54 protein-coding genes (2 of these 54 running past the window's edge) are annotated in these 57,671 nt (G+C 47.1%); 29 read left to right on the top strand and 25 right to left on the bottom strand.

From position 1 onward, the window contains the following. From BS617_RS16565 to BS617_RS16555, 3 genes are all read right to left on the bottom strand, one after another. Positions 1-653: the 5' portion of a GGDEF domain-containing protein gene (locus BS617_RS16565; RefSeq protein ID WP_075174099.1), read on the bottom strand. The gene continues 928 nt to the left of window position 1, outside the view; the window shows 653 of its 1,581 coding nt (coding positions 1-653); its start codon is at positions 651-653; the stop codon falls past the left edge of the window. A gap of 161 nt (positions 654-814) precedes the next feature. Then, on the bottom strand, positions 815-1,447 hold the full coding sequence (locus BS617_RS16560) for a thiol:disulfide interchange protein DsbA/DsbL (RefSeq protein ID WP_075174098.1): 633 nt from the start codon (positions 1,445-1,447) through the stop codon (positions 815-817). Positions 1,448-1,584: 137 nt separating this feature from the next. After that, a complete protein-coding gene (locus BS617_RS16555) occupies positions 1,585-2,187 on the bottom strand; it encodes a c-type cytochrome (RefSeq protein ID WP_075174097.1) in 603 nt (200 codons plus the stop codon). 207 nt (positions 2,188-2,394) lie between these two features. On the opposite strand from BS617_RS16555, the gene yihA reads away from it, so the two are divergent. Beyond that, on the top strand, positions 2,395-3,051 hold the full coding sequence (gene yihA / locus BS617_RS16550) for a ribosome biogenesis GTP-binding protein YihA/YsxC (protein WP_075174096.1): 657 nt from the start codon (positions 2,395-2,397) through the stop codon (positions 3,049-3,051). A 190-nt stretch (positions 3,052-3,241) separates the two neighbouring features. Here yihA and polA read toward each other — a convergent pair whose 3' ends face one another. Then, on the bottom strand, positions 3,242-6,019 hold the full coding sequence (gene polA / locus BS617_RS16545) for a DNA polymerase I (protein ID WP_075174095.1): 2,778 nt from the start codon (positions 6,017-6,019) through the stop codon (positions 3,242-3,244). 100 nt (positions 6,020-6,119) lie between these two features. On the opposite strand from polA, the gene BS617_RS16540 reads away from it, so the two are divergent. The 4 genes from BS617_RS16540 to BS617_RS16525 all read left to right on the top strand — a co-directional run bounded on the left by BS617_RS16540 (position 6,120) and on the right by BS617_RS16525 (position 10,273). Next, entirely contained in the window at positions 6,120-6,404 is a 285-nt protein-coding gene (locus BS617_RS16540) for a DUF2782 domain-containing protein (protein ID WP_075174094.1), read from the top strand. 14 nt (positions 6,405-6,418) lie between these two features. Next, positions 6,419-7,399 carry a homoserine kinase gene (locus tag BS617_RS16535; protein ID WP_075174093.1) on the top strand — a complete coding sequence of 327 codons (981 nt, stop codon included), beginning with the start codon at positions 6,419-6,421 and terminating at the stop codon, positions 7,397-7,399. Between the two features lie 86 nt (positions 7,400-7,485). Beyond that, the gene (gene uvrD / locus BS617_RS16530; protein ID WP_075174092.1) at positions 7,486-9,696 is read left to right on the top strand and encodes a DNA helicase II; all 2,211 of its coding nucleotides are present in this window, start codon (positions 7,486-7,488) and stop codon (positions 9,694-9,696) included. Positions 9,697-9,919: 223 nt separating this feature from the next. Further along, positions 9,920-10,273, top strand: a complete 354-nt coding sequence (locus tag BS617_RS16525; protein ID WP_075174091.1) for a RidA family protein — start codon at positions 9,920-9,922, stop codon at positions 10,271-10,273. A gap of 114 nt (positions 10,274-10,387) precedes the next feature. Here BS617_RS16525 and BS617_RS16520 read toward each other — a convergent pair whose 3' ends face one another. Then, entirely contained in the window at positions 10,388-11,269 is an 882-nt protein-coding gene (locus BS617_RS16520; protein ID WP_170870376.1) for an EamA family transporter, read from the bottom strand. Positions 11,270-11,548: 279 nt separating this feature from the next. Here BS617_RS16520 and BS617_RS16515 point away from each other — a divergent pair, with 279 nt between their 5' ends. Together BS617_RS16515 and BS617_RS16510 are read left to right on the top strand one after the other, a co-directional pair. Continuing rightward, the gene (locus BS617_RS16515; protein ID WP_139303234.1) at positions 11,549-12,139 is read left to right on the top strand and encodes a hypothetical protein; all 591 of its coding nucleotides are present in this window, start codon (positions 11,549-11,551) and stop codon (positions 12,137-12,139) included. Positions 12,140-12,246: 107 nt separating this feature from the next. Continuing rightward, the gene (locus tag BS617_RS16510; protein WP_075174088.1) at positions 12,247-12,843 is read left to right on the top strand and encodes a DUF938 domain-containing protein; all 597 of its coding nucleotides are present in this window, start codon (positions 12,247-12,249) and stop codon (positions 12,841-12,843) included. A gap of 14 nt (positions 12,844-12,857) precedes the next feature. Here the strand turns inward: BS617_RS16510 and BS617_RS16505 are convergent, their stop codons facing one another. Beyond that, entirely contained in the window at positions 12,858-13,283 is a 426-nt protein-coding gene (locus BS617_RS16505) for an acyl-CoA thioesterase (protein WP_075174087.1), read from the bottom strand. A 255-nt stretch (positions 13,284-13,538) separates the two neighbouring features. Here BS617_RS16505 and BS617_RS16500 point away from each other — a divergent pair, with 255 nt between their 5' ends. The 6 genes from BS617_RS16500 to BS617_RS16475 all read left to right on the top strand — a co-directional run bounded on the left by BS617_RS16500 (position 13,539) and on the right by BS617_RS16475 (position 21,989). Continuing rightward, complete coding sequence (locus BS617_RS16500) at positions 13,539-14,510, top strand: PstS family phosphate ABC transporter substrate-binding protein (RefSeq protein WP_075174086.1); 972 nt, start codon at positions 13,539-13,541, stop codon at positions 14,508-14,510. Between the two features lie 145 nt (positions 14,511-14,655). Continuing rightward, positions 14,656-16,926: an ABC transporter permease subunit gene (locus BS617_RS16495; protein WP_075174085.1), complete on the top strand. Its 2,271-nt coding sequence runs from the start codon at positions 14,656-14,658 to the stop codon at positions 16,924-16,926. A gap of 35 nt (positions 16,927-16,961) precedes the next feature. Next, on the top strand, positions 16,962-18,650 hold the full coding sequence (gene pstA, locus BS617_RS16490; RefSeq protein ID WP_075174084.1) for a phosphate ABC transporter permease PstA: 1,689 nt from the start codon (positions 16,962-16,964) through the stop codon (positions 18,648-18,650). A 35-nt stretch (positions 18,651-18,685) separates the two neighbouring features. Continuing rightward, entirely contained in the window at positions 18,686-19,519 is an 834-nt protein-coding gene (pstB, locus tag BS617_RS16485; RefSeq protein WP_075174083.1) for a phosphate ABC transporter ATP-binding protein PstB, read from the top strand. Positions 19,520-19,574: 55 nt separating this feature from the next. Continuing rightward, positions 19,575-20,321 (top strand): phosphate signaling complex protein PhoU, encoded by a 747-nt coding sequence (gene phoU / locus BS617_RS16480; protein ID WP_075174082.1) that lies wholly within the window; start codon positions 19,575-19,577, stop codon positions 20,319-20,321. A 153-nt stretch (positions 20,322-20,474) separates the two neighbouring features. Further along, positions 20,475-21,989 (top strand): diguanylate cyclase domain-containing protein, encoded by a 1,515-nt coding sequence (locus BS617_RS16475; protein WP_075174081.1) that lies wholly within the window; start codon positions 20,475-20,477, stop codon positions 21,987-21,989. A 107-nt stretch (positions 21,990-22,096) separates the two neighbouring features. Here the strand turns inward: BS617_RS16475 and BS617_RS16470 are convergent, their stop codons facing one another. Further along, positions 22,097-22,675 carry a DUF1415 domain-containing protein gene (locus BS617_RS16470; RefSeq protein WP_075174124.1) on the bottom strand — a complete coding sequence of 193 codons (579 nt, stop codon included), beginning with the start codon at positions 22,673-22,675 and terminating at the stop codon, positions 22,097-22,099. 110 nt (positions 22,676-22,785) lie between these two features. On the opposite strand from BS617_RS16470, the gene BS617_RS16465 reads away from it, so the two are divergent. The 4 genes from BS617_RS16465 to phoR all read left to right on the top strand — a co-directional run bounded on the left by BS617_RS16465 (position 22,786) and on the right by phoR (position 26,364). Continuing rightward, entirely contained in the window at positions 22,786-23,349 is a 564-nt protein-coding gene (locus BS617_RS16465) for a chorismate--pyruvate lyase family protein (RefSeq protein WP_249263636.1), read from the top strand. Positions 23,350-23,364: 15 nt separating this feature from the next. Next, a complete protein-coding gene (ubiA, locus tag BS617_RS16460) occupies positions 23,365-24,255 on the top strand; it encodes a 4-hydroxybenzoate octaprenyltransferase (protein WP_075174080.1) in 891 nt (296 codons plus the stop codon). A 75-nt stretch (positions 24,256-24,330) separates the two neighbouring features. Further along, complete coding sequence (gene phoB / locus BS617_RS16455) at positions 24,331-25,026, top strand: phosphate regulon transcriptional regulator PhoB (RefSeq protein ID WP_075174079.1); 696 nt, start codon at positions 24,331-24,333, stop codon at positions 25,024-25,026. An 18-nt stretch (positions 25,027-25,044) separates the two neighbouring features. Further along, a complete protein-coding gene (phoR, locus tag BS617_RS16450; protein ID WP_075174078.1) occupies positions 25,045-26,364 on the top strand; it encodes a phosphate regulon sensor histidine kinase PhoR in 1,320 nt (439 codons plus the stop codon). 10 nt (positions 26,365-26,374) lie between these two features. Here the strand turns inward: phoR and cysZ are convergent, their stop codons facing one another. Together cysZ and BS617_RS16440 are read right to left on the bottom strand one after the other, a co-directional pair. Beyond that, positions 26,375-27,121, bottom strand: a complete 747-nt coding sequence (gene cysZ, locus BS617_RS16445; RefSeq protein ID WP_075174077.1) for a sulfate transporter CysZ — start codon at positions 27,119-27,121, stop codon at positions 26,375-26,377. A gap of 21 nt (positions 27,122-27,142) precedes the next feature. Further along, a complete protein-coding gene (locus tag BS617_RS16440) occupies positions 27,143-27,373 on the bottom strand; it encodes a hypothetical protein (protein ID WP_246283289.1) in 231 nt (76 codons plus the stop codon). 171 nt (positions 27,374-27,544) lie between these two features. Here BS617_RS16440 and BS617_RS16435 point away from each other — a divergent pair, with 171 nt between their 5' ends. Further along, positions 27,545-28,501 (top strand): NADP-dependent oxidoreductase, encoded by a 957-nt coding sequence (locus BS617_RS16435; protein WP_075174075.1) that lies wholly within the window; start codon positions 27,545-27,547, stop codon positions 28,499-28,501. A 65-nt stretch (positions 28,502-28,566) separates the two neighbouring features. Here the strand turns inward: BS617_RS16435 and BS617_RS16430 are convergent, their stop codons facing one another. The 5 genes from BS617_RS16430 to BS617_RS16410 all read right to left on the bottom strand — a co-directional run bounded on the left by BS617_RS16430 (position 28,567) and on the right by BS617_RS16410 (position 31,727). Next, positions 28,567-29,229 (bottom strand): DUF8082 domain-containing protein, encoded by a 663-nt coding sequence (locus tag BS617_RS16430; RefSeq protein WP_075174074.1) that lies wholly within the window; start codon positions 29,227-29,229, stop codon positions 28,567-28,569. A gap of 8 nt (positions 29,230-29,237) precedes the next feature. Beyond that, complete coding sequence (locus BS617_RS16425; RefSeq protein WP_075174073.1) at positions 29,238-30,227, bottom strand: GTP-binding protein; 990 nt, start codon at positions 30,225-30,227, stop codon at positions 29,238-29,240. 201 nt (positions 30,228-30,428) lie between these two features. Continuing rightward, complete coding sequence (locus BS617_RS16420; RefSeq protein ID WP_075174072.1) at positions 30,429-30,854, bottom strand: hypothetical protein; 426 nt, start codon at positions 30,852-30,854, stop codon at positions 30,429-30,431. A 7-nt stretch (positions 30,855-30,861) separates the two neighbouring features. Beyond that, complete coding sequence (locus BS617_RS16415; protein ID WP_075174071.1) at positions 30,862-31,119, bottom strand: hypothetical protein; 258 nt, start codon at positions 31,117-31,119, stop codon at positions 30,862-30,864. Continuing rightward, on the bottom strand, positions 31,119-31,727 hold the full coding sequence (locus BS617_RS16410) for a YjaG family protein (RefSeq protein ID WP_075174070.1): 609 nt from the start codon (positions 31,725-31,727) through the stop codon (positions 31,119-31,121). The genes BS617_RS16415 and BS617_RS16410 overlap by 1 nt, the downstream gene beginning before the upstream one ends. A 236-nt stretch (positions 31,728-31,963) precedes the next feature. On the opposite strand from BS617_RS16410, the gene BS617_RS16405 reads away from it, so the two are divergent. The 3 genes from BS617_RS16405 to msrB all read left to right on the top strand — a co-directional run bounded on the left by BS617_RS16405 (position 31,964) and on the right by msrB (position 34,562). Next, positions 31,964-32,515: a TRAP transporter small permease subunit gene (locus BS617_RS16405; RefSeq protein ID WP_075174069.1), complete on the top strand. Its 552-nt coding sequence runs from the start codon at positions 31,964-31,966 to the stop codon at positions 32,513-32,515. After that, entirely contained in the window at positions 32,512-33,891 is a 1,380-nt protein-coding gene (locus tag BS617_RS16400) for a TRAP transporter large permease (RefSeq protein ID WP_075174068.1), read from the top strand. The genes BS617_RS16405 and BS617_RS16400 overlap by 4 nt, the downstream gene beginning before the upstream one ends. Positions 33,892-34,076: 185 nt before the next feature. Next, positions 34,077-34,562 carry a peptide-methionine (R)-S-oxide reductase MsrB gene (gene msrB / locus BS617_RS16395; protein ID WP_075174067.1) on the top strand — a complete coding sequence of 162 codons (486 nt, stop codon included), beginning with the start codon at positions 34,077-34,079 and terminating at the stop codon, positions 34,560-34,562. A gap of 2 nt (positions 34,563-34,564) precedes the next feature. On the opposite strand, the gene BS617_RS16390 is transcribed toward msrB, so the two are convergent. The 4 genes from BS617_RS16390 to BS617_RS16375 form a co-directional block, all read right to left on the bottom strand. After that, the gene (locus BS617_RS16390; protein WP_075174066.1) at positions 34,565-35,377 is read right to left on the bottom strand and encodes a nitrate- and nitrite sensing domain-containing protein; all 813 of its coding nucleotides are present in this window, start codon (positions 35,375-35,377) and stop codon (positions 34,565-34,567) included. Further along, complete coding sequence (locus BS617_RS16385) at positions 35,377-36,483, bottom strand: methyl-accepting chemotaxis protein (protein WP_075174065.1); 1,107 nt, start codon at positions 36,481-36,483, stop codon at positions 35,377-35,379. Before BS617_RS16385 ends, BS617_RS16390 begins: the two co-directional genes overlap by 1 nt. Positions 36,484-36,816: 333 nt before the next feature. After that, positions 36,817-37,899: a TRAP transporter substrate-binding protein gene (locus tag BS617_RS16380; protein ID WP_139303233.1), complete on the bottom strand. Its 1,083-nt coding sequence runs from the start codon at positions 37,897-37,899 to the stop codon at positions 36,817-36,819. 206 nt (positions 37,900-38,105) lie between these two features. Beyond that, on the bottom strand, positions 38,106-39,362 hold the full coding sequence (locus tag BS617_RS16375) for a DUF2254 domain-containing protein (RefSeq protein ID WP_075174064.1): 1,257 nt from the start codon (positions 39,360-39,362) through the stop codon (positions 38,106-38,108). A gap of 170 nt (positions 39,363-39,532) precedes the next feature. On the opposite strand from BS617_RS16375, the gene hexR reads away from it, so the two are divergent. Both hexR and BS617_RS16365 read left to right on the top strand, forming a co-directional pair. Next, a complete protein-coding gene (gene hexR, locus BS617_RS16370; RefSeq protein ID WP_075174063.1) occupies positions 39,533-40,423 on the top strand; it encodes a transcriptional regulator HexR in 891 nt (296 codons plus the stop codon). Positions 40,424-40,680: 257 nt separating this feature from the next. Beyond that, complete coding sequence (locus tag BS617_RS16365; protein WP_075174062.1) at positions 40,681-40,884, top strand: PA3496 family putative envelope integrity protein; 204 nt, start codon at positions 40,681-40,683, stop codon at positions 40,882-40,884. A 115-nt stretch (positions 40,885-40,999) separates the two neighbouring features. Here BS617_RS16365 and BS617_RS16360 read toward each other — a convergent pair whose 3' ends face one another. Beyond that, positions 41,000-42,490, bottom strand: a complete 1,491-nt coding sequence (locus tag BS617_RS16360) for an FMN-binding glutamate synthase family protein (protein ID WP_075174061.1) — start codon at positions 42,488-42,490, stop codon at positions 41,000-41,002. 324 nt (positions 42,491-42,814) lie between these two features. Between BS617_RS16360 and BS617_RS16355 the strand changes: the two genes are divergently transcribed. The 3 genes from BS617_RS16355 to BS617_RS16345 all read left to right on the top strand — a co-directional run bounded on the left by BS617_RS16355 (position 42,815) and on the right by BS617_RS16345 (position 45,783). Further along, the gene (locus tag BS617_RS16355) at positions 42,815-43,837 is read left to right on the top strand and encodes a sugar ABC transporter substrate-binding protein (RefSeq protein ID WP_075174060.1); all 1,023 of its coding nucleotides are present in this window, start codon (positions 42,815-42,817) and stop codon (positions 43,835-43,837) included. Positions 43,838-43,910: 73 nt separating this feature from the next. Next, positions 43,911-44,990: an ABC transporter permease gene (locus tag BS617_RS16350; RefSeq protein WP_075174059.1), complete on the top strand. Its 1,080-nt coding sequence runs from the start codon at positions 43,911-43,913 to the stop codon at positions 44,988-44,990. 1 nt (position 44,991) lies between these two features. Further along, the gene (locus tag BS617_RS16345; protein ID WP_075174058.1) at positions 44,992-45,783 is read left to right on the top strand and encodes an ATP-binding cassette domain-containing protein; all 792 of its coding nucleotides are present in this window, start codon (positions 44,992-44,994) and stop codon (positions 45,781-45,783) included. Positions 45,784-45,910: 127 nt separating this feature from the next. Here the strand turns inward: BS617_RS16345 and BS617_RS16340 are convergent, their stop codons facing one another. The 3 genes from BS617_RS16340 to BS617_RS16330 all read right to left on the bottom strand — a co-directional run bounded on the left by BS617_RS16340 (position 45,911) and on the right by BS617_RS16330 (position 50,294). Continuing rightward, a complete protein-coding gene (locus BS617_RS16340) occupies positions 45,911-46,861 on the bottom strand; it encodes an ABC transporter substrate-binding protein (RefSeq protein ID WP_212667475.1) in 951 nt (316 codons plus the stop codon). A gap of 5 nt (positions 46,862-46,866) precedes the next feature. Continuing rightward, complete coding sequence (locus BS617_RS16335) at positions 46,867-49,494, bottom strand: PAS-domain containing protein (protein WP_170870375.1); 2,628 nt, start codon at positions 49,492-49,494, stop codon at positions 46,867-46,869. A 62-nt stretch (positions 49,495-49,556) separates the two neighbouring features. Beyond that, positions 49,557-50,294: a response regulator gene (locus tag BS617_RS16330; protein ID WP_075174057.1), complete on the bottom strand. Its 738-nt coding sequence runs from the start codon at positions 50,292-50,294 to the stop codon at positions 49,557-49,559. Positions 50,295-50,518: 224 nt separating this feature from the next. Here BS617_RS16330 and BS617_RS16325 point away from each other — a divergent pair, with 224 nt between their 5' ends. After that, complete coding sequence (locus BS617_RS16325) at positions 50,519-51,493, top strand: carbohydrate kinase family protein (protein ID WP_075174056.1); 975 nt, start codon at positions 50,519-50,521, stop codon at positions 51,491-51,493. A 138-nt stretch (positions 51,494-51,631) separates the two neighbouring features. On the opposite strand, the gene BS617_RS16320 is transcribed toward BS617_RS16325, so the two are convergent. The 3 genes from BS617_RS16320 to BS617_RS16310 all read right to left on the bottom strand — a co-directional run bounded on the left by BS617_RS16320 (position 51,632) and on the right by BS617_RS16310 (position 55,544). Then, positions 51,632-52,525, bottom strand: coding sequence for a DMT family transporter (locus tag BS617_RS16320; RefSeq protein ID WP_075174055.1), 894 nt, complete (start codon positions 52,523-52,525; stop codon positions 51,632-51,634). A 105-nt stretch (positions 52,526-52,630) separates the two neighbouring features. Further along, positions 52,631-53,338 carry an AraC family transcriptional regulator gene (locus BS617_RS16315; RefSeq protein ID WP_075174054.1) on the bottom strand — a complete coding sequence of 236 codons (708 nt, stop codon included), beginning with the start codon at positions 53,336-53,338 and terminating at the stop codon, positions 52,631-52,633. 19 nt (positions 53,339-53,357) lie between these two features. Then, positions 53,358-55,544, bottom strand: coding sequence for an OsmC domain/YcaO domain-containing protein (locus tag BS617_RS16310; protein ID WP_075174053.1), 2,187 nt, complete (start codon positions 55,542-55,544; stop codon positions 53,358-53,360). A gap of 381 nt (positions 55,545-55,925) precedes the next feature. On the opposite strand from BS617_RS16310, the gene BS617_RS16305 reads away from it, so the two are divergent. Then, positions 55,926-57,188, top strand: coding sequence for an N-acetyltransferase DgcN family protein (locus BS617_RS16305; protein WP_083610169.1), 1,263 nt, complete (start codon positions 55,926-55,928; stop codon positions 57,186-57,188). Continuing rightward, positions 57,185-57,671, top strand: partial view of an alanine/ornithine racemase family PLP-dependent enzyme gene (locus BS617_RS16300; RefSeq protein WP_075174052.1) — the beginning only. 611 nt of this gene lie beyond the right edge of the window; 487 of the gene's 1,098 nt are visible here — the first part of the coding sequence; its start codon is at positions 57,185-57,187; its stop codon lies off the right edge, out of view. Before BS617_RS16305 ends, BS617_RS16300 begins: the two co-directional genes overlap by 4 nt.

Below are 57,671 nucleotides of genomic sequence, written 5' to 3'. Positions count from 1 at the left end.
TGGGTACGAATGCGCTTAATCAATAGGGCGACTCGCTGTTTATGGTCCACCGACAAACTCAACGCATCCACCAGCTGAATTAGCTCACTAGCCACGGCCTCAAATTGACTATCAACCGATGCTTCATCTTTTACAACAACATCCTGTGACACATCCGCTGATAAGCTGTCAGCTAGAGGAGATACGACATGCGTAGCGCCGGGCTCTTGAAGGTGGCTCTCTTGCAAAGCTAGCAGAGATGATAAGTACTCAGGCACTTCATACCAATGATCAACAACTTCTGATGCTTTCCGCTCTAGGAGTAAAAAATCAGCTTGCTGCTCCTCATCCGCTACCTTCTTTAGGGATAACAGCCACTGTTTAAGGAACACCAACATCGATTTGGCTGTTTTTTCACGCTCTCGATCTAAGTACCGGACCTGCTTTTCAAGCTCAGCGATTGATTTACGATCAAGGGAATTTGACGCACTGGTTAATGTTTGGCGAATGTGGCTAAGGGCGCTATCTAGCGATTCAGACTGCCCCTGCAGGCCCAAAGTCATATGCGATATAATGAGTCGCATCTGCTCTTCAACTTGGCTGGACTCATACCGCTCGAGCTCTATTGCTGCTTCTTTATATTTATGCTTCCAGTCCGTCTGGTCTTTGCTCACTTCATACACCCCTGTTTTGAGCACTGCGTTCGAGTATTTATAGTAGGTTATAACTCAACCATCTACCACTAAACGACAGGCGTAAAAAAACCGCCATGCGGCGGTTTTTATCGGCTAAATCAAAGGAAAGGCGTGCTCAGCCTTAAATAATCCTCGCAGATTTACTCTTTTGCCATTGCGGCCTGTTCTTTAGCAACCAGAAAATCTACAACATCTAGCATGTTTGCTTGCCCACCAGCAGTGCCAGCAGTGACGCGATACTTACCATTCACCACCATCGAAGGCACACCATCAACCTGATAGCTGCGCACTTTAGAGTCGCCTTGGTTTAGTTTCATATTGACCGCAAAGGAGTTGTACGTTTTTTCAAACTTTTCTTTATCTACACCCAATGAAGCATAAAAATCGGCCATGGCTTCTACAGAGTTCAGTCGCTTACGCTGAATATGGATAGCATCGAACATAGCTTGGTGCGTTTCATCCACTTTATCGAGCAACTCGGCTGTATAGTACGCACGAGCTGGTGCTTCCCAGCTACGACCAAAAACGACAGGCACTCGCTGGAAGTTAATATCATCTTGCTTTTTTTCCCATGTAGATAGCAGCGGCTCAAAGCTATTACAGTGCGGACATGGGTAACCAAACATTTCTGTGACTTCAACCCGGGTCGGATCTGAAGTTTTTACAGCGGTAGGCAGTTCTATGTAATCTTTTCCTGCCACGTAGTCGGCAGCATGCGCCGTAGAAAACGCTAATCCAATTGCCAGTGCGGCTGATGCCAATGACTTCAACATAGGTGTAACTCTCCATCCATCTGTAATACGAAATAATTAGATGGTGTGACAGTAGCAAGTTTGCACAGTTCCGTCACGAGCCTACATAAAAAAGGCAGCCCGAGGCTGCCTTAATTTACAAACGAATCAACCGCCAATTAATACAGGCCTTGCAAATAACTAGACACGGCCTTCATTTCGGTATCATTTAGTTTAGCCGCAATGTCACGCATCATAGATTGCGGATCGTTATTACGTGCACCCGCACGAAAATCTTTTAACTGCTTCTCGCTGTATGCCGCATGCTGTCCACTCAAAGCAGGGTACCCTGCAGCGTTCATACCTTGACCATTAGGCAAGTGACATGCCGTGCAAGCTGGCACACCTTTAGCTGACAAACCTGCTCGGTAAATTTGCTGCCCCAGCTCTAACTGATCTTTGGCAACTTGGCCACCTTGTACCTTTTTAGATGCAAAGTAAGCAGCCATATCTTCAAGATCCTGTTCGGTAAGGCTATCTAAGAGGCCCGTCATTTCAACAATTGGTCGTGCGCCGCTTTTAATATCTTTAAGCTGCTTCACCAAATACGTTTCATTCTGACCAGCCAGTTTTGGGAAGCTGCCAATGGCACTGTTACCATCAGCGTTATGACACGCCGCACAAACAGCTGTTTTCCCTTGCCCTGCAGCTGCGTCTCCCGCTGCATTAGCCAGACCTGTAATTCCCATTGTTAATAACAAGCTGATCAGTATTTTATTCATAGTTAACTTAGACTCTTGTCATTCATTGTTTTTAATAAAAGCAGCTAAATGGTTCATGGCCATTTAATCTTACTAATAATCTTTATTACGCCCAGCTACTAGAGACTCTCTCTGTTACCGAGTAAAATTTGGCCAGATTATAACTTAATAACCACACAAACTGGAACGGTAAATGTGGTTCCACTATAGTGCGGTAACCTAAAGTCTATGCCCGAAGTCAATAAAATTCATTTTAATTCCGCTGAGTTTCTCATTAGCGCCAACAAACTCAATCAGTGCCCAGAAGATTCTGGAGCAGAAGTCGCGTTTGCTGGCCGCTCGAATGCCGGAAAATCCAGTGCGATAAACGCGCTTACGAATAACTCGAAGCTAGCACGCACCTCAAAAACACCGGGACGAACTCAGCTGATTAATTTTTTCCAGCTCAACCAGCCCGATCTACGCCTAGTCGATCTACCAGGTTATGGCTATGCCAAAGTCCCTGTCTCCATGAAAGAGCACTGGCAAAAACATTTAGATCAGTACCTTCAAGAACGTATGTCATTGCGAGGCGTAGTATTAGTCATGGACATTCGCCACCCTATGAAAGAGTTTGATGAGATGATGGTGCGCTGGTGCCAGTCCACGCAAATCCCTCTACATGTGTTACTGACTAAATCAGATAAGCTTAAGCGTGGTCCAGCCCAAGCAGCAATGTTGAGCCTTCGCAAAGGGTTAAAAGAGCGCCTTGGCGATAAAGTAACTGTGCAGACTTTTTCTTCACTGAAAAGAGATGGCGTTGAGACACTGAGCCAACAACTTTCAGAGTGGCTCTCTTCGGAGACAGATGAGGAATTTTCGACCCAAAATGGTGCCGACGAGTAAAAACAGTAGATAAAAATAAGCTCCAGACAAACTCAGAAGGGGGTTGAGTTTTGTCTGGAGCTAAGGCGTCCTCTGCACACACACCCAGTGAACAACTACTGGAAGGGGAACTCAGGGTGGTGTCTCTATTCCGACACTCCATATTTTTAATTAGTTCCCACATTGATCAAAATTTTTACAAATTATTTAATTAATGCGCTTGATCCCAGTTTTCACCCTGCCCAGCCTCAACAATAAGTGGAACCTTTAGTGTGGCAGCCTTCTGCATTTTTTCCACTACCGCTTGCTTAAATTGCTCGACCTGCTCGGTTTTCACCTCGAACACTAATTCATCATGCACCTGCATGATCATACGGGCATCATATTCACCATCTTGCAGCCAACGATCAACTTGCACCATTGCGCGCTTAATAATATCGGCTGCCGAGCCCTGCATCGGCGCATTAATCGCTGTGCGCTCCGCCGCTTGGCGTGCAATGGCATTGCTAGCATTAATAGCCGGCAAGTAGAGGCGACGCCCAAAAACGGTTTCAACATAGCCCTGCGCTTTGGCTTGCTCGCGCGTCTCTTCCATATAATTTTGAACACCTGGATACGTAGCGAAGTAGTATTCGATATATTCTTTCGCTTCATTACGGCCAATACCCAGCTGCTTTGCCAAACCAAAAGCTGACATGCCATAAATCAAACCAAAATTGATCGCTTTGGCGCTTCGGCGTTGATCAATGGTGACCTCCTCAATGGGAGTATTAAAAACTTGGGATGCTGTTGCTTTGTGAACATCTTCACCATGAGAGAACGCGCTCAACAACCCAGCATCGTCAGACAAGTGCGCCATAATACGCAGTTCGATTTGCGAATAGTCTGCCGCTACTATCTGATAACCTTCTGGTGCAACAAATGCCTGACGTATACGACGCCCTTCTGCTGAGCGAATCGGGATATTCTGCAGGTTAGGATCCGTTGATGAAAGACGACCTGTTGCCGTAATCGCTTGATGATAGGATGTATGAATACGTCCAGTGGCCCCATTAATCATGAGAGGCAACTTGTCGGTATATGTCGACTTGAGCTTGCTTAAGCTGCGATGCTCAAGCAACAATTTGGGAAGCGGGTAGTCGAGTGCCAATTCTTGCAGCACCTCTTCTGCGGTTGATGGAACGCCTTTAGGTGTCTTCTTTTTGACCGGTAGCTGCATTTTTTCAAAAAGCACTTCTTGAAGCTGCTTTGTGGATGCCAAATTAAACGGCCCTCCAGCCATTTCATGGGCTTGAGCTTCCAGCTCCTTTAAACGCTCGTCAATCTCAATACTTTGTTTACCCAGTAATGTGGCGTCAACATAGGCACCATTACGCTCAACTTTGGATAACACACTGATCAGCGGTTTTTCAATATCATCAAACACGCTTGCCAGCTTACCTGTCGCCTCTAACTGCGGGCGTAACGCTTGATGTAAACGCAACGTGATGTCTGCATCTTCGGCGGCATACGGCCCAGCCTGTTCTAAATCTATTTGGTTAAAGGTGAGTTGTTTCTTCCCTTTACCGGCAATGTCTTCAAACGATACGGTGCTAACCCCTAAGTATTTCTCTGCCAAACTCCCCATATCATGGCGTGTAGCCGTTGAGTTGAGCACATAGGACTCCAGCATGGTATCAAACTCAACACCTTGTAGATGAATGTCATAACGAGCCAAAACATTCATATCATATTTAATGTGCTGTCCTACTTTTTTCAGGTCCGCATTTTCGAGCAGCGGCTTTAGCTGCGCTAAAACACTATCGCGGTCCAATTGGTCAGGGGCACCAACATAATCATGTGCTACGGGCACATAAGCCGCTTCTCCTGCTGTGATCGCAAACGATACGCCAACTAAGTTAGCAATCATGTAATCTAGATTGTCTGTTTCCGTATCAAAGGCGAACAAATCAGAATCAGCGAGTCGCTCCAGCCACTCGTCCAAACGGGCTTGGTCTGTTATGACTTCGTAATTCAAAACCGCAGGAGCAACAGGTGCTGCCGGCTCACCAGCCCCTGCGGGAGTTGCAGAGGAGGCTCCTGAGTTAAGACCGGGTGCTGTACCACCCTCTTCTATTTCACGCACCCAACTCTTAAACTCAAATTGTTTAAATAATGCGAGTAATTTCTCATTATCAGGTGCAGGATGCTTAATATCCTCCAAAGTAAAATCCAATGGCACATCAAGCTTTATGGTAGCTAGAAGATAAGATAGATCAGCGGCCTCGCGGTTTTCTTCTAGTTTTTTCGCCATGGTTTTGGATCCGCGAAAAGACAGATCAGCAATTTTATCGAGGTTCTCATAGATCTCTTTGATACTGCCAATGCCTTGCAGCAGCGCCAATGCGGTTTTTTCACCTACACCGGGTACGCCCGGGATGTTATCAACCTTATCGCCCATCAACGCCAAAAAGTCGATGATCAAATGCGGCGGTATTCCAAACTTTTCTTCTACGCCGGCAACATCCATCACCGTATTATTCATGGTGTTAATCAAGGTTACATGCTCATTTACCAATTGAGCCATGTCTTTATCGCCTGTCGAAATAAGCGTTTCGCAGCCTTGCTCCGTTGCCATCATGGCCATGGTGCCAATGACATCATCGGCTTCTACATTGTCTTCGACAATGAGCGGCAGCCCCATTGCTCGAATAATGTCGTGGATAGGCTCCACTTGAACACGCAGGTCATCAGGCATCGATGGCCGTTGCGCTTTATACTCAGCAAAAATTTCATCGCGAAACGTTTTGCCTTTCGCATCAAACACAACGGCGATTCGACTTTTGGGGTATTGGTTAATCAAACTACGTAACATGGAGGTAACGACACGCACAGCGCCACTAGGTACGCCATCACTGGTACGAAGATCCGCCTGCTGTGAGGCAAAAAATGCACGGTATAAATAAGAAGAGCCGTCGACTAAAATAAGCGGTGAGGGTTGCTGGGTCATTCGAAATCCGTCTGTTATGTTATCCGGGTGCTTTACACGCTATCGGTACAGGCTCACAATCATAGACAATTAGCGCCTGCCAACCAATGAGAAAGGGACAATGATCAAATATTTAATACTGGCATTATCATTAAGTGTTGCAACTATTACGTCAGCTAACGAATTACCCGGGGCGCCAGAAGGCGGTGAACCAGACATCCGCATTACGTACAAAGATGAAAGCACCTATTACGAATATCGCGTTAATGGCATCCTAAAAGAGATTAAAGTAGTACCCTCGGTAGGTAAGCCCTACTACCTAGTCCCTGCTAAGCAAGGGGGCGGAATGCAGCGCGTGGATAAATCAACGCTCCTAATTCCTAAATGGGTTATTTTTAGCTGGTAAGAGTTGGACGACACGTGGCTGTATATACGCAATTAAGTCAGCAAGATTTCACCCAATTATTGGGACAGTTTCCTTTGGGCACACTTGTGCGCTTTAAAGGCATTGACGGTGGTATCGAAAACACGAACTATTTCGTCACACTGAGCAAAGACGGAAACGAAGCGGAGTATGTACTCACTCTCTTCGAAGAGTTCACTATGGAAGATATGCCTTTCTTTGTTGAGCTAACCACTTGGTTAGCCGAACGAGGCATTGCACTCCCCTCTCCGTTCAAAGATAAACATGGCATCGCCCTTAAGAAAATTCATAATCGCCCCGCTTTGCTACAGCCTAAATTTGAAGGCTCGCACGTTGCTAAAGCTGATCTGACCCCAGCGCACTGCGCCTCTATTGGTGCGCATTTAGCTCGCTTTCATGTGGCAGGAGAAAACTTCTATCTGCGTCGCCAAGCACATCGTGGTGTTTTCTGGTGGCGCCGAGAAAGTCAGAACATCGCTCGCTTCCTCACCGAGGAAGACAATGCACTACTAAAAAGTGAAGTAGCGCTATTTGATGAGCTGCGAGAGCAACCTTGGGGGTTACCTATGGGCGTCGTGCATGGCGATCTGTTTCACGATAACGCCTTATTCATCGGCGATGAAGTATCCGCCATCTTAGATGTTTACAATGCGGCCACCGCTTTTTTACTCTTTGATTTGGCGATTGTTGCAAACGACTGGTGTACTCGCGCCGACGGCAGCGTAGATCCCGAGCGGGAGTCAGCGCTGTTAGCCGCTTACAATCGTGAACGGCCATTTACCGACAACGAACATAAAGCATGGCCACAACTCACACGCACAGCCGCTATGCGCTTTTGGCTATCACGTCTGATCCCTGCCTGCGGTATTGAGCAAGCCAACCGACAAGGAGGCAGTGATATGGTACTAAAAGACCCTGACGAGCTTAAACGTATCCTGCTATATCGTATTGCGAACCCATCACAACTGCCCGGTTAAACCGGGCGGTTTGCTTTATAATCGCCTCTTATTTGTAAACTTCGATACAACTTAACTCACGACTAATAGAAGAAAGTACTGATCTAATGGATGTAACTGCAATTATCGACGGGCTCAACGATGCACAACGCAGCGCCGTCACTGCACCTGTACAAAACCTACTGGTGCTTGCTGGCGCAGGCTCAGGTAAAACGCGTGTATTGGTGCACCGTATCGCTTGGCTGGTACAAACCGAAAATATATCGCCTTACTCCATCATGTCGGTTACCTTCACCAACAAAGCAGCGCGTGAAATGCGCGGTCGTATCGAAGAATTATTAGGCGTAAACCCCGGTGGTATGTGGGTCGGTACTTTCCACGGATTAGCTCATCGAATTTTACGTGCCCACTGGCGCGAAGCGCAGCTCAACGAAAACTTTCAGATTATGGACTCAGACGACCAGCTACGCCTGATCAAACGTCTCTGCAAAGAAATGCAGCTCGATGATACTCGCTGGCCCGCTCGCCAGTTTCAATGGTACATCAATGGTCAAAAAGACGAAGGGCTGCGTAGCCGCCATATCGAACGTACGAATGACGTTTTCGATAAGACCATGATTCGAATGTACGAAGCCTACGAAGACGCTTGCGACCGCGGAGGTATGATCGACTTTGGCGAGTTACTCTTACGCTGCCTTGAACTGTTACGCGACCATAACCCTAAACTCTTAGCCCATTACCAAGAACGCTTTCGCTACATCTTGGTCGATGAGTTTCAAGACACCAACGCGATCCAATACGCATGGTTGCGCTTACTCACCGGTCACGAACGCAAACTCATGGCTGTCGGTGATGACGACCAATCCATCTATGGCTGGCGCGGCGCACGTATCGAAAACATTCAAAACCTCCCAGAGCACTTCCCGGGGGCAGACACCATCCGGCTTGAGCAAAACTACCGCTCTACCAACACCATTCTACAAGCAGCCAACGCTGTCATTGCCAATAACCGAGGCCGTTTAGGCAAACAGCTTTGGACAGAAGGTGCCGATGGAGAAAAGATATCACTCTACGCGGCCTTTAATGAGCAAGACGAATCACGCTTCATTGTTGGTCAAATTCAAAAATGGGTGGATGAAGGAGGGTTGCGTAGCGAATCAGCCATCCTTTACCGCTCCAACGCACAATCCCGCGTATTGGAAGAAGCATTAATCCGCTCAGGCGTGCCTTATCGCATCTATGGAGGCCATCGTTTCTACGATCGTCTAGAAATTAAAAACGCTCTGGCTTACTTACGCTTAGTATCAAACCGCGAAGACGATACAGCTATGGAGCGCGTGATCAACGTTCCCACACGCGGAATTGGCACACGTACCATCGATGTTGTCCGTGAACATGCTCGTGCCGAAAATGTATCAATGTGGCGCGCTGCGAACGAAGTTGTCGAGTATAAAAAACTACCTGCGCGTGCGCTCAACGCCCTGCAAAGTTTTTTAAACTTAATCAACCAAATCGACACAGAAACCACAGGCACTACACTCAACGAAATTACCGACCACGCTATACAGCTCAGCGGTTTAATTGAGCACCACGCAAAAGAAAAAGGCGAGAAAGGCCAATCCCGCGTCGAAAACTTGGAAGAGCTAGTTAACGCCGCTAAACAGTTCAGCGGCCAATGGGAAGCCACCCCAGAAGAAGCTAACGTCAGCGAACTCTCCGCCTTCCTCGACCAAGCCGCTCTTGATGCAGGCGACGCGCAAGCTGACACCAACCAAGACAGCGTACAATTAATGACCTTGCACTCAGCTAAAGGCTTAGAGTTCCCACTCGTCTTCTTGGCTGGCGTGGAAGAAGGCCTTTTTCCACACAGCATGTCTGCCGAAGAACCCGGCCGCATGGAAGAAGAACGCCGCCTCTGCTACGTCGGCATTACACGTGCGATGAAAAAACTATTCATCACCTATGCCGAATCACGCCGCATGCATGGCCAAGACAACTTCAATCGACCATCGCGCTTTATCCAAGAAATTCCTGCTGAATTTATCGAAGAAGTCCGCCTCAACGCCACCGTCAGCCGCCCCATGAGCCAAGGTCGCCCCAGCTACGGACAACGTGATAACAGCATGTTTAACAACGTCCAAGTCGACGACAGCACACCCAAAATTTACTTGGGGCAACGCGTCAAACATCCCATCTTCGGCGAGGGTATTGTCCTCAACTGCGAAGGCGACGGCCCCAAAGCCCGCGTTCAAGTCAACTTTGACGACGAAGGCAGTAAGTGGCTGGTATTGGGATTTGCCAAGCTAGAGGCGTTATAGCCACTTTGCGCAGCCGAGTATCGCAGTGATTGAAAGATAAGACGCTTAATTGTTAAGGCCTTTGGCGAAGCAAAGGTCTTAACCCTACCAATCATGATAAATCCAATATACGCCGAGTCACGCCTCAAAAAAATCCTAAGAAACACCGAATTAACGCAATAATTTACTGCCTTTTACATACTATAATAGTGCGATAAACCACAGATTATACAAAGGGCATAACATGACTATTGAACGCCAAGAAACTAAGCAACGTATGAGCCGTATCGTAAAACACAACGGCACTATTTATCTCTGCGGCCAAGTTGCAGCTGATGCCAACACCGACATCACTGAACAAACGCAAACGATGCTCGATAAAGTAGAAGGCCTATTACTACAAGCGGGTTCTGACAAAGAGCATATCTTATCGGCAACTGTATATATCCGCGATATGAAAGATTTTGCGCAAATGAATGCCGTTTGGGATGCTTGGGTACCCGAAGGTCATGCACCAGCACGCGCTTGCGTAGAGGCCCGCATGGCACGTCCCGAGTTATTGGTAGAAGTATCAGTGATAGCTGCTGAAAAAGCGTAATGAAATAATAAAGCGGTTTTTTTCATAAAAAGCCGCTTTATAGCCAAGCCCATGTGCGGCGATTAAACGATGCTTCAAATACATGGTTTGCTCGTTGTATCTACCTTAAGGTCGTCACCCCATCGCTGTAATATACCAATTAACCGCCACCAACATTCCTGCAGCAGCAATCAAACGACGCGCCCATACTCGCCATTCAACTGTAGGTTCTATACCTTCCTCCAGCAGCGGTCTTAGAGCAATGCCCACTAATACCACCACAATACCGCGTGTTGCTAGCATCAAATTACCGAGCACAACGCCACCAAGCACAAAGGCTGTGAATAAAAAAACCATTGATATTAAGCACAATGCCGCAACAGGAATACAGGCTCGGGTCGCCGCCGTTTCCATACGCCAAGGTCGGCAAAACAAGGTAAATAAGCTATTTAGCCCGAAGCAGTAGCTCAACACAAAAATCACTTGCGATAGCTGATCATCAAAGCTAACGGCGTTAATGAATGCCCCCAAACTTATGTCCGATGCAGAGAACATAACCACAGTTGTTAGCGTCAGTAATGTCGCCTTCAAAGGAGGTTTTCCTGCACCTATGGATAAAAATGCGGCAGCCGCGGTGGCCAAGGCAATAGCTTGCCATTGCTCAATATTGATATGTGTGTTGAGGAATAGTGAACTGCCTATGCCCACAACCATTAGCTTTAACGCGAGCATAGGTGCGACTTGGGCTGATGAGGCTCGATTCAATGCCGAGAAAAAACAAATTTGTGCTATCCAATACGCAACTGAAACACCTAAAGCATATAAATGCGCTTGCCACGATACGCTATCAGGCCAAAATAAATACGCCAAAGGCCATGCGACAAAACCCAGTTGCCAATGCATCTGCACATTAAGCGCCAAGCCGGGTATGAGCAAATGCACTTGGGCACGACGAACAAAAATGTAAAAAATTGATTGGCAAATAACAGCCAATAGCCCTGCAGCGATTGCGATCACGGCGGTGCGCCTCATTAAGTATAAAAGCATCCTTATCAGCGGCACATCATAGCCTGAAAAGGCTATATTACACGCAAGAGAGCCGGGACACTCTGTTCCCAAAACGGTTAAAGTCGTTGCTGTTTTTGGGTCACACAAAGCGCGTAATAGCCAAAAAGCAATTTGAGTGCGGTATTGCGCTCGCTGTTGAATTGGAGTGCAATAGCCATTAAAGCACTACGCTCAATAAGGTTTGCTTTACGTGTTCAATGGACGAACTAGCACAAAGGAATATCGATCATGTCTCATTTTTATAGGCTACGGATGGCTTGGCTCATCATACTAACCACGTGTCTTGCTTTGGCAGGATGTTCTTCAACGTTATTTGACGCTCCACCAACAGTTACCTCCACCACAAAACTATCGGCGTCTAAGTCAGTTAACCTAGCCCCACACGCGAGTGAGTATGGTTGGATACATGCGGGCTGCTTTGCAAGCCTGAGCTCAAATGACCTTACCGGTGCCACCGTAAAAATCATCGATTTACAGGGAGAGCGAATCTTACACGGTCGTTTAACCAAACGGATTGACCCACTCGCGATAACAGCACAGGATCAGCAACAGTGCTTTGCACTTAGCAACGCGCGTTTGGAGCACAACTTAACTGAAGGTCGATCGTTTTATTCAATAGAAACTGACTCAAATGTAGGATTAGCTATCGGCGTGCTGAACGATGCCCGCTTCGACTTTAATCCATTACATGGCTATAGCTACTGTCAGACTACTCATCGGCTGCTTTTCACGGTATGGGAGCAAGCACCCTATACCAGCGCTATACGTTGGAAGGATAGCTATTACGTCGACGACCCAATGATACCGACCTGCCCTTAAAAGCTACCAACGTACCAACCTTATTTTAAACGGTTTTAGTTCACGTCTTATTCAGCGTAAAAAGCTCTACAATACAATCAACTACTACCCACTATAAGAGAGCGGCAATGCTTAATTTTAGCGAGGCAAGCGAACGTAACAAACGGCCGATCTGTCAGCACTTAATACCTTACTTTACGGATGAGATGCAGCTACTTGAGATTGGTAGCGGGTCTGGTCAGCATGCACTGTATATTGCAGATCAGCTCCCTCAGGTATTCTGGCAGCCCAGTGAGCAGCCGCAGTATGTTGAAGCGCTCGCATTAAATCTTGAGCAATATGCTCCTCAAAATATTGCCACACCCATACCACTGGATGTGCGCGAAGAATGGCCAGAGCGAACATTCAATGCCATTTTCTCTGCTAATACGCTGCATATTATGTCGTGGTCGTGTGTGCAGGCTTTTTTTGCTGGAGCTGGGCGCAGCCTAGCGCCTAATGGATACTTGATTGTATATGGGCCATTTCGTTATCAAAATGCTTTCACCTCAATGAGCAATCAAGCATTTGACCAAATGCTTAAGGCTCGTGACCCTAATAGCGGTATTCGTGATTTTGAGGCTATAAATGCCTTAGCCAATGAAGCGGGCTTTATGCTGGTAGCGGATTATGAAATGCCGGCAAACAACCAACTCATTATCTGGCAATACACTGAGCAGGATTAAACAGTGCTAGCGGTTTAAGGCGTCACATATTGCGCACGACGTATGTGACCATCTTCATCAATAGCGACGATCACACATTCTGTTTCCGTGACTTTGCGCAGTGCTCGCCCATCGGGACAACGTCCCCATACCTCAACCCGCAAACGCACTGAGCTCCGTCCCATTTCGATAATATCGGTGTAAAAGCCCAAAATAGTGCCAACCAATACTGGAGAGAAGAAATCCAGCGAGCCAACAGACACGGTTGCTACACGTCCTTCGCTTTCAACGGCCGCACGCATTTCTGCGGCAAGTACCGCTTGAGAGGTAACCCACCCTCCATACACATCACCAAACATATTGGTAGCAGCATGACTGGCCGGAAGCTTTAATGTTAACTCACCTGTGGGCGTTAACTCATCGGAGACATTTTCCGAATCAATATCTGTGTGACTTTCCATTATTGTTCTTGTGTGAACCCCATCAATCTTTGATAGACAAAAGTATCATCTGATTATAAAGCATTCAGTCTAAGACTGAATACGGGCAGATTACAGGGTTATTGTGTTTTTTTATCATTATGCGTTTTAAGGAATAGTTTTCACACTGTCACATTCTTGTCACAAAGACAGCCTATAGTTCGCTCAACATAAAAAATTGATCGTCTAATTCAATAAACTGTTTATCAATAAACAACTGTTTCTTTGGAGCAAGTAATGAAACCTATGAAGAAGTTATTCGCCGCAATCGCCATGACAGCAACCTGCATGTCTGCTTCTGCAGCGGATCTGTTAGATCCGAACTTACCAACTTACACTAAGGCTTCTGGTGTTTCTGGTAACCTATCTAGCGTAGGTTCAGATACTTTGGCTAACTTGATGACGTTGTGGGCTGAAGAATTCAAGCGTATGTACCCTAACGTTAACGTACAAATTCAAGCCGCTGGATCTTCTACTGCACCTCCAGCATTGACTGAAGGCACATCTAACTTCGGTCCAATGTCTCGTAAAATGAAAGACAAAGAAATCGAAGCTTTCGAGAAAAAATACGGTTACAAGCCAACAGCCGTTGCTGTAGCTATCGATGCTTTGGCTGTTTTTGCTAACAAAGACAACCCAATCAAAGGTTTATCCATTCCACAAGTTGACGCTATCTTCTCTTCTACACGCAAGTGTGGCGGCGCTGAAGACATCACTACTTGGGGTCAAGCAGGTGTTGAAGGCTCTCTAGCTGACAAAACTATTCAATTGTTCGGTCGTAACTCAGTATCAGGCACTTACGGTTACTTCAAGTCTAAAGCGTTGTGTAAAGGTGACTTCCGTAACAACGTAAACGAGCAACCAGGTTCTGCATCTGTTGTTCAGTCTGTATCTACTTCTTTGAACGGCCTTGGCTACTCAGGTATCGGTTACAAAACATCATCTGTTCGTGCATTGCCATTGGCTAAGAAAGACGGTGAAGCTTTCGTAGAAGCAACACCTGAAAACGCAGTAAACGGCACGTACCCTCTGTCTCGTTTCTTGTGGGTTTACGTAAACAAGAAGCCTGGCCAAGACCTAACTCCTATGGATGCAGAGTTCTTGAAAATGGTTATGGCAAAAGTGGGTCAAGAAGTTGTAGTTAAAGATGGCTACATCCCACTACCTGCTAAAGTAGTTGAGAAGCAAATGAAAGAGCTAGGCCTATAATTTAGCCTACGCTTCGCTAAGGACAGCGTTCAGGGAGTGCCGTAAGGCACTCCCTTTTCTCGTTACTAAAGCGCTGTAACATAAGTGTCACATAACTCACGTATTCTTGCGCCACTGTTATCGTAGAACCATTAGGTCTCTTCTCATGAGTATAGAAAATACCACGTCGCCACCACAGATTAGCTTTGATACACCCGCCCAGCTTCGTTTACGCAAATTACGTAAACTAAAAGATAAAATGGCCGGTGTAGGTATCGCCTTTGGCGGTATTAGCGTCATTCTCGCTATTTTGCTGATCTTCTTTTATCTGCTGTACGAAGTTGCACCGCTGTTTCAGTCGGCGCATATGGAAAAGTGGCAGCACAATGGACAAACGGTTGAGAACTACGCCTCTCCAGGCGAAGGAAAAACCTTATACCTTGCTATGGAAGAGCAAGCCGAAATTGGCCTGCGCATTACCGCAACACATGCGTACTTTTTTAACACTCTCAACGGCGACATCATTAATGAGTCTGCCTTGCCAGTGCCTGAAGGTGTTGACGTTGTCAGTACCGCTGTTATTTCTGAGCCCCAGCGCCTGTTTGCATTAGGCTTAAGTAATGGTTCTGCGCTGATCATCAAGCACGACTACCGTTCTACCTACCCAGATGGTGTACGCGTGATTACGCCTAGCCTAGAGTACCCATTAGGCGAAGAACCGCTAAGCGTATCTGATCGCCCACTAGCGCTACTAGGGATTGCCTATTCAGGTGATAGCTGGAACATTATTGGTGGTGATGACAAGGGCTTATCGCAAGTCAGCGTAGCCGTAGAAGAAAATATGATGACCGGTGAGGTTGAGCTAGAGTCTGAAAGCTCAACACTACCGGCGTTTAACATTGGTGCACGCAAACTACTATTACTGCCAGATAACCGCTGGTTGATGATTGCCGGCAAAAACAAAATTGCCGTCGTCGATCTACAAGCAGACGGCGGGCCACAAACGGTACAAGTGGCCGAGGCAACCAAAGGAGAAATTACCACATTCAAAATGTTACTCGGTGGTAACGCTTTGCTGGTAGGTGATAACCAAGGTCACATTTCACAATGGTTCCTGGTTCGTGATGAAGCGACTGACTGGATTCTCACGAAGATCCGCTCGTTTGAAAGTGGTTCAGCAGCCATTGATGACATTGCTATCGAGCAACGCCGTAAAGGCTTTGCTGCGATTAATAACGACGGCACATTGCGTCTTTATAATACGACGGCACATCGAAATGCGTTAACCGATAAAGTAGCGGATGGGCAAGTGGATTATATCGCTTATGCCCCACGTTCAAACGCGATGTTAATAGAACAGAACAGCACGTTGGCTTTCTGGGCTATTGAAAACGAGCATCCTGATATTTCATGGTCTGCTCTATGGGAAAAAGTGTGGTACGAAGGCTACGAAGAGCCAGACTATGTATGGCAGTCGTCTGCGGCTAACAACGACTTTGAACCTAAATACAGCTTAATGCCACTCGCATTCGGTACACTAAAGGCGGCCTTCTATGCCATGCTTTTAGGTACGCCACTGGCCATCTGCGGAGCGATATACACAGCGTACTTCATGGTTCCGGCCATGCGCCGTAAAGTAAAACCTTTCATAGAGCTAATGGAAGCTTTACCTACTGTTATTTTAGGCTTCTTGGCTGGTCTATGGTTAGCGCCATTCATGGAACTGCATTTGGCGGGCATCTTCGTCATTCTGATACTCGTACCTATCTCCATAGTTCTCTTTGGGTTTATATGGGCGCAGGTTCCCGACCGCATTCGCTTCCTAATACCAGAGGGTTGGGATGCAGCACTGCTGGTACCCGTTATCATTTTGACCGTTATGCTGAGTTTATCGATCTCCGTACCCGTTGAAGAGCTGTTGTTTGGCGGTGACCTTCGCTTATGGATCAGTAACGAAGCCGGTATACCGTTTGACCAACGTAACGCACTGGTGGTTGGTATCGCCATGGGCTTTGCGGTTATTCCAACAATCTTCTCGATCACAGAAGATGCGATCTTTGCCGTACCTAAGCACCTGAGCTATGGCTCACTTGCCTTAGGCGCTACACCTTGGCAAACGCTAACTCGAGTAATTTTGCCAACGGCAAGCCCGGGTATCTTCTCTGCATTAATGATTGGTATGGGCCGCGCTGTTGGTGAAACCATGATCGTATTAATGGCGACAGGTAATACCCCCATTATGGATATGAACATATTTGAGGGTATGCGTACGCTAGCCGCCAACATCGCGGTTGAGATGCCTGAATCCGAAGTAGGAAGCACACATTTCCGCATTCTTTTCTTAGCTGCGTTTGTACTCTTCCTGTTTACCTTCATGGTTAACACCTTGGCAGAGTTGGTTCGCCAGCGTTTGCGTAAGAAATACGGCTCGCTGTAGCCCCTGATAACTGCGAGCTTAGAGGATAACGAACAATGAAAGTCTCTTTATCAAATTGGACAAAAACCGGGTCACCATGGGTTTGGTTAAACGCCGGTGCCGTGGCCATCTGTATCATTATGGTTGTAGGGCTATTAGGTTTAATTGCCGTACGTGGTTTAAGCCACTTCTGGCCAGCAGATATTCTGCAAGCCACTTATCAACAAGGTGATCAAAAAATCACTCTCGCTGGCGAAGTCGTCGAGGTAGAAGACGTACTGGCCGAGCAGCTGCGTGGTGCGGGTGTCGATGTGCCAGAAGGCCTTGAAACAATGCGTCGCGATTTATTAAAAATCGGTAACCGTGATATCGGCGGTATCGACTTTACTTGGGTATTAGACGCCAACCTGTCGGATCGTCAAAAGCCGGCCATGTTATTCGCGGCAGAACGTCACGAATGGGGCAACTTCTACGGTTACCTGCGCAGTCTAAAACAAGGCGATGAAGTGGTCGGTAGCTACGATGGCTATGACCCAAGCGAAGCCTACTTAACGCTATGGGGCCAGTTTGAGCAAAGCATCGAGCGTGCTATTGAGATTAACGAAGCCATTCTCGAAATTCAAAAAGACGAAATTGGTGCGATCAACTACGAGCTAGAGCGCTTACGTCTTAAACAGCGCTCACTTGAGCTCAAAGGCTCTACCGATGCCGATGCTTTTGCTGACATTAACACTCGCCGTGATGAACTCAACGCCGAATACGAAAATTTACAACAAACATTAATCGATCTTTATGCTCAGGTTAACCGCGATAGCATCCAAGCAGAAACAGCAAGCGGCCAAATGCTAACCATCCCTGTGGCAAAAATCGTACGCGCTTATCGCCCTAATGATATGGGTATCATCGCTAAGTTAGGCCATTATGGCGCTAAACTGTGGGAATTTGTTTCAGCAGAGCCTCGCGAAGCGAACACAGAAGGCGGCATATTCCCAGCGATATTTGGTACTGTCATGATGGTTATTATCATGTCGATCATGGTGACACCTTTTGGTGTAGTCGCGGCTGTATATCTACGCGAATACGCAAAACAAGGCTTTACCACTCGCCTTATTCGTATTGCAGTTAACAACCTAGCGGGCGTACCATCCATCGTATATGGTGTGTTTGGCTTAGGGTTCTTCGTGTATTTCTTGGGCGGTAACATTGATCGCTTGTTTTACCCAGAAGCCCTGCCTTCGCCTACATTTGGTACGGGCGGCCTCATGTGGTCATCAATCACACTCGCTCTACTCACGGTTCCAGTGGTTATTGTGGCAACAGAAGAAGGCCTATCACGCATTCCTCACGCGTTACGCGAAGGATCACTTGCATTGGGAGCTACCAAAGCAGAGACACTATGGAAAGTCGTCTTACCTATGGCCAGCCCTGCGATGATGACCGGTGTAATCCTTGCCATAGCGCGTGCTGCCGGGGAAGTAGCACCTTTGATGTTGGTAGGCGTAGTCAAACTAGCACCGAGCTTACCCTTGGATATGAACTATCCTTTCCTACATTTAGACCAAAAGTTTATGCACTTAGGCTTCCACATTTATGATGTCGGTTTCCAAAGTCCAAACGTAGAAGCGGCTCGTCCGCTGGTATATGCCACCGCCTTCTTGCTGGTGGTCGTGATCGCCCTACTGAACATCAGTGCTGTGCAGATCCGAAACCACCTACGTGAAAAATATAAATCGTTAGAAATGTAACGCTGTAGAACGACTGAATTAAAGGTTTATTGATTATGACTACAAACGCGAAAACTCACCGTATGGATATTTCATCGTTGCAGCGTGACGACCGCCAGCTTTCTTTGGAAAGTGAAACGATTGCCCTCCATGTTAACGACCTACGTCTTAGCTACGGCGAAAAAGAAGCCCTGCACGGCATCAACATGACCATTCCGAAAAAGCGCGTAACAGCCTTCATCGGACCATCCGGTTGCGGTAAATCAACCCTGTTACGCTGTTTTAACCGCATGAACGACCTGGTGGATAGCTGCAACATCACCGGTGAGATAGTGTTAGATAACCAAAATATCTACGACCGCACAGTTGAAGTAGCTGATCTGCGCCGCCGCGTGGGCATGGTGTTTCAAAAACCAAACCCGTTTCCAAAGTCTATCTATGAAAACGTAGCCTATGGTTTACGTATTCAAGGGATTAAAAAGAAGCGTGATATCGACGAAACCGTCGAATGGGCGCTGCGCTCAGCCGCCTTGTGGGATGAGGTAAAGGACCGCCTACACGAAAGCGCATTGGGCATGTCAGGTGGTCAGCAGCAACGTTTGGTTATCGCGCGTACCATCGCGGTAAAACCAGAAGTGTTACTACTAGACGAACCCGCTTCTGCTCTTGACCCTATTTCAACGCTTAAAATTGAAGAACTCATTCACGAGCTTAAGAATGACTTTACCATCGTCATTGTAACGCACAATATGCAACAGGCTGCGCGTGTTTCTGACTATACTGCATTCATGTATATGGGTGATTTAATCGAGTTTGGTGTTACCGATACCCTCTTCACGAACCCCGAGAAGAAGCAAACGGAAGATTACATCACAGGCCGATACGGATAAAACCTACCGCCTACTAACACCATGCAGATATTGACACTAATTGAGGAGTACCATTGTGGAACTCAATAAAGATAGCTACTCAACACACATTTCACAGCAGTTTAATGACGAGCTAGAACTCATCCGTACTGAACTGCTAACCATGGGCGGCATTGTAGAACGACAAGTGCATGATGCCGTAAAAGCCTTGTTAACAGGTGATGCCGAATTAGCTGAAAAGTCACGCCGCGTCGATCGTCAAACCAACGACATGGAATTAATGATCGACGAGCGTTGCACCATGATCATCGCGCGCCGCCAACCCGCTGCCAGCGACCTACGCTTGATCGTTGCCATCTCTAAAGCGGTCAACGACCTTGAGCGCATGGGTGATGAAGCCAGCCGCATCTGCCGACACGCCATCGAGCTAGTAGAAGAAGGCGACTCACAGCGCGGCTACCAAGAAGTCCGTCACATTGGTTCACTCGTTAGCAGCATGGTAAAAGATGTGCTCACCGCCTTTGCCCGCAACGATACAGAACTGGCTTACCACGTCGCCAAACAAGACAAAGCCGTCGACTTGGAATACCGCACGGCTATGCGATCAATCGTCACCTACATGATGGAAGACTCGCGCGCTATCTCCAGCTGCCTGAACGTCATCTGGGTACTGCGTAGCTTAGAGAGAATCGGTGACCACTCGCGCAACATCGCCGAACAGCTCATCTACCTAGTTAGCGGCACAGACGTCCGCCATGCGCCGCTCGCTGAAATGCGCGAAGTTGCTGGCGCAACGGATAAAGACGACGAAGAACCAGCGTAACTTTGCAATTCCAATAGGGCTGCCAACGGCAGCCCTATTCTTATAAATACGTGAAGCCTGCACAAACCCACTTAAGCAACTCAACCTTTTTCCCTTTCTGCCGCTAATTCCAGAACACGCGTTATCAATAAGCGACACAGTCTGGAGATATTCATGAGCGGCTACATCGTATATGGCGACTTAAATTGCCCGTACAGCTATGCGTTATTCGAACGATTAAAAGCAATGGATTTGCTGGATCAGGTCGAGTTTCGTTTGGTAGAGCATGCTCAAGATATAGGCCTATATGGCAATACAGCCGATATCCTCTCAGAGCTGGCGAGTGATGTATTTGCTGTGCGCGGCCATGCGCCAGAAGTACCTATTTCGTTACCTCCAGAGCGACCAGACAGTCGTTTTGCCAATTTATGCGTATTAGCCGCAATGCAAATCGATCGTGAAAAAGCGCTTAATTTTATAGATCTTTTTTATAAAGCCCTTTGGGTTGACGGACAAGATATTGCTAGCCCCACTATTATTTTTGACGCCTTACAAAAAGCGGGGCTACCCACCGAGTTATCTATTGATATCGACTGTGAAGAGCAACTCGATACCTGGCAAGATCAGTGGGCCGCCAGTGGGGTAAGCTCTCGCGTTCCATCAATCGTGGCAGAAGATAAGCGCACGTTAATAGGCTTAGCTGCCCCCGAAGATCTACAAGCGTTTTTTGAGGGCGCGGCGACCGAAATTGAGTATGACTCTCGCGAGTTCTGTAAATATACCGACCATCATACCATCGCTGTATTTGCCCCAAATGGTATCGAAACGGTCTGGAAAACTATCGACGCGTTAAGAGCACGCTACAATATTTTATTACCCGCAACCTTAAGCGATTTAAGAAAGCAGCTTCTAAGCCAAGAACAAACGCCCGATTTATTGTTAATTGATGGTTCTGACGAGTGGCTCCCTACTTTATTAAACTGCCAAAACCTCGTTCAGAAGATCCACCACGGCTTTATACCAACCGCCCTCATCAATGCCGATAATGATGATCAGCAAGAGTTGCAGGCATACACGCATGGCGCATCTGACTTTATTGTTAGAGGCCGAGCAGAAGGTATTATCCGCGCACGCGTAGGCATGATGCTCGAATTAAAGCGCTCTCGTGATTTCTTAGAACGTTCGGCTCGTATCGACGGGCTAACGGGGGTAAATAACCGGCGTGAGTTTGAAAAACTATTAGAAATGGAATGGCGACGTGCTAGTCGCAGCAATCTGCCTTTGTCACTTATTATGGTCGATGTGGATCATTTTAAAGCGTTTAATGACCTCTACGGCCATTTAGCGGGCGATAGCGGCTTACGACGTATTGCCGGTGCTATGGAAAATGCGGTCAACCGCTCACATGACTCTGTCTGCCGTTACGGTGGGGAAGAATTTGCTGTTTTATTACCCGAAACAGACAAAGCCGGAGCAGAGCTCGTAGCGCAACGCATTCGTAAACAGGTACAGGCATTGAGCATTAAACACGAGCGCTCTAGTACCGGGCTAGTTGTTACCGTTAGCCAAGGTATTTGTACCTTAACACCCTCAACAACGTACAGCCCACATGAGCTTGTCGAACGCGCCGATAGCGCGCTTTATAACGCAAAGGACACGGCACGCAACTGCATTGTAGTAGCCGCGTAAGCCCGCAAATAGCATCAATGCATTAGCTTTTTATTTCAGAAAACGATTGTCCATTGGAAGCGACTAAAACCTAGGGCTAGCTTCACGCTACAATCGCGTCTTATCAATCAACAGTAGTCCTTAAACGGCGGGAATAGCTCAATCAGCTTATCCCGTCCTAACGCTTCCAAATGTGCAATATTGCGTTCTGGTATAGCTTCGGGATCATCTATGTGTTTGAGCACCTGCTCCATCTGGCCCTCACGAATAATATGAATCATGGGGTATGGGGAACGGTTGGTCCAATGGCTGAGATCATCCTCTGGCGGCCCTGCAAATAAATAACCAGGATGAAAACTAGCCAGCTGAAAAACGCCTTCAAGGTTTGCTTGGGTCAATAGACGTTGGCATTCATCAAGCAACCCTAGGTATTCATAAAAGTCGGCTACTGCATTGGGAAAGATGACTAACGTAGTAGCGATATCACGTTCATTGGCTTGATTAATAACTAACAACTCGTCAACAAACGCTTCACACGCTAAACGGGTGTCTTCGCTTTCAACTACGGCATAACGCAAGGTCTCTTGTCTCACAACCGGCGCTGCAAAAGGGCATAAGTTAAGTCCAACGACCATAGTATTTACCCAACGACGGGTTAACGCTTCAACGCTGGCAGCTGTATTTTTGTGTGCTTTGTCTGTACTCATACCGCGCATGCTAATCGATTATGTGACGCGCCTCCAGCAACAAACGCTCAAGGCTTGGGATAGCCGACGCTTAAGCGTAGAATACCGTCCTCAGATAAAGGACCTGATTTGTGGATATCCGCGCCAAATTACTTCAAACGCCCTATACCGCCTTCCCGGCACCCGTATGGAAGGAACGTATTCGATTATCAGCCATCGATGCCCCCGCCGTATGGCGGCCGTGGCTAATGGACAGAGGGTCTCTGACACAACATTTGGTGAAAGCCAGCCATCAGCAGTTTTCGGTACAATTACTGAGCCTTGCTTGGCAGTATCCAAGCCTTAGTGAAGCACAAGCTTTGGGAATCCCCCTGCGCCACAAAGCACTCATACGCGAGGTGATACTCAAGGGTCAGAACGAGGCCTGGGTTTTTGCTCGCTCAGTGATCCCGGCCAGTACCCTGACAGGCAGAGAACGACAACTACACTTAATTGGCCAACGCTCACTAGGGTCTGTGCTATTCAGTGATCCAACTATGCGGCGCGGCCCCTTACAAACGACTTCAATCCAGGTAGATTCTCATACATTGTGGGCTAGACGCTCTGTCTTTCGTTTATCGAACAAGCCTTTGCTTGTAGCTGAGGTTTTTCTTCCGGCGCTTGAGCAAGTACACTACAGTCCTTCTCGATATTAGTTTAAGGCCTTTGTCATGTCTCATGTCGCACCTCGCCCTGCACTAACCTTACGTGAGCGTTTAGCCATCTATACCCAGCTTACGCGCTTCAATAAGCCTATTGGGAGCTACTTACTACTCTGGCCAACGCTTTGGGCGTTATGGATTGCGGCCGACGGAGTCCCTCCGCTTAGCTTGCTCATTATTTTTATTGCGGGGGTCTTTATAACGCGCTCAGCTGGCTGCGTGATTAATGATTATGCCGACCGGCATATCGACGGACATGTAAAGCGAACAGCTGAACGCCCCTTAGCTCGCGGGCTAATTAGCAGTAAAGAAGCGCTCATGCTGTTTGCTGGGCTGATGCTGCTCGCTTTTGTACTAGTTTTATTCACTAACCACATGACGATTTGGATGTCTTTTGGCGCATTAGCGTTAGCATCGCTTTATCCCTTTATGAAGCGCCATACCCACCTGCCCCAAGTGGTACTTGGCGCGGCTTTTGGGTGGGCTATCCCTATGGCCTTTACTGCCGTTGACGAGACTTTACCATTGGTTGCTTGGCTGATTTTCTTAGCTAAGCTGCTCTGGACCGTTGCTTACGACACCATGTACGCCATGGTAGATCGGGATGATGATATAAAAATCGGCGTAAAATCGACCGCTATCCTATTCGGCAAACAGGACAAGCGGATCATTGGGCTATTACAGATCGCCACTTTGTTAGTTTTACTATTAGTAGGCACATTAGAAAGCATGACGTGGCCTTACTATGTAGGGATCGTTATAGCCGGCGTGTTTTTTGTTTATCAGCAAAATCTTATTAAGGATAGAGATCGCACTCGGTGCTTTAACGCCTTTCTGAATAACCATTACGCCGAGTTAGCGGTCTTTGTTGGGATTGTCGTACACTTTATGACAAATTAGTGGCCAGCTGTAACATTTTTGTCATAATAAAATACTGTAATACTCGCGACTTATTACAAGCGTAGAGGCTTAGACATGTCTACAAGCAAACAAGTGCTAATCGTCGATGATGAGGCGCCCATCCGCGAAATGATCGCGGTTGCACTCGAAATGGCAGGTTATGAGTGTATTGAAGCAGAAAATGCTAACGATGCTCACGCGATCGTGATTGATCGACAACCTGATATGATTTTGTTGGATTGGATGATGCCCAACATCAGCGGCATTGAATTAGCCCGCCGCTTACGCAAAGATGAAACAACTGCCGATATCCCCATTATCATGCTGACGGCCAAAGGCGAAGAAGAAAACAAAGTACAGGGCTTAGAAGCGGGTGTAGATGACTATATCACCAAGCCATTTTCTCCTCGCGAACTGGTAGCTCGATTAAAAGCTGTTTTACGCCGTGCTACGCCTAAAGGCATTGAAGAGCCAGTGACGGTTGAAGGCTTAACGCTTGACCCTATCTCGCACCGTGTAACTGCCGAGGGCAAAGCCATCGATTTAGGGCCGACTGAATTCCGATTATTGCAATTCTTTATGACCCATCAAGATCGTGCCTACTCCCGCGGCCAATTGTTGGATATGGTTTGGGGCGGCAATGTGTATGTTGAGGAACGGACAGTAGATGTTCACATTCGTCGCTTACGCAAAGCGTTAGGCAATGAACATGACCACCTAGTACAAACGGTACGAGGAACTGGGTATCGTTTTTCGACACAAGTAGCCTAAACACGAGTTGTATCCCCTATGCAGAGAGTCCCCCAAGCCGCCGTAGGCAGTTTATTTTTATTTGTCGCTGTATCTGCAACGGTAGGCTTATTCATAGGCTCTGTTAGCTGGGGAATGGTTGCTGGGTTAGGGCTTTGGATTTTTCTACAACTACGCCAAATAGGAAGGCTGCAAACCTGGTTGCATAAATATGATTCTGAGGTTCCCGAAGCCGAGGGTATATGGGGCGACATCTTTGATGACTTAGCACGAATTAAAAAGCGTCACCATAAGCAACGTAGTGATCTAAAAGAGATCATCAAACGCTTTCAACGCTCTTCAGCAGCACTACCCGATGCCGTTGTTATTATTGATAAGCATAATAATTTAGAGTGGTGGAACCGCGCTGCAGAACGCTTATTAGGCTTTAAACATGTGTCTGACCGTGGAATGCCGGTTATGAACTTGTTGCGTGATCCTCGCTTTATACGTTATTACCACAAACGTAAATATGACGACCCTCTGCAGCTACCTAGCCCTGTCCTCAACGACACTACCTTACAGTTCCAAATAAAAGAGTTTGGTGCTAGCGACCGACTGTTAGTAGCCCGTGATATCACTCGTTTGGTGCGTTTGGAACATACCCGACAAGACTTTGTGGCCAACGCTTCTCACGAGCTACGCACGCCATTAACGGTCATTCGAGGTTATCTGGAGACTTTTTTAGACCAGGACCTCCCCAAACCTATGCAGCGTGCTCTGACACAAATGCAGGCCCAATCAAGCCGCATGGAAGGCCTAGTCTCTGATTTATTGTTACTTTCTCGTCTTGAGTCTAGCCAGCATATTAACGATGAAGTCCCTATCAACATTCATCAGATGCTTATCACTATCCACCATGATGCAGAAGTGATCTCACTCGATAAGCAACATCAGGTAACGTTAGATGTCGACACCGAGTTTGATCTGTTGGGTCAGCCACAAGAACTCCATAGTGTATTCTCGAACCTCGTCTTCAACGCTGTGCGGTACACACCAGAAAATGGCTTGATTAGTATTAAATGGTTTGTCGATGAGCAAGGCGGGCATTTTTCGGTTACTGATAATGGTATTGGTATCGACTCCATCCACCTACCACGTTTAACGGAACGGTTTTATCGCGTCGATGAAGGCCGCTCTACCGCCACCGGCGGCACGGGGCTAGGATTAGCCATCGTGAAGCATGCGTTATACCGTCACGGAGCTCAATTAACCATTGAGAGTCAGCTAGGGAAAGGCAGTACTTTTAACTGCCACTTCCCCCCTGACATGCTGTATTCAACTCAATCTCGTATAGCCCAGCAAAAAAGTGCGACCTGAGCGGGTCTATTCACACACCAGCCACCGCTCGTTCGACGTGTTCCTCAACCCAATATAAAGTTGCCCCTATCACAGCGGCAGGCATAACAATCAGGTTTAAAATAGGAATCATAGTGCCAAACTGCACAACGGCACCAAAACTGATAGAGGTGAGACGCCGCTCGGCTAAGAGCTGAGTCATTTTTTTAAAAGTCACCTTATTATTATCCATCGGGTAATCGCAATACTGGATCGACATCATCCATGCCCCAAACAAAAACCATAAAAATGGAGCAATAATGTTTAAAACAGGGATGAAACTAAACACGATGAGCAAGAACAAGCGCGGCAAATAGTACATCATCTTAGCTAACTCACGCCCTAATGCACGTGGGATCATTTTTACAAACTCGCCCCAGCCTTCATCCGTGACTTCGCGCCCTCGACGCAGTTGCTCAATCTTTTCGGATAGAAAACCGTTAAATGGCGCAGCAATAAGATTGGCGACTATCGAAAAGCCATAATACACCACGACAAGCACCAGCAATGCGAAGAGCGGCCAAAGCAACCAATCCAAAAATGAAAGCCACTCAGGCAGATACGAAAGCCAGTAGTCGACCCATACATCAAACTGATCCATCAGCAGCCAAATAGCACCTGTAAACAACAATATGTTAATGATCAGTGGTATTAATACGTATTGCCGGATACCGGGCTCAGGCAGCATGCTAAAGCCTCTAAATAAGTACCCAACCCCTTTAACTGGATTACCCTTCATTTACTCTCCTTAGTTAACCCATTACAGCATCACAAACAATGTTACACGAATCACAACCGCCACTATCATCATGGCTAACCCAATACGGTTAACTTTATTTTCAAGTGGATTAAAAACGATTGTAGGTTGCCAAAATTGCAAAATCGATTTTACATCTTTGGTTCGCCCAGCATACATACCAAGCGATATAAGAAAAACGATCAGACCACCCCAGAATAGAATCGGTTCAAGAACAGCTAAGAAATACATCATGGCTCCTTACATTAAGCACAGATAATAAGATGGCAACACTGTAATGCGCGCCAGCTAGCCTATCAGAATTGATTTGTTGAGGCTGCACAGCTAGGCTCATCTTACATGCCACTTTGGCCGCATACGATCCTTTTATCGTCTGTCATTACGTTAAATAATAAGAGGTTACTCATGAAAGCTATCCGCCTTGACCAGTTCAGCGAAGTCGACACATTTGCGACACATCTCACTGTACAAGAGGTTCCAGAGCCCGCTCTAGAAGCCGGTGAAGTGCTGATCCGAACACTGGCCGCAGGCGTTAACCCTATCGACTACAAAACCTGCAGTGGGGGCGGAGCTTCTGCCTTTATCGGTGACTTGCCCTTCATTCCCGGATGGGAGTTTGCCGGTGAAGTTATCGCATGCGGCAGCGATGTAACCGGGTTTGATTCTGGCGATGCTGTTGTCGGCTTTATTCGCTTTCCTGAACGCGCAGGGTGTTATGCCGAGCGCATAGCGGCACCTGCCGACCAAATAGCCCGTTTACCCAAAGGCGTAGCACCAATCACCGCAGCAGGAGCCGCGTTAGCAGGCTTAACAGCGTGGCAGGCGCTCTTTGATAAGGGTAACTTGCAACCACAACAGCGCGTACTGGTGATGGCCGCTGCAGGCGGTGTAGGTCACCTAGCCGTTCAATTAGCCAAATGGAAAGGCGCGCATGTTGTAGGTACTGCGTCACCGGCTAACCATGACCATTTACTGGCTTTAGGGTGTGATCAGGCCATTGATTACCGTGACGAATCAGCCCTTGAAGCGCAGGCACCGTTCGATCTCATTATTGACGGAGTTGGAGGTAAAACGGGTATTAAAGCCATTGCGTTGCTCGCCGCCACAGGCACATTAATCACGTTACCCTCTGTGACAAAAGATCAGGTCATAGCCGCTGCGGAAAAAGAAGGTAAAAAAGCGCTACCCATTCGAGTTGAACCCAATGGTCAGCAGTTGGCAGAACTACTGGCGCGTATCGAGCAACAAGAACTAACAGTCACGGTTGCCGAAACATATCCGTTGGCCGAAGTAGCACGTGCTTTTACGCAAATAGCAACAGGACATACTCGCGGGAAAGTGGTACTAACACTAGGCAGTTAACCGGCTGTTACGCAGCGGCGCTTACTCACTATAAAAGTAAGCGCCGCTAGTTTATTTGGCAGCGGTTAACGGTTTGCAGAGAACGCTTTAACTGTGGTTACTGATTTTTTCAGAAACGCAGAACGGTCATCTTTATCATCAATTTCACGAGCTAGTTGCTTAAGCAACTCAGCTATAGTTCCCAACCTAACACCATGTTTGGCCCGCCATGCGTCATAAGCATCGTCAAAAACGATACTCACCGCCGGGCCTATATAATCGGCCATCAAATCACGCAATTGGTTCATCAATGCCCTCAGTTGCGCCTCAATTGCAGGGTTATTTTTCACAGCAGGTCGACTAGCCGTTGATGTATCGGGAGCGACGCTAGGCTCTGGTTCTGTTACCGGTGCTATTGCTTCAATAATAGTCGGCATTACGGACCGCACACTGGTGTTAATCAGCGCCATGTTGACTTCTTTTTCTGTCAGCATAATAAGGACCGTTTTATCGTCAACTACATGCCCCATCAACAAGCATTCATCAAGCTCAAAAATAATCTCTTTGTGGTCTGATCCAATGGAATGAATCGCATTGAAGATTTGATGCGCTACACGCGAGGCGCTTCCCATATTGGTATCCAATATCTCGGGAAAGGTGGATGCCAGTATAGAATCAGGTGTCGCGACACAACTGTGTTGAATGCCACCTAATTGCTCTAACTCTTTTAATAATTCGATCATAGACATAGCGATGCTCAACCCCACTGCAACAGATCATCAACCTGCTGTTTCAACGTCCTGATTGAAACACGGTTTGAGGTTTGAACTCCCAATGTTTGATCTCCCTTGAAAAACACGGATACGTTGTCCTCTGTACTGCTTTTCAGCGATACACTTCTTACCTGCCCTAAATCCGAGGCTTCTTCAAAAACAGTAATCACTCCGGAAACGAAGCCTACAAAATCATTCATTTCAGACGATTCAATTGACGACGTAATTACCTCGCCCATGCTGTCCGTCAGTGCGGCACCACGTACCCCTTGGAAATTCATTACATCATCAACAATTGAGTCTTTCACGACGATCTCAGCCCCTTGGTAAGTGTCCACTTCATAGTGCGGCTCTTCCGGTTGAACATCCGTCTCTTCCAGTACTCTATTTTCATCTCGAATAGTCGCGTCTTCCAATAATTGCGACCAACCATCAAACGACATTTTATCGGCCAGCATGCGCTGTACGAGCGGTAATACAGAGCTGCCTTTACGCGCGTCAATAAACTCAACCGTGGCATCAATCCCCAAGGTTTCAAGTGTCGCTTGGTACTCTTCTAATCCAGGCTCGGCCCGCAAATCGGAACGCGTTACCCCAACAATCACAGGTTTACGGGCGATCAGTTCAGCAAACTCTGCCGCGTAATATTTCAAATCCTGCATAGGGTAGTTACGGGTGTTATCTACGAGAAAAATAATACCCGCACAATCGGCGGCTAAGTTATTCGCTAATAAATCCCACATGAAGCGAAATCGCGACTGACCCGGTGTTCCGTACAACAAGATGGACTCGTCTGCACTAAGGTTCATACAAGCATAGTCCATAGCGACCGTTGTTGTGGCTTTTCGTAATCCGGTTAAATCACTTGCCGTCGCCTCTGTTTCTATATTCTGATCATGCTCACTTAACGATCGAATAGCGGATGTTTTACCCGCCCCAACCGGGCCAATAAATAACAGTTTATGGTGTTGCATTAAACTAGGTCCATGCTGACTAACACTCTTATGCGATGTGTTTTTCTTATTCTTATTAATGACCTACAAAAGCCTGTCTTTAGTAGCGGACAGTTAAATGCTTTGCGATAGGTGTATGGAAAATAGCCTATAAAGCAGTATTTTTGAAGTAAATGACGAGCGATTATGCGGAATAATGAACAGAATGTAGTCAGGATATGCTTATTGGCTGCAAAACTGGGAGACTTGACGCATCAACATGCGGCAAGCTTCACCGCGAATATTCCGATCAATGCACTCATACTTAGCCCAATGCTTGTCGTCTTCGCTGGGCACTTCTTGAAACGCGGGCACGCCTTCGCACAAAGCACTATTGGGCGCCGCTACGGCCAAACAATTTTTAAGAAATAATCCTGAGCTCACAGAACAGCCAAACTCTTGGCAACCATCAAAATCAGCAAGGGTACGAGTTAGACACGCATTTTGATCATTCTTTTCGCCAAATAAGCGTCCTGCTTGTTGGCTCTGCTCTCTCTCTAACGAACGCTGCTCGTTAAAGTTAGCCACTATCTCCGCTTGGTTGCTCCACAAGTAGCCCGCGAGTACTGCGACAACCACGAGAAACCCTACAAATAGCTTTGCAAACATGGGGATATTAGCCTCGTTTATACAAACCAACAACGCAACAGCACAGACCTACAACGGCTAACAGCATTCCGCCATTTACCTGCAAAGGATGCCGCATCATAAAAGGAATAAAGGGATGAGTTTGAGAGTCATCACATAGCTGACGCAGGTAATCAAAGGAGCCTCCTTGCGCACGACAACTATCGACGAGGCTATATTCATAAATATACCCCCCCATTAGCAGCACACAAGGCACAATTAAAAGCAACAACCCCAACTTAAGCATTAATGGTCATCATCACTGATTCCAATGTTACTAAAGCCTTGATTACGGGCAAGTTCACGTAAGTCTGAAACAAAAGCTTTGGTCATGGTTTTAGTCGACATCAGACGCTCAATGACTTCTTCGTGGAACTCATCTTCCTGAACCATAAGGTCATGATTAGAAATCAGCCGGATTATTTGCTCATCCGACATTTGATCATCGCCCTCACTCAGTTCGATAAACATAGCCACGCATTCACGCGATACATTACCCACCGCAATGGCTTCATCGACATCGGCTTCTAAGATACAAACCAACGTTGAATAAAGTGACACAACCGCATCTAACGCTGGAGAGGCACCATACATCTCGTACTCATCTAAGTCGGGCATATTAGCCTCAACTTTGTCGAGCTGTACTTCAAAATTCATTTTAGCCCCACCTGGGACCAAGGACTGCCATACACCATCCAGAATGGTTTCTAGCTGAGTGGTATTACCAAACTCAACTAATTTGCTAAACAGAATGAAATTGGGAAATTGTCGTTCAGTTAGCGCTGCGCAATAAGCCGCTAGTTTACTATGATCCAGAGAGCGAAGTTGTGGCTCAACAGGCAGTCTATCAGTCATATACAGGTCTCGGCGTTAGAAGGTGACGTGTCTATTGTAAGGGTTTTAGCGGAATTTGCAGCCAAAACACTCAGTAAAGCCGGTGGAATTACGGATAAATCTCATGATTTTTTACTGTTATACTACTTATATTCGTTAAAACGAGTATGTTTCGCCGATAACGCGCAAGATCGCGCTTAAAAGCAGAGCCCGAATAACAACCTCAAAACACGTAACTTGCTAGTAAGAGAAAAATAATGCAAAGCAACCGCTTAAGTCAGCTCGTGAAGCTGCTTGACGGCCTCAGCGAGTGGACAGGACGAGTCATTTCTTGGCTTACCCTACTGATGGTCGTCGTGACGTTTATAATTGTTGTCATGCGCTATGCGTTGGACATGGGTAATATCGCCCTGCAAGAATCTGTGATTTATATGCACAGCTTTGTTTTCTTACTTGGGGCCGCTTATACCCTCAAGCATGATGGTCATGTCCGTGTTGATATTTTTTATCGCCCGGCCAGCGAACGAACTAAAGCCGTTATTAATATTATTGGCACCTTGTTTTTGCTGTTCCCCGTTTCAATCTTTATCGGTTACATCTCTTGGGAATATGTCTCTACCTCGTGGGCACTCAAAGAGGGCTCTCAAGAAGCGGGCGGCATTCCCTATCGTTACCTCCTCAAAACGACATTAATTGTGATGCCTGCACTCATTGTATTACAAGGAATCGCAGAGCTAGGCCGCAGTGCTTTAGTCTTACGCGGCGAAAGCCATCTCATTGAGGAAAGTGTAACGGAGCACCCACTATGACCGAGTATTTATCGCTTTTATTGTTTGTGGCGGCAGTCGGTGTCCTATTAATGGGCTATTCCGTTGCGTTTTCGTTGGCAGGCACCGGGTTATTATTCGCCGGCATAGGTGCTGTTACTGGCCATTTTGATACCGTTTTTCTTGAAGCTATCCCCAACCGTTTATTTGGTGTAATGAATAACGAGGTACTCATTGCAGTGCCGCTATTCGTATTCATGGGGGTTATGCTCGAAAAGTCGAAAATAGCTGAAGAGCTATTAGATACAATGTCCGTTATGTTCGGACCGATGCGTGGCGGTTTAGGTATTTCTGTAACCGTAGTAGGTATGTTACTGGCCGCGAGCACAGGTATTGTGGGCGCAACGGTTGTTACCATGGGCTTGTTGTCATTACCGACAATGCTTCGTCGTGGTTATGATCCACAAGTGGCTACCGGTGTTATATGCGCGTCAGGCACGCTAGGTCAGATCATCCCTCCGTCAATTGTACTCGTTCTCTTAGGCGACGTTATTAGTTCGGCGTACCAGCAAGCACAATTGGATCAAGGTATCTTCTCACCCGAAACGGTTACAGTAGGCGATTTATTCCTAGGGGCCTTAGTACCTGGGCTACTACTCGTTGCTGCTTATATTGCTTACCTCATTGGCAAAGCTATTTTCTCACCGCACACGGTTCCAGCTATCCCTAAAGAAGAACGTGACGGTGTCACTAACTTAGGCGCACGCATTCTAAAAGCACTGGTACCACCCATTCTGTTAATTGGGTTGGTTTTAGGCTCTATTTTAGGCGGCTTCGCGACCCCTACGGAAGCAGCAGCAGTCGGCGCCGTTGGTGCGATAGCCCTATCCATATTTAATGGCAGCTTCTCTCTTAACATTATGAAAGAAGTCATGCGCTCAACCACCCAAGTCAGCTCCATGGTCTTTATCATCTTGGTAGGCGCATCCATATTCTCACTCGTTTTTCGTGGCTACGGCGGCGACGACATGGTCCGGGACTTTTTAACCGATTTACCGGGCGGTGTTTGGGGCGCATTGGCAATGGTAATGCTGGTGATGTTTATTTTAGGGTTCTTCCTCGACTTTATCGAAATCACCTTTGTCGTAGTACCTATCGTCGCTCCAATTTTGTTAGCCATGGGGTTAGATCCTATTTGGTTAGGCATCATGATTGCCCTTAACCTACAAACCTCTTTCTTAACACCGCCGTTTGGCTTTGCGTTATTCTATTTACGCGGCGTAGCGCCAGACTCAGTAACCACTGGGCAAATTTATCGCGGTGTAATTCCGTTCATCATTATTCAATTAATGATGCTCGCACTGCTGGCTGTATGGCCTTCTTTAGCCACATGGTTACCCGAGCTAGTGTACGGATAACAGCTCTTCATCTACGTTTTTTACAAAAGCCGTCATCTGACGGCTTTTTTATGCCGGCAAGAGCCCCGCAGGCTGACGACTACGACAGCATTATATAATCCAAGCCTTTTATAACTTTACGTTTAAAAGGAACCCTACGGGTTAAATAGTGACAAAGAATGTAGAGATAAACTGGAGATAAGAACATGAACAGACGCCGTTTTTTAACCCAAACGAGTTACTTGATCGCGGCAGGTACCTTAGCCACAGTCGCCCCATATTCATTGGCGAATGATAAACAAACCTTCGAGATCATGCGCTCAGAAAAAGAATGGCGTGCTCTACTGACTGACGCTGAATACGCTGTGATGAGGGAAGAAGCAACAGAACGCCCCAACAGCAGTCCTTTACTACATGAAAAGCGTGCGGGGATCTTCCATTGCAAAGGCTGCGATTTAGCCCTCTATGATGCAAGCACAAAATATGAAAGTGGTACTGGCTGGCCGAGCTTTTATCAAGAGCTGCCAAACGCGGTAGCAACCAAGGAAGACAGGAAGTTATTTAGCGTCCGTACCGAGGCTCATTGTCGACGTTGTGGTAGTCATCTCGGACATATATTTGAAGATGGTCCAGCCCCTACCGGCTTGCGCCACTGCTTGAATGGCATCTCATTGACGTTCCAACCGGCCTAAGGCTAGTTGGGGCACTTTAGCTGGCTAATTTCTTGGTCTACTTGTGCAAAGATACTGTCTAAGGCGCGCGTGGCTAATGCAAAGTAGCTTTGAGCGTCGAGTAATTCGCCATCTACTTGTGTCATGCTTTCAAGTACCGATAGAAAGTGACTAATTGGCTCCCCAGCTTCGTGGCCAGAGTTCGTTGATTGGCTTGGTGATAACATGGCACTCACAATTTGCCCGTGCAAATATAGCAAACGAATGCGAGCCACACTATCACAGTGCCCCGCCGCAGACACACCCGTACCGATCGCTCTTGCTTGACCCACGTATTCTGCCGCTTGTAAGACCTGCATTAGTCGTACATTGGTTGAAGATGTACTGGCTGCTGACTCTAACGAATGCGCATCAGCTACGTCTTCAATTAAATAAAGAAAGTTAGTAATCAGCTTATTATGTTGCGTTAAATTACTCGCCAAACCCAATGTCTCATACTGCCCATTAAGACGCGACCAATGATCGGTGATTCCACGAAAACGACTGTTATTCATAAAACCATCAAGCATGGCTATATCCGCCAATAAGCGGGAAATGTCGCGCTCAAGCGTTTCTATTTGATCAATTTGAGAATGATCACCGCCAAGATAACCGGTGGTTAAACCTCGATGCTGCTGCGCTTTAATCAGCACCTCTACTAACCGCTTGATGTAACTAATGCCCTCTACCTTTTGATGCGCGGCGTATTTTTTTAGCCATCGCACCCGTAAAAAAACGCCCGCGACAATCACAAGACTTAAAATGACAACCACAAACACACCAGTTGATATAAGCATTATGTCTCCTGAGAGCTACTGTCTGTTAAATGAAGAAGATGCTTAGCTACAAATGATACTTGGTCCGCCATATAATTATTTTCATTAGACTTTTCAACCACATGCCCTACCTGTTCCGAGATTTCTTCTGATGCACACCGCTGCTGACTAGCAGCATTAGAAATTTCCGCAATATTACTCGCGACGTCGGCAGAGCTATGTACAATTTGCAGCAACTGCTGATCGGTTTGTTGAGTTCGCTCCACCGATTGCTGTGCAACTAATGTCACTTGCGACATAGACTCGCGTACACGCCCCATTTGATGCGTCACAGAATCAATCGTTTTAGAGATATCACGCGCACTGTTTTGCGATAACTCGGCTAGGTTTCTTACCTCATCAGCGACTACAGAAAACCCTCGGCCATGTTGACCGGCTCGTGATGCCTCAATCGCCGCATTTAAAGCCAATAAGTTAGTTTGCTCAGCGATGTTACTCACCAATGCCGACATTTTAGCCACCTTGGTCGACTCGGCTTCGAGTGTCGTCAGCTGTTGCTCCGTTTGGCTTGCTAATGATTCGACATGCTCAACATCGCTTTTGACCAAATTAATACTCACACTACCCTGCTGAGCTAACTCTCCCGCTTGAGTAGCCAGCACCAACACCTCGTCTAAATGCTCGACCATACTGGTGACATTTTGCCTAATTTGGGTAACAGCAACGGCCATAGACTCAGTTGCTTCTGTTTGGCCATGCGTATTAGCGGCCATATGTTCAGCATGCGCTGAAAGCTCAGCCGCCGAGTGCGCTATTTCGGCAATAATGTCCTGCGCCTCTTTCGCTGTCCGATTAGCCTCCTTAGTAGAGGTAAGCACATGCTGATCGACCATACGCCGCTCTTGTGGCATCGCTGAACCCAAAGAGGAGTGATTAGCCGTTTGTTCCACAAGCAACGTGGAAAAGCGCTCCCTATCCCCTTTTAAGCTCCACAAATAAGCCATCATTAACAGCAGCGCCACACTTTGCAGAAAAACGGCTAGATACAGATCCGCTAACCCAATAGCGATAGCAACCGATGCACTTGAAAATAGGCCAACACCCCAAACGGTGATTGGACTGCTCATTGTTTTACAGAAAGACCTTTGCCACATAACACAACCGTAGGATTCAATGCTCATATGGTATGACAAGCAAATTCTGCACCAGCAAGATAGCTCCAGCCACTAGAATTCATTCGCTTAAACTAGGGTATACACGTAACGCAGAGCTTAAATTAAGAGACGATATAAGGGCTTTACGCGCAAATGCTCAGCAACTCTCTAGCGTACACATAGGATGGCGATACTAAACGGGACATTCAAATACATTAGCGCCACGCCACGCCCTATAAAGGCGCACAAAAAAGCCGACTCAATAGCCGGCTTTTGACATTCTGCACTCAATTAATGCATTGAGGGTTAAGCGAGGGGGTTACGAGCATTTAAGTAAGCTTGCTCAGAAACTTGGTGCCACTTAGTCGCTTGATCACGGAACTTAACGAACGAATCAAATACTTTCTTCGTAATCTCGTCCTTGGACGCTTCTTCTGCTATTACTTCATCAGATAACGCTTTAATTTTATTTAATACATCATCTGGGAATTTACGCAGCTCAACACCGTGGTCATTCACTAATTGCTCAAGAGCACGGTTGTTCTTCGCCGTGAAGTCAGCCAGCATATCTTGGTTTGCAACACGAATTGCCGTGCGCACAAGCACTTGCAAGTCTTCTGGCAGCGCCTCTAATGCTTCTTTGTTGATAAAGCATTCCATTGTAGAACCCGGCTCATGCCAACCTGGGTAGTAGTAATACTTCGCAGCTTTATACAAGCCAAACGCCAAATCATTATATGGACCAACCCATTCAGTTGCATCGATAGCACCTGATTGCAGTGATGGGAAAATCTCACCGCCGGGTAATAGTACCGGGGTACCGCCCGCACGTTTGAGTACTTCACCGCCTAGCCCAGGGATACGCATTTTTAGGCCTTCAAGGTCAGATACTGAGTTAATCTCTTTATTGAACCAACCGCCCATTTGTACGCCGGTGTTACCAGCGGCGCCAGGTACCAGACCAAACGGTTCGTACACTTCTTCCCACAACTCCATACCACCGCCGTGATACAACCAGCTGTTCATCTCTTGCGCAGTCAAGCCAAATGGGACAGATGTAAAAAACTGTGCCGCACGACTCTTGCCTTTCCAGTAATAAGCAGCCCCATGGCCGAGCTCTGCTGTACCGCGAGATACCGCATCGAAGATTTCCAATGCGCCAACTAGCTCTTTAGCGCCATAGACTTTAACTTGGATACGGCCACCGGTCATTTCACCGATTAACTTGGCTAAGAAATTAGCGCCTGTTCCTAATCCAGGAAAGTTTTTTGGCCACGTAGTAACCATTTTCCATTTATATTCTGGCGCGGCTTGTGCCGTGCTAGATACCATTGCACCTGCAGCAACTGACGCGGCACCGGCACCTTTGAGAAATTGACGACGCTTCACTGGTCTACCCCTTTATTGTTTTATTTGAGTATAGCAATCTGAAAATACCATGCACTTTAGACCCCTGCAACGCTGGGGTACAGTCGTCTGAATACGTACGTGGTAATACGGACTCAGCTGTTCGACTGAGTGTCGAGGGCATGGTTACTACCTCGACTGGAGGTTGTTAAACAATATGTTAGCTTATTTTTCTCTTGTTACGGATATTACATCGTAAACTGTTTATCTAAACACGTCTTTAAGCGCGCTTTATCCGTTTCGTAGGGTAAGCTATCTAGTGACCGTTGACGTGCTTCAGCCAAAAATTCTTTAGCCGTTGCTTTACAACCGTCGTCAGACATCAGCTCCAATGAGCGTAACGCTTTTTGCAAACGCACCCCCACTTCTACCATCGCAGCACCATCGCGGGACAGTGGCATAAACGCCGCATCAAATAACGAAAATTCGGGCAGTGCTGGCACATGTAAACGGTCATGTTGAGGCTCCTTAGGCTCACAGCCTTGCACACGGATAGCCATGACACGCACTAACGTTTCAATGACATCAATGGCGGTACCTGGATCATTGATCCCCGGGGACAGAGCACGCGAGCCTATCTCTGATAATGCGATGAGTCCAAAGCACGGGTCTTGCTCAAAAGAACGACGATCGCCAATCACAAAAGCCGAGCGGATATCATCCACCAACTCGTGCGACAACCCCGCTTCATCGTTTCTCAATGTGACATAAAGAATCGGCAAATTAGGTGTGCAATATGCCCCTGGACGGCGCTCAAGATAGAAGTCAGCATCAATCTCTTCAGCGATTTTTTGTAACTTTGGAACATCGATATTCTGAATATAGCCAATCTGGTGATGATCTATAACGGTCGGGCGATCAGGCTTTTCTGTTCTTTCAAAGCCTCCCATATAGGGGTTATTACAATGCACTTCCATGGCCTCTTTAGCGACCCGCTCAACTCGTGAAATAGTTTCACTAACACGGCCTAAGTCCCCCAAATGATCAATCCAGCGCAGCAGCGTAATTACTATTAGCGCCACTAATATCAACGTGGCGGCAAATAAGACTAATCGCCCTCCGCCCCCGTATAACCCCGTGTTTAGCGCAATCAACCCCACTAAACTAAACAGAAAGGCACCCAAAAAAGTGGACAATGCATTTTGTGCGGTAGTGTCTTGCAGTAACAAGCGTGTTGCACGCGGTGTCGCCGTATTAGCTGCGGCACTCGTCGCCGAGACCAAGGTGCTCAATGAGAAAGTCGTCACCGTCAGCATACTGGAAGCAAGAATCGTCAAAATTGCGGTGACGGTTTCAGGGCCAACAAGCTCCGTTAACTGTTCGGGAATATATGGCCCAATCCAAATCGCGATCAGAGCGCTAATAATAGCCGCGGCACAGAATAAAGCGGCTCTCACCCATAACCGCTCGGCCATCCGTTTTAATCGCCACCAGTGTCTGTTCATCCCTTTCTCCTTTTCGAATAACGTCGCGCTGCAGAGGTTATTAAGCTCACATCATACGCAAGCATCCCTCAGTATTCTTGCATTAATATCGCATGGCAATCTGGTTAGGTTGTTTCCTTTTTCATTGATATACTTGAGGTTCTTCATGACTGTTTAGGAAACAGCTTGCTTTGAACTCAGCTAATTTACTTAAGTCCATTACCGATGCACGCCCTAAGCTGAGAAAATCTGAGCAAAAGGTGGCCGACTTTGTGCTGCTCAATCCCAATGACGTAATTCACATGCGTATTGTTGATTTGGCTGCTCAAGCACAAGTCAGTGAGCCAACCGTTGTGCGCTTCTGCCGAGCTCTTCACTACGACGGTTTTCAAGACTTCAAGCTGACCCTCGCACAGGGATTAGCCAGTAGCACGAATTTTGAGCAGTTTGCGCTGGATTCCAAAGATACCGTTGCCGAATTTAAGCAAAAAATCTTTGATTCCATGATTGGTAATATGGTTAACATCCGTGATCAGTTAGATGCCGCTACGCTAGAAAGTGCCATTGACGCTCTGGTTAAAGCAAAACGTATCGAATTTTACGGCTTTGGCGCCTCTGCAGCCGTCTGTAGCGATGCGCAGCATAAGTTTTACCGGTTACAAATCTCGGCTGCAGCTTACTCCGACCCGCACATGCAAACCATTTCCGCTGTATCAATGAGTAAAAGCGATGTCGTGGTCGCCATATCACAAACAGGGCGCACCAAAGACTTGTTGCATACGGCTAAACTGGTTAGGGAAGCTGGTGCGACGTTAATTACGCTGTGCCCCAGTCATACGCCGTTGGCTGAAATTGCCACAATTCCTATCCATATCGATATTGAAGAAGACAAAGACCTCAGCACGCTCATGTCGTCCCGCGTGATGCATTTGGTCGTCATTGATATCCTAGCCGTAGGCGTTGCTATGCGACTTGGCCCGGCATTAATCGATCACCTCAAAACAATCAAACGAAGCTTACGCTCGCTACGCCAAAATGATAAACGCTTAGTAACTCGACGAAACGATAACACTGACGACTAGGCGCTGCTCACTATTTACGACGGTTCTTCGAGCAAAAAGATCTCCATAGCATCCTGCGAGCGTCTAAAGCCATTTAATTAGCACTAAAGTCGTCTATCCTCGTCATAAAATTGTAATCCTCAATGATTAATCTGCCTGAACAACGCAATACTTGGTTGAAAAACGATCAGTAATTGGGTAAAAAAAGGGACATCAGTTAAAAACTGATGAACCTACTCGGTTCACGGACTCGATAATAATGAGTGAGGTTACAAAAGATGCTTAATCAAAAAAGCGGTAATCTAAGCGACGTACAAATCGAAATTATTGATACTCTGATTGGCTACGAAGACGAGGAAAAGCAACGCAGCAAGCAAGTCGCCTCTAAGCGTTTACTAGCAGCAAGACGCGCAATTGAAGCGCATCGCGAACAGAAGCGCCTAGAAAAAGAAGCCCTAGACACATGGTTTGACGACATTTAGTCGACAAAATAAAACAGACTTTGATACATAAGGCTACCTGTGCCTAATTACAAAGGTAGCCTGTCACCCTAGGGTACTGCCTTTAATATTTAAAGGCTTCAATAGCCGATTACGCTTAGTGCTCTGGGTAAATTATATTCAACGGCACAGAACGCCCTCCATCCAAGACCACCGCAGCATGATGGCGCTTGAGCTGTCTAGGTTCCGGAGCACCACACGAATGTGCAATCGTTTCCACTTCATGCACTAGATTATGATGGTAGTGCGCTACCCGCTCCGCTTTATCAATAGGAACTAGCCCTTGGTTCAAATCAGGATTGTGAGTTGTCACACCCGTAGGACACGTATTTTTATTACACTGCAATGCCTGAATACACCCTAGCGCAAACATAAACCCGCGCGCACTCACAACAAAGTCAGCCCCTACACAAATGGCGGCCGCCACATCGGTCGGGTTAATCATCTTCCCAGAAACAATAATGCGAATACGATCACGTAGTTCATACTGAATCAGCTTGTTGACCAATATAGGTAAGCTCTCACTGACCGGTAAGCCAACGCTATCCATCAAAGGCATCGGTGCCGCTCCCGTGCCACCGTCAGCGCTATCCAGTGTGATAAAGTCTGGTGCAGCCTCTATACCGCGCTTCAATACTGCCTCGCAAAACTGATCCAACCAATCGGTCGTCCCCAGCACCAACTTAAAGCCCACGGGTTTCCCGGTTACTTCACGAATATGAATCAGACGGTCAAGTAAATCATCCATTGAGGCGATATCAGGATGTCGATTAGGGCTAATCGATGCATGCCCTACGGGTATACCGCGAATATCTGCGATTTCTTGGTTAACCTTTTCTGCCGGTAAAATCCCCCCTTTCCCAGGCTTAGCCCCTTGGCTGAGCTTAAGCTCAAACATTTTCACCTGCGGGTGCGCCGCTTTCTCACGCAGTTTTTCATCAGATAAGAGGCCTTCACTGTTACGCACGCCATATTTAGCCGTACCAATTTGAAAGACAATATCGCAGCCTCCTTCTAAATGGTAAGGCGACAGCCCGCCTTCCCCAGTATTCATCCAGCACCCTGCTTTGGCTGCCCCACGCGATAGCGCTTGAACCGCCGGCTTTGATAAAGCCCCGTAGCTCATCCCCGAAATGTTGAAGAAAGAAGGTGCATCATAAGGCTCGCGACAATATGGCCCGATACGCATAGGCTGCGATGCTGCTGAATCTTCCGACAAGGTTGGAAATGGGCAGTTTAAAAAGTAGTAAGTACCCGCTCGACGTAAGTCACGCGTAGAACCAAATGCGACCGTGTTATCAACATTCTTTGCTGCGCGATAAGCCCAACTACGCTGGGCGCGGTTAAAGGGTAGCTCCTCTCGATCCATCGCAAAGAAATATTGGCGGAAAAACTCACCCAGATGCTCAAAAAGGTATCGAAACCGGCCAATCAACGGATAATTACGCAAAATCGTTTGTGAGGTTTGTTTACGGTCATGGCGGTACATAACAACGCCCGCTATAACCAACACAACAAAGATTACCAAAAATAAAATGCCAATCGTGGCAATAAAGTTTACTGCAAATGAAGTAACCGTTTCGTTCACCTGTTGTCTCCCTGCTTTTGTATTGTTGCTTTTTTTACTCGCTCTTGTTGGTGCGACTATAGCACCCCACTTACTTGGCTCCCATAGCCGTTATACATCTACAGTCGGCAAATATTTCAATTGTTAACAGAAATATGTCGATTGGAAATTCGTCATTAACTCGCCGCCTTTCTAATTGAAAGTGAGCCCCGCCTGCCGCAGTGATTTAACAGCTATCTGTATAAACCTCTGAACGACAGGCTGGTGTGCTTCCAGATTTAGATATTCCAACGATAAAGACAACGAATACAAAACATCCAAAACAAGAATAACGGGAGTGTTTCCATGAAAATGAAATCCGGTCTTTTAGCACTAGCTATGTCTGCAGCCATTGCGACACCTTTCGCCACAGCCGCTGACAAGCCAGTAGTAGGTTTGATCACAAAAACGAATACCAACCCATTCTTCGTAAAAATGCGCGAAGGCGCTCAGGAAAAAGCTGACGCGATGGGCGTTGATCTACGTACATTTTCCGGTAAGTTTGACGGTGACAACCAATCTCAAGTGCAAGCTATTGAAAACCTTATCGCGTCAGGCGCTAAAGGTATCTTGATTGCCCCAAGCGACCCAGTAGCTATCGTTCCAGCCATTGATCGTGCACGTAAAGAAGGTTTGTTAGTCATCGCTCTCGACACTCCATTAAGCCCTGCTGATGCGGCTGATGCTACGTTCGCCACTGATAACTACAAAGCAGGCGTTTTGATCGGTCAATGGGCCGCTAAAACATTAGGCGATGACGCTGCAAACGCGAAAATTGCCATGCTCGACTTAAACAGCAGCATGATCACAGTTGACGTTGCACGTGACCAAGGCTTCTTAGAAGGCTTTGGCATCGATGTAAAAGATCCAAACATAATCGGTGACGAATCTGATGCCCGTATCGTCGGTCATGACGTAACAAGCGGTGCCGAAGAAGGTGGTCGTCGTGCCATGGAAAACTTGCTGCAAAAAGATCCGGGCATCAACGTGGTTTACACCATTAACGAGCCTGCGGCTGCCGGCGCCTACGAGGCACTTAAAGCGGCTGGCCGCCAAGACGATGTATTAATCGTATCTGTAGATGGCGGCTGCCCTGGTGTTGAAAACGTTAAAGACGGCGTGATCGGCGCAACGTCTATGCAGTTCCCTCTACGCATGGCATCTATGGGTGTAGAAGCTGTACTTGAGTACGCTAAAACAGGTACTAAACCTTCAGCAACTGAAGGCTTAGACTTTGTTAACACTGGTGTAGAGCTCATTACCGACGCACCTCAAGACGGTGTTAAATCTACGTCATCTAAAGATGGCCTAGGTATGTGCTGGGGCTAATAACTCCGCGTTTGATATAAGTCCAGCAGGGCAGAGCTGCCCTGCTTTTACTGCGTAACACCGGGAGATCCTCATGGCCAATCCTGCATCAGCCCCCAAACAAGAAGCCGCTCAACACGAGCTAGTTGCTTCATCAGCCAAAGGCGATTTCGCTAAGTTTGAAGCTGAAAAACTCTCTTTTATGGAACGAGCACATCGCTTCTTCCACCAGCACCCAACAGCGGCACCGGCCATCGTATTACTGCTAGCGGTAGCTGCTTTTAGTTTTATTATCGGGGATCGTTTCTTACACCCGTATAACATGTCCTTGATCCTCCAACAGGTAACGATCATCGGCATTTTGGGTATTGCCCAAACCCTCATTATATTAACTGCGGGTATCGACCTCTCTGTCGGTGCCATCATGGTACTTACCTCTGTCATCATGGGCCGAATGGCCATTGATATTGGCTTGCCTCCTTTTGCCGCATTAGGTATCGGCTTATTTGCTGGTGCAGTCTGCGGTTATATTAATGGCTTACTTGTTACTTTTTTCCGTTTACCGCCTTTCATTGTGACATTGGGTACATGGAATATCTTTTTTGCCTTGAATTTGTGGTATTCAAAAAGCGAAACGATCCGCTCACAAGCCATCGACAATGTCGCGCCACTACTGCACTGGACCGGGCAAACCATAGAGTTTTTTGGTGCCAAACTTAGCTATGGCTCACTGCTGATGCTGGCACTGTTTTTATTAGTTTGGTACGCACTGAATTGGACCGCTTGGGGCCGCCATGTGTATGCCACAGGTGATGACCCTGCCGCAGCACGCTTAGCAGGTATCCGTACTGATCGTATCCTCATGTCTGTCTATGTCGTTGCCGGTATCGTGTGTGCCATCGGTGCTTGGGCGTTAATTGGTCGCATCGGCTCAGTCAGCCCACAAGCAGGCATGATGGCTAACCTAGACAGTATCACCGCCGTGGTTATCGGTGGCTGCAGTCTCTTTGGTGGCCGTGGAGCCATCTTCGGAACCTTGATTGGCGCCCTTGTGGTTGGTGTATTCCGTAATGGTCTTGCGCTGGCGGGTGTTGATGTACTCTGGCAAGAATTTACCGTCGGCTTACTGATTATTGTTGCAGTAGGTATGGACCAGTGGATCAGGAAGGTGTGATATGAGCATTACTAACGTTTTAGAAGGTCGTAACCTCGTTAAACGCTATGGCCACGTAACGGCCATGGACGGTGCAGATTTTGACTTGCGTCGTGGTGAAATCCTAGCGGTTATCGGTGATAACGGTGCTGGTAAATCCTCCCTGATCAAAGCGTTGTCAGGCGCTATGATTCCAGATTCAGGTGAGATCAAACTGGATGGCAATCCTATTAGCTTCAAAAGCCCAATGGATGCGCGTAATTCAGGCATCGAAACTGTGTATCAGAACTTAGCGGTATCTCCATCACTCGGTATTGCTAACAACCTATACCTAGGACGCGAACGCCGTCGCCCAGGTATCTTAGGCTCTGTTTTCAGAATGCTAGACCGCAAGGCGATGGAAGATGAGGCCAAACAAAAACTAAGCGATCTTGGCTTGTTAACCATCCAAAACATTAACCAAGCGGTAGAAACGCTTTCAGGTGGTCAGCGTCAAGGGGTTGCCGTAGCGCGTGCAGCTGCGTTTGCGAAGCATGTTGTTATTATGGATGAGCCGACCGCCGCACTAGGGGTAAAAGAATCCCGTCGCGTGTTGAATTTGATTAAAGACGTACGTGACCGTGGTTTGTCTGTGGTACTTATCAGCCATAACATGCCCCACGTTTTTGAAGTAGCCGATCGAATCCACATCCACCGTTTAGGTAAACGTGTTGCGGTCATAAAACCCAGCACACACACCATGAACGATGCGGTGGCGATTATGACGGGTGCAATGAACCCTGAAGATCACCAGGCAGGTGCTTTCGCGGAATAACGAGCATCCTTTATCCGGCTCTGTAGACTTGGTCATACTGGGCAGAGCCGGATTCTTTTCTCCCCACCCCATTCAAACCGCCTTTCTTAACACTCACACTAACTCACTGCACTCGTTTGCGTAAAACTTACCAAGTTTTAGCGGACTTATTATTTTCCGGTGTAATCAGCACCGCAGGAATGAGCACTTCGTTTGTTTCTAGCGTATGGCCTTGCATCAATTCATACCCCATTTCGACAGCCTTTTTAGCCATCTGTGTTGGAGACTGTGTCGCCGTTCCACGAATCAGTGTGTTGGGTTGCGACATAGCTTCAATCACTGAAGGCGCGCCGTCCACACTCACGATAATAAACTCATCACGGCCTGATTGTTGGGCAGCCACTTCCGCACCCAGCGCCGCCGGATCATTAATGGTAAAAACCGCATCGATATGCGGATAGATCATTAACAAGTGCGTCATCATTTCCAAACCGCCCTCGCGGCTGCCACCACTGTTGCGATCATCTGATAAAATGGTGATATCTGGGTAGTCAGCTAACACGGTTTCACAACCTTGAACACGCTCAATAATAGACGATACTTGCGGGCCATTTAGAATAACCACGTTACCTGCGCCATTGATCTGCTCGGCTATATACTGGCACGCTATTTCACCAGCCTGAGGGTTGTTGGTAGTAACAGTGGCATCGGCTCCCGCGGCGTTCACATCCACAGCGAGCACCTTTACGCCGGCCTGTTGAGCTCGAGCGATTGCTTCTTCAAAGGCGTCGTAGACAGCGGCAGATAATAAGATCATATCAACCCGCTGTGATACAAACTGATCTATTTGGCGACGCTGGCGCTCTACATCGTACGCACTGGATACAAGGATTACCTCTGCATTGTCGCCCACTAACTCTTGCGCCTTTGCTTTCGCACCTTGAGCGATGCGTGCAAAAAACGGATTTCCTAAGTCCGACACCGAAACGCCAATTTTTAGACGAGCCGGCGGCTCCGCTAGTGCATGAAAACACGTTCCCATGCTCACCGCGCATGCTAAAAGTAATGGCGCATATTTTTTATAAATCATGATACTCATTCCGCCTATCCTGATACGTCATTACCTTTCCCTCCGGAGGCCGTAGGATGATGTAAACGTCGATGAACGGCTACGGCTAATTCATCACGCGTATATGGCTTTGCGAGCAACGCATGGCTGTCGAGTAAGCCATAGCGTTGTTTTAACTGCTGTTTATGTAATCCGGATGTCAAAAGTACAGGCAACGCTGACCAACGCTCGTTAATCATGTCACTCAACTGAACGCCATTAACAGCACTTCCAAGGTTAATATCCGTCAGTACAAGCGCCACATCGTTTGCTTTATCTAACGCGTCCATTGCCCCCACAGCATGGTTAACTACCGTTACCTGATACCCTAAACTTTCCAATAACGCTTCAGCAGTTTGTGCTACCTGAGCATCGTCTTCAACCAATAATACATGCTGGCCGCTGCCCTTCGTATTTTCTTGTGTCAATAGTGTGCTGTTTGCTTGTGTCGTTGTTTCAATCACCCTTGGCAGCCAAATTTCAATCTGCGTGCCTTCGCCCTCGGCGCTGGTTATATGAATGTCGCCGTTAGACTGCTTCACAAAGCCATACACCATACTGAGCCCTAAACCGCTGCCTTCGCCAATTTCTTTGGTGGTAAAGAAGGGCTCAAAAACCCGGCGTAATATCGATTGAGGTATTCCGCAACCCGTATCGCTTACAGTGATGGCTAACAAATCACACCGCCGACCATTTAATAACTGATCTGTGAGCTGTCGGGTTTTAAAAGATACAGAGCCGCCATTGGGCATTGCAGCGCTGCTATTGATCGCTAAATTCAACAACGCATTTTCTAACTGGCTAGGGTCAACCGATACCCACCAACCAGCCGCCTGCAGATCTAACTGGATTTCAGTCTGTTCGCCCACACTGTATTCCATTAAATCCAACATGCCTTCGATCAACCCGTCCACTTCGGTGGTTTCAGGTTGCAACAGTTGTTTACGCGAGAACGCTAACAAACGCTGTGTGAGGCTTTTGCCTCGCTCGGCGGCCGATAAAGCCCGTTGCGCATAGCGCAATTGTTTACCCTCAGCAGGGAGCGAGTCTTCTAATAATTGTAAATTTCCAAAGATCGCAGCCAATAGGTTGTTAAAGTCATGGGCGACACCACCTGTTAGCTGGCCTAACACTTCCATCTTTTGTGATTGGCGTAACTGCGCTTCTATCGTTTTACGCTCAGTTAAGTCGCTATACAAGGTAACGAACCCACCGTCAGGCATTGGGTTACTACGAAATTCGACAACGCGCCCGCCTGGAAAATGCCGTTCAAACCGCTGAGTCCGTTGTTTACGAAGCTGATTAACCTCATCCCTATCCAAAGCCATACCATCCAGAGCCCAGCTGTCTTGGGCTTCTTGTGAGAGCAAAGGGTGTATGGATTCAATTGGCATACCCGGTTTTAGCTGATTAGCGGGCAGCTCTAGAATGGAGACATACTGAGGATTCCAAGCAATCAGCCTATTATTTTCATCAAAAACGCTTAAACCATCATTAATATTTTCAAAAATAGTCTCTAGTAAGCGCGACTGTTCTTTAAGGTTTTGACTAATACGATCGATTTCTACTGCGTTTTCTCTAAAGACCTCAAACGCACGAGCCAACTCCCCTATTTCATCACGACGCTCAACTGCCGGTGTAGGCAGCTGCTTTTCGCCCGCCGCTAAACGAGTCATCACCTTAGTAACTCGGCCAAGATGCCCCGTCAACTCCCTTACTACCCAGATACCCCCTAAAGTGGCCGTAAAGCATAGCAAGGCAAAAAGTAGAATACTGGTTTTTCCCGAGTTAACGGCGTTGCCAACTTGGTCACTTTGCGCGGTGATTTGCTGTTGAACATTATCAACGAAATGTTTAACTTCGCCGCTCAACTGGTCGGAAACAGCCCGGGTAGAAGCCAATAAAAAAGCCCGACGCTGCTGCAGTATTAACTGATCACGGCGCACAGAATAGACATTGCGAGCCCCCAACCCTAACGCTTGAAACTCGCTAAGAATAGGCGCCATTTGGGAAGGCAAAGGCGACGCATTAAGCGTGTCCTGGGCTCCAAAGGCATCGAGGGCGCCACTAAATGATTGCTGTATTAACGATAGGCGATCCATATCAGATTGTTGAGTCGCAGAATTCAATTGATCCAGCATAAATAACAAACTCAACACCTGACGGTTATTGGGGTTTGAGGCTAAGCTTTTCTCTTTTATACGTTCCTTTAACAAGGTTAAACGATATTCCACTTGACGAATATCTTCACGTAGCAGTAGGTGCTGGCGTGTTAATGAAATAAGCTCGGTAACCGTCTTTTCAAGGCGCTCTAGCAAAGCAGGTAGTTGAGGGGCGGCATTATCCAACTCGGGGATATCTTTCGCCATGGTTAAAACAATTTGTATCTTTTCTTCGAGCGTATTACTTAAGGACTGTAACATCGAAGGGCTGCTTGTATTAGCCACATAAGGAGCCACGGCGGCTAAGTTAGCGGTCCGCTCAGCCAAAGCAAGAGAGCGCGAAATATCAGGCAGAGCTTGTCGTTCAAACTCATTTAAAGCCGTTGCGGTATTGTTAAGGCCAATCCATCCGACCATCGCCAGCGCCATGGTCGAGCCTGCTAAAATTGTAAACGCTAACATCAAACGCGCTCGGGCTTGCATCCCTCGCAAAGGATGGTAATGCCGCAATCGCTTAAGGAGCGTTAACACTGGATAACGTTTCCATTAAAGATATACCCGACGCCGCGCTCTGTTCGAATATACGTTGGCTGCCGAGGATTAGGCTCTATCTTACGCCGCAGGCGTAAAATTAAGACGTCAATGGTACGATCAAAAACATCTGTGTTCATACCCCGAGTCGCCTCTAACAACTGATCTCGACTAAACGCGCGATTCGGTGAACGAACCAGCGCTTCAAGCAGCGCGAACTCACCATAGGTTAATGACTCAGTTTCACCATCAGGACGAATCAGCTCTCGCCCGGTCAAATCTAAGACCCACCCATCAAAGCTCAAACGCTCATGACTGTAGCTATCATCCTTACGGGCAACAGGCTTACTCAACTGCGTTGTACGCCGCAACATGGCTCGTACGCGGGCTAACAGCTCTCGGTTATTGAAAGGCTTCATCAAAAAATCATCAGCCGCTAACTCAAGGCCTAATATTCGATCGGTTTCATCGCCTTTGCCTGTGAGCATCATGATGGGGATACTGGAGCTTTCGCGGAGCTCGCGTGCCAACAACATACCATCTTCGCCTTTTAAGCGAAGATCGAGGATCACCAAAGAGTAGGCTCCCTCTTGTAATGCATCGCGCATCCCTTGACCATTAGAAACAGTCAATACATCGTACCCACTGTCTTCAAAAAGGTCTTGGAGCAGCTCCCGCATGTCGGCTTCATCATCCACGACAAGTATACGTTGTCGTACTGATTCGCTCATGCCTCTCTCCTTATTGTTGTTCGGCATTAGTTTTTGCTGTGTTAATAGCACAGTCCTGAATATAGATTATTTCAATTGTTACAAAAATCTAATTTATGATTCATTGATTATTTATTTAACTCATGCTCAATAGAGTATTTGCTTATTTTATCTGAGCGGTTCTAGAATTCACGCGTTAACTAGAATAACAATAAAACGACTAAGTCGTTTTTTACGGAGACAACATGAAAAAGGTCATCGCCTTTGGTGAAGCACTAATTGATATGCTCTCGATTAGTTATACCGACGATTTAAACAATACACACGAAGCATTTATTAAGTTCCCTGGCGGGGCGCCTGCTAACGTTGCCGCTGCCGTCGGAAAGCTCGGCGCGCCAAGTTACTTTGCCGGCAAAGTAGGCCAAGATATGTTTGGTGACTTTCTTATCGAAACACTAAACAATTGCGGTGTCGACACCCGTTACATGCTACAAACGACAGAAGCTAAAACAGCACTAGCTTTTGTATCATTAGACAAAGATGGCGACCGCAGCTTTCAATTTTACCGTAGCCCATCGGCTGATCTTTTGTTCCGCGCCGAAGAGTTCAAATCAGAATGGTTTGATGAGCCAGGGATTTTTCACTTTTGCTCAAACACACTGACTGAAGAAGGTATTCGCGATGTCACCATCGCCGGCATACGCAAAGCACATGAAGCCGGTTTTTTAATCAGCTTTGACGTGAACTTGCGCCATAATTTATGGCCCGAAGATGAAGATGCCTACACCGCTGTATGGCGCTGCATGCCGCATGTTGACATGCTCAAAGTCTGCATCGAAGAGCTAGACTATTTATGCCGCGGCGAATCGCATGATGACGTCATACAACGCATCCTTACCAACGGCGCCTCGGTGGTTTTAGTCACCGATGGCGGCAAACCTTTACGCTATTACACATTAGCAGGTAACGGTGAAGTGGTTCCGCCTAAAGTCAAAATGGTGGATAGCACTGCCGCCGGAGATTCATTTGTAGGTGGCTTGCTCTATTCACTGTCAGAGCAGAACATTGATCGTGCAGCACTAGAAAACTTATGCAAAACACCTGCTGCCTTGTTACCAGCACTGCAGTTCGCCAGCCGTTGTGGGGCGTTTACAGTGACTAAGCAAGGAGCGATCAATACGCTGCCAACCAAAGCTGATATGGATGCGTTTACAGGCTAACCTCCTCCCTCAAATCCCACACAGCTACACAGCCTTTATTGTGCAATATATCCAGCTGCTCTTTTGAGCCGCTGGATTCCTAAAAGGGTAGCGGCGATGTTCATTTCAGAGTAAAAATGCAGCGCTCTAAGATGATTGCTAATCCGGTGAATTATTTTGCCTCACAGTAAGCTGTAACAATAAGCACATCATTATGAACACCATGCCTAACCAACCAAGCGCAGTAACCACTTCCCCTAGTACGACTATGGCTAATACGGTAGCGACCACTGGCTCAAACAACGTCATGAGTGTTGCACTGCTAGCGGGTACAAAGCCTAAACCATATCCGAACGCGAGGTAGCCTATAAACATAGGGACTAGTGCGATATAAAGCACGACTCCCGTATTCATTTGGCTAGCGAATATCTGTTCGCCTGTAAAAAAAAGCGTGGTAATTAATACGATAGAAGCGAGCCCAAACATACTGCCCATAGCCGACTGTGATTTAACACCCTGCATAATCATTCGTTTGGCTGTCCAAGAATAAAGCCCGTAGCTCAAACCGGCTAACAAACCTAACACTATACCTTGCAAATGATTGGTGGCTGCATCCGCATAGGCTTCCCCTTTTTGTAACGCTAACAACACGATGCCTGCTGAGCCGATAGCGAGTGAAAGCAACAAAGCGAAACTTGGTCTTTTTTTGCTGATCAGACACTCAAACCCGATAGCGAAAAACGGAGCGCTGGCTAACGAAACCACATTACCAACGGCAAGACCGGCCAAGCGCATGGATGAATAAAAAGCGAGTGGGTACACAACAACAGCCAAAGCACCTACCACGACCAGCACGCGACAACGCCATAATAAATGCCAATCTTGTTGAAGCGACCGCATTGACGTTAGCATCAGCAATAAGCCACCAACACCCATCGAAAAAGCCCCTATTGCTAAGGAGCTGACGTTCGGCGCAAAGCTTGCTGCTACACCTGTCGTTCCCCACAAAAAACATGAAAGCAATATAGCAAAGCGGCCTTTAAGTTCGTTCATTAGATCAACACGTTTAGCGGTTATTAGAAAGCATTAGTGTAATGATTTGCGCTATAACTATTATGCAGATCGGACGCTTTTATAGGCTTATAAGCCGTTTCTGCATCAGTGGGTTATTTCACGGGGGGTCAAACCAAAATGAGCGGTGAACCGTCGACTAAACGAAGACACATCTGTATAGCCTACCTTTTCAGCGACTAGTTGAACGGGGTAATCCGTGTGAGCTAACAATGCCTTAGCCTTTTCCATACGCACGTGTGTGATGTACTGCATAACACTGAAGCCTACGTGTTCTTTAAAGACTTTTTTAAATTGTGTCTGGCTTAGGCAGGCAATTGAAGCTAAGTGGTCTATCGACAACCTCGATGATAGATGATCAGCTATATACGTCTGCGCAGATAATACGCGAATGTCGATATGCCTGAGCGTGTTTTGTTCAGCTAAAAGTTTAAAAAACAGATGATACATCGACGCTTCGAGATGCGTATTCACTTGGTGTTCAAGCTGCGACTCAATAAAACTTAGATAGCACCGCAGAGGCTCCGATACCGAGAACACCGAGCTGGACATATCGCACAGATTTTCGGGCAATTCGCTCATATCAGCGACCACGAAGCGCGACTCTTCTTTTGCCGTGAAATAATGCGTATCGCCCGATCTAATCACAACACACTCGCCAGGCCCCACTCTCGTGCTAACGGTATCTAATTCAATATAAATGACACCGTATAAAGGCAAAACCAATTGATGGTAATTATGAGCGTGCCCTGCGCGTTGGCGAGTATACGAGCGTATTGATAATGTATTAAGCATCCCATTAACCTACGATCGCTTAAGCACTCGCTTTTGCCGCTCTAAAAGCATGTAGTTTTTTATAGCTTTCAATTAACCGCAAGTGACGATCTAGCCCTTCCAACTGCATGTTGGTAGGAGTTAACCCATAGAACTTCACATCGCCGTTCACCGTACCGACCACATTCTCCATGCGCTCAGCGCCAAACATACGCGTCATGTTAGGGAGGTAGTCTTCCAGTACAAGCTCATCGTCCAGCATAATATCCAAAACCGCATTCACTGCCTGATAAAACAAGCCCCGTTCTACGGTGTTGTTGTTATAGCTAAGAAAAGCCGATACCCGCTCTTTCGCTTCTTCGTAGTTTTGCAGCGCTAGATAAATCAGCAACTTTAACTCGCCAATATCTAATTGCCCCCACGGGGTATTTTCGTCAAATTCGATGCCAATCAGTGTGCGAATATCCGAATAATTATCCAGCTCACTTTCTTCTAAACGCTCGACTAGATCTTGCAAAGCCTCGTCATCTAAAGTGTGGATGTTGAGTATATCTTCACGGAAATACAGCGATTTATTGGTGTTATCCCAAATCAGGTCCTCAACAGGATACACCTCAGAATAACCAGGTACCAAGATACGGCACGCCGCTGCGCCTAGCTCATCAAACACAGCGATGTACACTTCTTTGCCCATATCATGGAGTATGCTCATCAACCGAGCGTTTTCTTCTTCTGTGGTTCCTGAGAAATCCCACTCGCAAAACTCATAATCATGCTTAGCGCTAAAGAACTTCCACGAGATAACACCTGTTGAGTCGATAAAGTGTTCAACGAAGTTATTGGGTTCGCTGACTTCCAAACTATTGAATGTAGGGGCTGGCACATCATTTAAGCCTTCAAAACTACGCCCTTGTAGCAATTCAGTTAAACTGCGCTCTAGCGCGACCTCAAAGCTAGGGTGCGCACCAAATGACGCAAATACTCCGCCCGTTCGCGGATTCATCAGCGTCACGCACATCACCGGAAACTGACCGCCCAACGAGGCATCTTTAACAACGACCGGGAAGCCGTTCTCTTCTAACCCTTTAATCCCTTCAAGGATATGAGGGTACTTGGCCAGTACAGAAGGCGGTACATCAGGCAGAACGATTTCTTCTTCAATAATTTGCTTTTTAACCGCTCGCTCAAAAATCTCGGATAAGCACTGCACCTTTGCTTCATTTAAATTGTTGCCCGCGCTCATGCCGTTACTAAGGAACAGGTTCTCGATCAGGTTGGATGGAAAATAGACTTCCTGTTGATCAGACTGGCGCACATAAGGAATGGCACAAATGCCGCGATCCACGTTACCCGAGTTGGTATCGACGAGGTTAGAAGCCGCCAACTCACCATCGGGATCAAAAATATCGAGGCAATAGTCATCCAATAAACCCTCAGGTAGAGAGTCGTCTTCGGGCAATGCAAACCACTTTTCTCGCGGATAATGCACAAACTCACTGTTAGCGATGTCTTCACCAAAATATTGGTCGTTATAAAAGAAGTTACAACTCGCGCGCTCGATAAACTCCCCTAACGCCGAACACAACGCGCTTTCTTTAGTTGCGCCCTTACCATTGGTAAAACACATGGGGGAAGCGGCATCGCGAATATGTAACGACCATACATTGGGCACAATATTGCGCCACGAAGCTATCTCGATCTTCATGCCCAAATCAGCTAGCAATTGCGTCATATTAGCAATGGTTTTTTCAAGCGGAAGATCTTTACCTAAGATCATCGTATTGGCGTCACCCTCTGGCATTTTCATTGCCATAATTGAGGTATCCGCGTCTAAATTTTCTACCGTCTCGATCGCAAACTCAGGGCCTTCTTGTACCACTTTTTTTACAGTGCATCGCTCAATTGACCGCAAGATACCTGTTTTATCTTTTTCGGAAATAGACTCGGGGAGTTCGACCTGAATCTGAAAAATCTGGTTATAACGATTTTCCGGATCAACAATATTATTCTGCGAAAGGCGAATCCCTTCAGTGGGGATGTCACGCGCCGCGCAGTACACCTTGACAAAATAGGCGGCACATAAGGCAGACGACGCTAAGAAGTAATCAAAAGGGCTAGGGGCTGAACCGTCACCTTTATAACGAATAGGCTGATCGGCAATCACCGTAAAATCATCAAACTTTGCTTCGAGTCGGAGGTTGTCTAAAAAATTAACGTTGATTTCCATGATGAATTGCCTTTCGGGACGCAAATTGAGGTGTGATGTGCCGGTAAAAACTGAGGGCTACATAGTATGGGGATATTTTAGCACTTTCGAAGGGATGATAACGAAACATGTAGGTGATTAAACGTTCGGAGGATATCTCGTTAATCTTAGATGATGAAAGTTAAGAGCCAAAACCTAAAAAATTGGCAAAAAATGAACTTGAGCTTGAAGGCCCGAATTCTGCACAGGAGGTTATTATATTAATTTACCCTAATAAATCGGCCTTATGTGTTAGTATAACCTCTTATCCCACCGCTTAGTGGGGTTCTCTTTGACATCCGACTTACGCAGGTCGGCACAATCTGCTGCCCTCTGAGCTCATGTTCAACAGAGGTCATTACTATGCATATTATCCCTAATAAACCCCGTGTCGCCATTCCGCAGGGACCACCAGCCTTAGCTGAAAATTCACCGATTCCTTCGCCAACCCAGTCGTCTACAACACAACATACTGCTACTACTCAACCCTCTCCCATTCAAAGCCCGGGCCCGCTGCCTTTTACAGCTCGCCAATCACATAAGAACCCAACCGCTATTTTGTATTGTGAAGCGAATTTTGGCGAAATTGATGGCAAAACAGCCAACGGATTAGTTCGACATTCAGAAAAATACGACATTTTATCCGTCATCGACAGCAAACTTGCGGGTTCAGATACCGGCATGGTGCTGGATGGCAAAGCGAACTTGATCCCCGTCTGCAAAGACCTCGCGGACGCCTTAACGCAAGCAGGCGGCATCGCCGATGTATTTATCTACGGTATGGCGCCTTCCAGCGGCATGCTATCGCCAATAGAACGCTCGTTACTCCTTGATGCCATGAAGATGGGGATGAGCTTGGTTAACGGTCTGCATGAGTTCCTCAATGAAGATCCTGAATTCATCGCGGCATGTCGGACTCATCAGGTAACGATTGATGATATTCGACAGCCTAGAGCCAAGAAAGATTTACGCATGTTTACGGGGCGGATTGCTGAGGTCAGTTGCCCACGTATTGCCGTGCTAGGCACCGATTGTGCTATTGGAAAACGCACCACGGCTACCATTATTGCTAGTGCATTAAGAGAGCGGGGGCTAAACGTCGTATTAATCGGCACCGGACAAACGGGGCTGATTCAAGGTGCGCGCTACGGGATTGCAATGGATGCGGTTCCGTCGCAGTTTTGTGCGGGTGAACTCGAAGCGATTATTTTAGACGCGTACGAAACAGAAAAGCCCGATGTGATTTTGATAGAAGGACAAGGTGCATTAAGTCATCCCGCCTTCTCTACTACCTCGTTTATCTTACGAGGTAGCTGCCCTGACGCGGTTGTACTGCAACATGCTCCCGGCCGCGCATTTCGCTGCGACTTTGATCGGATGCCTATGCCGTTACCGGCGTCAGAGATCAATCTAATTCAGACCTTCTCGACGACCAAGGTCATCGGCATAACAATCAACCATGAGCACATGAGCGATGATGAAGTAAGTGCAGCCATCATCACGTATGAGCAGGAACTGAAAATACCGGCTACCGATGCGCTTACACGTCCCGCTAACGATTTAGTGGCCATGGTCGTCGCGGCTTTCCCATCACTGAGCGATAAGATGACCACTTGTGCGCCATGAGCGCGCCTAGACTAGAGATAGACCTCGACAAAATCGGCCATAATGCCCGCGCGCTAGTCGATCGTTTAGCCCGCCGCGGCATTTCTGTTACGGCCGTTATGAAAGCAAGCCTTGGCTCGCCCGACATCGCCCGCACGATGTTGGAGGCGGGTATTAATTTGATTGGCGACTCGCGCATAGAAAACATAGAAAGGATGCGTGAAGCAGGTATAACCACGCCTATGATGCTCATCCGTACACCGATGATGAGTGATGTACATCGAGTTGTCCGATTAACTGACGTCAGCCTGAATAGTGAAATCACCGTTATGCGAGCGCTATCCCACGCGGCGGTAGCGGCAAAGGTAAGGCACGATGTCATATTGATGGTTGAGCTTGGCGATCTGCGTGAAGGCATTATGCCAGCGGATCTGACCTCCACGGTAAGCCAAGTACTTGCGATGCCTAACATTGATCTTAAGGGGATCGGCGCTAATCTCGCCT

This window comes from Neptunomonas phycophila (genome assembly GCF_001922575.1).
In the GTDB taxonomy this organism is placed as follows: Bacteria; Pseudomonadota; Gammaproteobacteria; order Pseudomonadales; family Balneatricaceae; genus Neptunomonas; species Neptunomonas phycophila.
This window is presented reverse-complemented; position numbering and strand designations above follow the sequence as displayed.

What these genes read in the sequence shown, in the direction of transcription:
- BS617_RS16560 (WP_075174098.1), bottom strand. Translation starts at nt 1,447, where the DNA reads ATGTTGAAGTCATTGGCATCAGCCGCACTGGCAATTGGATTAGCGTTT.
- BS617_RS16555 (WP_075174097.1), bottom strand. Translation starts at nt 2,187, where the DNA reads ATGAATAAAATACTGATCAGCTTGTTATTAACAATGGGAATTACAGGT.
- yihA (WP_075174096.1), top strand. Translation starts at nt 2,395, where the DNA reads ATGCCCGAAGTCAATAAAATTCATTTTAATTCCGCTGAGTTTCTCATT.
- polA (WP_075174095.1), bottom strand. Translation starts at nt 6,019, where the DNA reads ATGACCCAGCAACCCTCACCGCTTATTTTAGTCGACGGCTCTTCTTAT.
- BS617_RS16540 (WP_075174094.1), top strand. Translation starts at nt 6,120, where the DNA reads ATGATCAAATATTTAATACTGGCATTATCATTAAGTGTTGCAACTATT.
- uvrD (WP_075174092.1), top strand. Translation starts at nt 7,486, where the DNA reads ATGGATGTAACTGCAATTATCGACGGGCTCAACGATGCACAACGCAGC.
- BS617_RS16525 (WP_075174091.1), top strand. Translation starts at nt 9,920, where the DNA reads ATGACTATTGAACGCCAAGAAACTAAGCAACGTATGAGCCGTATCGTA.
- BS617_RS16515 (WP_139303234.1), top strand. Translation starts at nt 11,549, where the DNA reads ATGTCTCATTTTTATAGGCTACGGATGGCTTGGCTCATCATACTAACC.
- BS617_RS16510 (WP_075174088.1), top strand. Translation starts at nt 12,247, where the DNA reads ATGCTTAATTTTAGCGAGGCAAGCGAACGTAACAAACGGCCGATCTGT.
- BS617_RS16505 (WP_075174087.1), bottom strand. Translation starts at nt 13,283, where the DNA reads ATGGAAAGTCACACAGATATTGATTCGGAAAATGTCTCCGATGAGTTA.
- BS617_RS16500 (WP_075174086.1), top strand. Translation starts at nt 13,539, where the DNA reads ATGAAACCTATGAAGAAGTTATTCGCCGCAATCGCCATGACAGCAACC.
- BS617_RS16495 (WP_075174085.1), top strand. Translation starts at nt 14,656, where the DNA reads ATGAGTATAGAAAATACCACGTCGCCACCACAGATTAGCTTTGATACA.
- pstA (WP_075174084.1), top strand. Translation starts at nt 16,962, where the DNA reads ATGAAAGTCTCTTTATCAAATTGGACAAAAACCGGGTCACCATGGGTT.
- pstB (WP_075174083.1), top strand. Translation starts at nt 18,686, where the DNA reads ATGACTACAAACGCGAAAACTCACCGTATGGATATTTCATCGTTGCAG.
- BS617_RS16475 (WP_075174081.1), top strand. Translation starts at nt 20,475, where the DNA reads ATGAGCGGCTACATCGTATATGGCGACTTAAATTGCCCGTACAGCTAT.
- BS617_RS16470 (WP_075174124.1), bottom strand. Translation starts at nt 22,675, where the DNA reads ATGAGTACAGACAAAGCACACAAAAATACAGCTGCCAGCGTTGAAGCG.
- ubiA (WP_075174080.1), top strand. Translation starts at nt 23,365, where the DNA reads ATGTCTCATGTCGCACCTCGCCCTGCACTAACCTTACGTGAGCGTTTA.
- phoB (WP_075174079.1), top strand. Translation starts at nt 24,331, where the DNA reads ATGTCTACAAGCAAACAAGTGCTAATCGTCGATGATGAGGCGCCCATC.
- phoR (WP_075174078.1), top strand. Translation starts at nt 25,045, where the DNA reads ATGCAGAGAGTCCCCCAAGCCGCCGTAGGCAGTTTATTTTTATTTGTC.
- cysZ (WP_075174077.1), bottom strand. Translation starts at nt 27,121, where the DNA reads ATGAAGGGTAATCCAGTTAAAGGGGTTGGGTACTTATTTAGAGGCTTT.
- BS617_RS16440 (WP_246283289.1), bottom strand. Translation starts at nt 27,373, where the DNA reads ATGATGTATTTCTTAGCTGTTCTTGAACCGATTCTATTCTGGGGTGGT.
- BS617_RS16435 (WP_075174075.1), top strand. Translation starts at nt 27,545, where the DNA reads ATGAAAGCTATCCGCCTTGACCAGTTCAGCGAAGTCGACACATTTGCG.
- BS617_RS16430 (WP_075174074.1), bottom strand. Translation starts at nt 29,229, where the DNA reads ATGTCTATGATCGAATTATTAAAAGAGTTAGAGCAATTAGGTGGCATT.
- BS617_RS16425 (WP_075174073.1), bottom strand. Translation starts at nt 30,227, where the DNA reads ATGCAACACCATAAACTGTTATTTATTGGCCCGGTTGGGGCGGGTAAA.
- BS617_RS16420 (WP_075174072.1), bottom strand. Translation starts at nt 30,854, where the DNA reads ATGTTTGCAAAGCTATTTGTAGGGTTTCTCGTGGTTGTCGCAGTACTC.
- BS617_RS16415 (WP_075174071.1), bottom strand. Translation starts at nt 31,119, where the DNA reads ATGCTTAAGTTGGGGTTGTTGCTTTTAATTGTGCCTTGTGTGCTGCTA.
- BS617_RS16410 (WP_075174070.1), bottom strand. Translation starts at nt 31,727, where the DNA reads ATGACTGATAGACTGCCTGTTGAGCCACAACTTCGCTCTCTGGATCAT.
- BS617_RS16405 (WP_075174069.1), top strand. Translation starts at nt 31,964, where the DNA reads ATGCAAAGCAACCGCTTAAGTCAGCTCGTGAAGCTGCTTGACGGCCTC.
- BS617_RS16400 (WP_075174068.1), top strand. Translation starts at nt 32,512, where the DNA reads ATGACCGAGTATTTATCGCTTTTATTGTTTGTGGCGGCAGTCGGTGTC.
- msrB (WP_075174067.1), top strand. Translation starts at nt 34,077, where the DNA reads ATGAACAGACGCCGTTTTTTAACCCAAACGAGTTACTTGATCGCGGCA.
- BS617_RS16390 (WP_075174066.1), bottom strand. Translation starts at nt 35,377, where the DNA reads ATGCTTATATCAACTGGTGTGTTTGTGGTTGTCATTTTAAGTCTTGTG.
- BS617_RS16385 (WP_075174065.1), bottom strand. Translation starts at nt 36,483, where the DNA reads ATGAGCAGTCCAATCACCGTTTGGGGTGTTGGCCTATTTTCAAGTGCA.
- BS617_RS16375 (WP_075174064.1), bottom strand. Translation starts at nt 39,362, where the DNA reads ATGAACAGACACTGGTGGCGATTAAAACGGATGGCCGAGCGGTTATGG.
- BS617_RS16365 (WP_075174062.1), top strand. Translation starts at nt 40,681, where the DNA reads ATGCTTAATCAAAAAAGCGGTAATCTAAGCGACGTACAAATCGAAATT.
- BS617_RS16355 (WP_075174060.1), top strand. Translation starts at nt 42,815, where the DNA reads ATGAAAATGAAATCCGGTCTTTTAGCACTAGCTATGTCTGCAGCCATT.
- BS617_RS16350 (WP_075174059.1), top strand. Translation starts at nt 43,911, where the DNA reads ATGGCCAATCCTGCATCAGCCCCCAAACAAGAAGCCGCTCAACACGAG.
- BS617_RS16345 (WP_075174058.1), top strand. Translation starts at nt 44,992, where the DNA reads ATGAGCATTACTAACGTTTTAGAAGGTCGTAACCTCGTTAAACGCTAT.
- BS617_RS16340 (WP_212667475.1), bottom strand. Translation starts at nt 46,861, where the DNA reads ATGAGTATCATGATTTATAAAAAATATGCGCCATTACTTTTAGCATGC.
- BS617_RS16335 (WP_170870375.1), bottom strand. Translation starts at nt 49,494, where the DNA reads ATGTTAGCGTTTACAATTTTAGCAGGCTCGACCATGGCGCTGGCGATG.
- BS617_RS16330 (WP_075174057.1), bottom strand. Translation starts at nt 50,294, where the DNA reads ATGAGCGAATCAGTACGACAACGTATACTTGTCGTGGATGATGAAGCC.
- BS617_RS16325 (WP_075174056.1), top strand. Translation starts at nt 50,519, where the DNA reads ATGAAAAAGGTCATCGCCTTTGGTGAAGCACTAATTGATATGCTCTCG.
- BS617_RS16320 (WP_075174055.1), bottom strand. Translation starts at nt 52,525, where the DNA reads ATGAACGAACTTAAAGGCCGCTTTGCTATATTGCTTTCATGTTTTTTG.
- BS617_RS16315 (WP_075174054.1), bottom strand. Translation starts at nt 53,338, where the DNA reads ATGCTTAATACATTATCAATACGCTCGTATACTCGCCAACGCGCAGGG.
- BS617_RS16310 (WP_075174053.1), bottom strand. Translation starts at nt 55,544, where the DNA reads ATGGAAATCAACGTTAATTTTTTAGACAACCTCCGACTCGAAGCAAAG.
- BS617_RS16305 (WP_083610169.1), top strand. Translation starts at nt 55,926, where the DNA reads ATGCATATTATCCCTAATAAACCCCGTGTCGCCATTCCGCAGGGACCA.